The 57,671-nt window shown below is 52.9% G+C and carries 49 protein-coding genes (2 of these 49 cut by a window edge); 22 read left to right on the top strand and 27 right to left on the bottom strand.

Annotation, left to right across the window (positions count from 1 at the left end):
* Both B036_RS0111255 and B036_RS29000 read right to left on the bottom strand, forming a co-directional pair.
* Nucleotides 1-480: the start of a Gfo/Idh/MocA family protein gene (locus tag B036_RS0111255; RefSeq protein WP_020568822.1), read on the bottom strand. The gene continues 678 nt to the left of window position 1, outside the view; only the first 480 of its 1,158 coding nucleotides appear in the window; the start codon lies at nt 478-480; its stop codon lies beyond the left edge, outside the window.
* 258 nt (nt 481-738) lie between these two features.
* On the bottom strand, nt 739-2,511 hold the full coding sequence (locus B036_RS29000) for a purple acid phosphatase family protein (RefSeq protein ID WP_169435055.1): 1,773 nt from the start codon (nt 2,509-2,511) through the stop codon (nt 739-741).
* Between the two features lie 137 nt (nt 2,512-2,648).
* Here B036_RS29000 and glyA point away from each other — a divergent pair, with 137 nt between their 5' ends.
* The 4 genes from glyA (at nt 2,649) to B036_RS0111230 (ending at nt 10,365) form a co-directional block, all read left to right on the top strand.
* Entirely contained in the window at nt 2,649-3,932 is a 1,284-nt protein-coding gene (gene glyA, locus B036_RS0111245) for a serine hydroxymethyltransferase (protein WP_020568819.1), read from the top strand.
* Nucleotides 3,933-3,960: 28 nt separating this feature from the next.
* On the top strand, nt 3,961-5,370 hold the full coding sequence (locus B036_RS0111240; protein ID WP_071596772.1) for a coproporphyrinogen-III oxidase family protein: 1,410 nt from the start codon (nt 3,961-3,963) through the stop codon (nt 5,368-5,370).
* 339 nt (nt 5,371-5,709) lie between these two features.
* Entirely contained in the window at nt 5,710-8,730 is a 3,021-nt protein-coding gene (locus B036_RS0111235) for an amidohydrolase family protein (protein ID WP_044102452.1), read from the top strand.
* Nucleotides 8,731-9,003: 273 nt separating this feature from the next.
* The gene (locus B036_RS0111230; protein WP_020568816.1) at nt 9,004-10,365 is read left to right on the top strand and encodes an amidohydrolase family protein; all 1,362 of its coding nucleotides are present in this window, start codon (nt 9,004-9,006) and stop codon (nt 10,363-10,365) included.
* A gap of 129 nt (nt 10,366-10,494) precedes the next feature.
* Here B036_RS0111230 and B036_RS0111225 read toward each other — a convergent pair whose 3' ends face one another.
* Both B036_RS0111225 and B036_RS31970 read right to left on the bottom strand, forming a co-directional pair.
* Complete coding sequence (locus B036_RS0111225) at nt 10,495-11,124, bottom strand: DUF2306 domain-containing protein (protein ID WP_020568815.1); 630 nt, start codon at nt 11,122-11,124, stop codon at nt 10,495-10,497.
* A 56-nt stretch (nt 11,125-11,180) separates the two neighbouring features.
* The gene (locus B036_RS31970; RefSeq protein WP_020568814.1) at nt 11,181-12,335 is read right to left on the bottom strand and encodes an AraC family transcriptional regulator; all 1,155 of its coding nucleotides are present in this window, start codon (nt 12,333-12,335) and stop codon (nt 11,181-11,183) included.
* Between the two features lie 269 nt (nt 12,336-12,604).
* Here B036_RS31970 and B036_RS0111215 point away from each other — a divergent pair, with 269 nt between their 5' ends.
* Nucleotides 12,605-15,175, top strand: coding sequence for a DUF5686 and carboxypeptidase regulatory-like domain-containing protein (locus tag B036_RS0111215; RefSeq protein ID WP_020568813.1), 2,571 nt, complete (start codon nt 12,605-12,607; stop codon nt 15,173-15,175).
* Between the two features lie 216 nt (nt 15,176-15,391).
* On the opposite strand, the gene B036_RS0111210 is transcribed toward B036_RS0111215, so the two are convergent.
* The gene (locus tag B036_RS0111210; RefSeq protein ID WP_020568812.1) at nt 15,392-15,727 is read right to left on the bottom strand and encodes a hypothetical protein; all 336 of its coding nucleotides are present in this window, start codon (nt 15,725-15,727) and stop codon (nt 15,392-15,394) included.
* A 450-nt stretch (nt 15,728-16,177) separates the two neighbouring features.
* Here B036_RS0111210 and B036_RS0111205 point away from each other — a divergent pair, with 450 nt between their 5' ends.
* Both B036_RS0111205 and B036_RS0111200 read left to right on the top strand, forming a co-directional pair.
* Nucleotides 16,178-17,674: a hypothetical protein gene (locus B036_RS0111205; RefSeq protein WP_020568811.1), complete on the top strand. Its 1,497-nt coding sequence runs from the start codon at nt 16,178-16,180 to the stop codon at nt 17,672-17,674.
* Nucleotides 17,671-19,158, top strand: coding sequence for a hypothetical protein (locus B036_RS0111200; protein ID WP_020568810.1), 1,488 nt, complete (start codon nt 17,671-17,673; stop codon nt 19,156-19,158). The genes B036_RS0111205 and B036_RS0111200 overlap by 4 nt, the downstream gene beginning before the upstream one ends.
* Here B036_RS0111200 and B036_RS33530 read toward each other — a convergent pair.
* A complete protein-coding gene (locus tag B036_RS33530) occupies nt 19,155-19,304 on the bottom strand; it encodes a hypothetical protein (RefSeq protein ID WP_020568809.1) in 150 nt (49 codons plus the stop codon). The genes B036_RS0111200 and B036_RS33530 overlap by 4 nt on opposite strands.
* Nucleotides 19,305-19,760: 456 nt before the next feature.
* Between B036_RS33530 and B036_RS0111190 the strand changes: the two genes are divergently transcribed.
* The 4 genes from B036_RS0111190 to lpdA all read left to right on the top strand — a co-directional run bounded on the left by B036_RS0111190 (nt 19,761) and on the right by lpdA (nt 22,989).
* Nucleotides 19,761-20,309 (top strand): hypothetical protein, encoded by a 549-nt coding sequence (locus B036_RS0111190; protein ID WP_026231888.1) that lies wholly within the window; start codon nt 19,761-19,763, stop codon nt 20,307-20,309.
* Between the two features lie 100 nt (nt 20,310-20,409).
* Nucleotides 20,410-20,877 (top strand): hypothetical protein, encoded by a 468-nt coding sequence (locus tag B036_RS0111185; RefSeq protein ID WP_020568807.1) that lies wholly within the window; start codon nt 20,410-20,412, stop codon nt 20,875-20,877.
* Between the two features lie 133 nt (nt 20,878-21,010).
* Entirely contained in the window at nt 21,011-21,274 is a 264-nt protein-coding gene (locus B036_RS0111180) for a hypothetical protein (RefSeq protein WP_020568806.1), read from the top strand.
* A 305-nt stretch (nt 21,275-21,579) separates the two neighbouring features.
* Nucleotides 21,580-22,989, top strand: coding sequence for a dihydrolipoyl dehydrogenase (gene lpdA, locus B036_RS0111175; RefSeq protein ID WP_020568805.1), 1,410 nt, complete (start codon nt 21,580-21,582; stop codon nt 22,987-22,989).
* 136 nt (nt 22,990-23,125) lie between these two features.
* Here lpdA and B036_RS31965 read toward each other — a convergent pair whose 3' ends face one another.
* The 3 genes from B036_RS31965 to B036_RS0111160 form a co-directional block, all read right to left on the bottom strand.
* Nucleotides 23,126-24,151 (bottom strand): endonuclease/exonuclease/phosphatase family protein, encoded by a 1,026-nt coding sequence (locus B036_RS31965; protein ID WP_020568804.1) that lies wholly within the window; start codon nt 24,149-24,151, stop codon nt 23,126-23,128.
* A 9-nt stretch (nt 24,152-24,160) separates the two neighbouring features.
* The gene (locus B036_RS0111165) at nt 24,161-25,171 is read right to left on the bottom strand and encodes a rhomboid family protein (protein WP_020568803.1); all 1,011 of its coding nucleotides are present in this window, start codon (nt 25,169-25,171) and stop codon (nt 24,161-24,163) included.
* An 84-nt stretch (nt 25,172-25,255) separates the two neighbouring features.
* Nucleotides 25,256-25,792, bottom strand: coding sequence for a pyridoxamine 5'-phosphate oxidase family protein (locus tag B036_RS0111160; protein ID WP_020568802.1), 537 nt, complete (start codon nt 25,790-25,792; stop codon nt 25,256-25,258).
* Between the two features lie 378 nt (nt 25,793-26,170).
* Between B036_RS0111160 and B036_RS31960 the strand changes: the two genes are divergently transcribed.
* Nucleotides 26,171-27,139 carry a DUF937 domain-containing protein gene (locus tag B036_RS31960; RefSeq protein ID WP_020568801.1) on the top strand — a complete coding sequence of 323 codons (969 nt, stop codon included), beginning with the start codon at nt 26,171-26,173 and terminating at the stop codon, nt 27,137-27,139.
* Between the two features lie 168 nt (nt 27,140-27,307).
* Here B036_RS31960 and B036_RS28975 read toward each other — a convergent pair whose 3' ends face one another.
* The 4 genes from B036_RS28975 to recF all read right to left on the bottom strand — a co-directional run bounded on the left by B036_RS28975 (nt 27,308) and on the right by recF (nt 30,401).
* Nucleotides 27,308-27,601, bottom strand: coding sequence for a Sec-independent protein translocase subunit TatA/TatB (locus B036_RS28975; RefSeq protein WP_044102451.1), 294 nt, complete (start codon nt 27,599-27,601; stop codon nt 27,308-27,310).
* A 184-nt stretch (nt 27,602-27,785) separates the two neighbouring features.
* Entirely contained in the window at nt 27,786-28,733 is a 948-nt protein-coding gene (locus B036_RS0111135) for an isopenicillin N synthase family dioxygenase (RefSeq protein ID WP_020568798.1), read from the bottom strand.
* A gap of 180 nt (nt 28,734-28,913) precedes the next feature.
* Complete coding sequence (locus tag B036_RS28970) at nt 28,914-29,213, bottom strand: DUF721 domain-containing protein (RefSeq protein ID WP_020568797.1); 300 nt, start codon at nt 29,211-29,213, stop codon at nt 28,914-28,916.
* A 78-nt stretch (nt 29,214-29,291) separates the two neighbouring features.
* On the bottom strand, nt 29,292-30,401 hold the full coding sequence (recF, locus tag B036_RS28965; RefSeq protein ID WP_020568796.1) for a DNA replication/repair protein RecF: 1,110 nt from the start codon (nt 30,399-30,401) through the stop codon (nt 29,292-29,294).
* Between the two features lie 240 nt (nt 30,402-30,641).
* On the opposite strand from recF, the gene rpoN reads away from it, so the two are divergent.
* Nucleotides 30,642-32,150: an RNA polymerase factor sigma-54 gene (gene rpoN, locus B036_RS0111120; protein ID WP_020568795.1), complete on the top strand. Its 1,509-nt coding sequence runs from the start codon at nt 30,642-30,644 to the stop codon at nt 32,148-32,150.
* 96 nt (nt 32,151-32,246) lie between these two features.
* On the opposite strand, the gene B036_RS0111115 is transcribed toward rpoN, so the two are convergent.
* On the bottom strand, nt 32,247-33,320 hold the full coding sequence (locus B036_RS0111115) for a glycosyltransferase (RefSeq protein WP_020568794.1): 1,074 nt from the start codon (nt 33,318-33,320) through the stop codon (nt 32,247-32,249).
* 138 nt (nt 33,321-33,458) lie between these two features.
* Nucleotides 33,459-34,670 carry a class I SAM-dependent methyltransferase gene (locus B036_RS0111110; RefSeq protein ID WP_020568793.1) on the bottom strand — a complete coding sequence of 404 codons (1,212 nt, stop codon included), beginning with the start codon at nt 34,668-34,670 and terminating at the stop codon, nt 33,459-33,461.
* 196 nt (nt 34,671-34,866) lie between these two features.
* On the opposite strand from B036_RS0111110, the gene B036_RS0111100 reads away from it, so the two are divergent.
* Nucleotides 34,867-35,640 (top strand): ADP-ribosylglycohydrolase family protein, encoded by a 774-nt coding sequence (locus B036_RS0111100; protein WP_020568791.1) that lies wholly within the window; start codon nt 34,867-34,869, stop codon nt 35,638-35,640.
* 34 nt (nt 35,641-35,674) lie between these two features.
* Here B036_RS0111100 and B036_RS0111095 read toward each other — a convergent pair whose 3' ends face one another.
* Nucleotides 35,675-36,352, bottom strand: a complete 678-nt coding sequence (locus B036_RS0111095) for a GldM family protein (RefSeq protein WP_169435054.1) — start codon at nt 36,350-36,352, stop codon at nt 35,675-35,677.
* Nucleotides 36,353-36,460: 108 nt separating this feature from the next.
* On the opposite strand from B036_RS0111095, the gene B036_RS0111090 reads away from it, so the two are divergent.
* Together B036_RS0111090 and B036_RS0111085 are read left to right on the top strand one after the other, a co-directional pair.
* Nucleotides 36,461-37,048 carry a DUF6940 family protein gene (locus B036_RS0111090; RefSeq protein WP_020568789.1) on the top strand — a complete coding sequence of 196 codons (588 nt, stop codon included), beginning with the start codon at nt 36,461-36,463 and terminating at the stop codon, nt 37,046-37,048.
* Nucleotides 37,049-37,325: 277 nt separating this feature from the next.
* On the top strand, nt 37,326-37,883 hold the full coding sequence (locus B036_RS0111085; RefSeq protein WP_044102465.1) for a dihydrofolate reductase family protein: 558 nt from the start codon (nt 37,326-37,328) through the stop codon (nt 37,881-37,883).
* A gap of 169 nt (nt 37,884-38,052) precedes the next feature.
* Here the strand turns inward: B036_RS0111085 and hutG are convergent, their stop codons facing one another.
* The 4 genes from hutG to hutH all read right to left on the bottom strand — a co-directional run bounded on the left by hutG (nt 38,053) and on the right by hutH (nt 44,133).
* Entirely contained in the window at nt 38,053-39,021 is a 969-nt protein-coding gene (gene hutG, locus B036_RS0111080; protein ID WP_020568787.1) for a formimidoylglutamase, read from the bottom strand.
* A complete protein-coding gene (hutI, locus tag B036_RS0111075) occupies nt 38,994-40,226 on the bottom strand; it encodes an imidazolonepropionase (protein ID WP_020568786.1) in 1,233 nt (410 codons plus the stop codon). Before hutI ends, hutG begins: the two co-directional genes overlap by 28 nt.
* 243 nt (nt 40,227-40,469) lie before the next feature.
* Nucleotides 40,470-42,479 carry a urocanate hydratase gene (locus B036_RS0111070; protein WP_020568785.1) on the bottom strand — a complete coding sequence of 670 codons (2,010 nt, stop codon included), beginning with the start codon at nt 42,477-42,479 and terminating at the stop codon, nt 40,470-40,472.
* 103 nt (nt 42,480-42,582) lie between these two features.
* Nucleotides 42,583-44,133 carry a histidine ammonia-lyase gene (gene hutH / locus B036_RS0111065; RefSeq protein WP_020568784.1) on the bottom strand — a complete coding sequence of 517 codons (1,551 nt, stop codon included), beginning with the start codon at nt 44,131-44,133 and terminating at the stop codon, nt 42,583-42,585.
* 151 nt (nt 44,134-44,284) lie between these two features.
* Between hutH and B036_RS0111060 the strand changes: the two genes are divergently transcribed.
* Entirely contained in the window at nt 44,285-45,163 is an 879-nt protein-coding gene (locus tag B036_RS0111060; RefSeq protein WP_020568783.1) for a LysR family transcriptional regulator, read from the top strand.
* Nucleotides 45,164-45,518: 355 nt separating this feature from the next.
* On the opposite strand, the gene B036_RS0111050 is transcribed toward B036_RS0111060, so the two are convergent.
* The 3 genes from B036_RS0111050 to pgl form a co-directional block, all read right to left on the bottom strand.
* Nucleotides 45,519-46,655 carry a DUF2911 domain-containing protein gene (locus tag B036_RS0111050; RefSeq protein ID WP_020568781.1) on the bottom strand — a complete coding sequence of 379 codons (1,137 nt, stop codon included), beginning with the start codon at nt 46,653-46,655 and terminating at the stop codon, nt 45,519-45,521.
* 162 nt (nt 46,656-46,817) lie between these two features.
* The gene (locus B036_RS0111045) at nt 46,818-47,828 is read right to left on the bottom strand and encodes a c-type cytochrome (RefSeq protein ID WP_020568780.1); all 1,011 of its coding nucleotides are present in this window, start codon (nt 47,826-47,828) and stop codon (nt 46,818-46,820) included.
* Between the two features lie 158 nt (nt 47,829-47,986).
* Nucleotides 47,987-48,724, bottom strand: a complete 738-nt coding sequence (gene pgl / locus B036_RS0111040; protein ID WP_020568779.1) for a 6-phosphogluconolactonase — start codon at nt 48,722-48,724, stop codon at nt 47,987-47,989.
* Nucleotides 48,725-49,116: 392 nt separating this feature from the next.
* Here pgl and B036_RS0111035 point away from each other — a divergent pair, with 392 nt between their 5' ends.
* Together B036_RS0111035 and hisF are read left to right on the top strand one after the other, a co-directional pair.
* Nucleotides 49,117-49,686 (top strand): energy transducer TonB, encoded by a 570-nt coding sequence (locus tag B036_RS0111035; protein WP_020568778.1) that lies wholly within the window; start codon nt 49,117-49,119, stop codon nt 49,684-49,686.
* Nucleotides 49,687-49,774: 88 nt separating this feature from the next.
* Entirely contained in the window at nt 49,775-50,533 is a 759-nt protein-coding gene (gene hisF, locus B036_RS0111030; RefSeq protein ID WP_020568777.1) for an imidazole glycerol phosphate synthase subunit HisF, read from the top strand.
* Nucleotides 50,534-50,857: 324 nt separating this feature from the next.
* On the opposite strand, the gene B036_RS0111025 is transcribed toward hisF, so the two are convergent.
* Together B036_RS0111025 and B036_RS0111020 are read right to left on the bottom strand one after the other, a co-directional pair.
* Nucleotides 50,858-52,372 carry an IS4 family transposase gene (locus B036_RS0111025; protein WP_083926185.1) on the bottom strand — a complete coding sequence of 505 codons (1,515 nt, stop codon included), beginning with the start codon at nt 52,370-52,372 and terminating at the stop codon, nt 50,858-50,860.
* 178 nt (nt 52,373-52,550) lie between these two features.
* Nucleotides 52,551-52,775: a hypothetical protein gene (locus B036_RS0111020; RefSeq protein ID WP_020568774.1), complete on the bottom strand. Its 225-nt coding sequence runs from the start codon at nt 52,773-52,775 to the stop codon at nt 52,551-52,553.
* A 31-nt stretch (nt 52,776-52,806) separates the two neighbouring features.
* Between B036_RS0111020 and hisIE the strand changes: the two genes are divergently transcribed.
* The 3 genes from hisIE to B036_RS0111005 all read left to right on the top strand — a co-directional run bounded on the left by hisIE (nt 52,807) and on the right by B036_RS0111005 (nt 55,981).
* A complete protein-coding gene (gene hisIE, locus B036_RS0111015) occupies nt 52,807-53,421 on the top strand; it encodes a bifunctional phosphoribosyl-AMP cyclohydrolase/phosphoribosyl-ATP diphosphatase HisIE (RefSeq protein WP_020568773.1) in 615 nt (204 codons plus the stop codon).
* Nucleotides 53,422-53,580: 159 nt separating this feature from the next.
* Nucleotides 53,581-54,027 (top strand): GatB/YqeY domain-containing protein, encoded by a 447-nt coding sequence (locus B036_RS0111010; RefSeq protein ID WP_020568772.1) that lies wholly within the window; start codon nt 53,581-53,583, stop codon nt 54,025-54,027.
* A gap of 157 nt (nt 54,028-54,184) precedes the next feature.
* The gene (locus tag B036_RS0111005; protein ID WP_020568771.1) at nt 54,185-55,981 is read left to right on the top strand and encodes an ABC transporter ATP-binding protein; all 1,797 of its coding nucleotides are present in this window, start codon (nt 54,185-54,187) and stop codon (nt 55,979-55,981) included.
* A gap of 74 nt (nt 55,982-56,055) precedes the next feature.
* Here the strand turns inward: B036_RS0111005 and B036_RS0111000 are convergent, their stop codons facing one another.
* A complete protein-coding gene (locus B036_RS0111000; RefSeq protein ID WP_020568770.1) occupies nt 56,056-56,883 on the bottom strand; it encodes a hypothetical protein in 828 nt (275 codons plus the stop codon).
* A 195-nt stretch (nt 56,884-57,078) separates the two neighbouring features.
* Nucleotides 57,079-57,671, bottom strand: partial view of an aminopeptidase gene (locus B036_RS0110995; RefSeq protein WP_020568769.1) — the 3' portion only. 517 nt of this gene lie beyond the right edge of the window; the window shows 593 of its 1,110 coding nt (coding positions 518-1,110); the start codon falls outside the window, past its right edge; it ends in the stop codon at nt 57,079-57,081.

Genomic DNA, 57,671 nt, shown 5'->3' with positions numbered 1-57,671 from the left:
GATCTTGTGTTTACGGGACAGGGCCGCCATTTTTCGAGCGTGCTTAACGCTGACGGCCAGTGGCTTCTCGACCATGACGTGTACGCCACGTGGAGCAAAAAATTCGGTAACCGCTAAGTGTGCGTAAATCGTTCCGAAGGCACAAACGGCTTCTGGCTGACGGGCAGCAACGAGGGCTTCCATCGTAGGATACACCAGGTCAATGGACAGTCCGTGCTGTTCCGTATACCGCCGGGCCAAATCCTCATTGGCTTCAACGATGCCAACGATTTCGATATCCCCACGATCCTGGCGGCCCAATATCCAATGAACGTGGGTATGCGTTAGCCCAATTACGGCTACTTTCAACGGTGCTTCCTGAGCAACCATAAAAAAGGAGAAAAATAGTAAGGAGAAGAATAAAGGCAGACGAGTGTTCACAAGGTTAAAGTTATCAATAAAAGTGCTTCCGCCCCGTTTGATGCGCCCAAAAGTGTGCATAACGAAATGTACAACCAGTCAGTAATAGTCACCTAGTGGACGAGTTCGGACGCCCGCAGGTCAACCAACCCCTCCGCTTCGCTTCAGGGTTTGGCCGAAGCTACGGGGTCCTGAGCAAGTCCAGCCCCCCGTGGCGTCCCGTGCCCTGAAGTTACGTAGCAGTGAAAGGGCTAAGGGCCCCGCAGGCGTCCGGGCCCAAAAAATTCAATTTGTGCAATTTGCTGTGCGCACCTCCCAAAAAAGAGGCCAATCACAAAACTACCGCAGCTCATACTTAGCCACCACCTTACCGCCAGCCTTAACGACCAGTTCCATCTTAGTCCCCCGCGGCAATTCGGGCAGATCGACTTTGTCGGAATAAGGCCCGGGGCCACGCACGGGCAATTGTCCGCGCCAAAGCAGGCGGTTACCGGCGCCGACGATGAGGATCTCCGGCCGGCCGCCGGCCGGCATGCTGTAGCTCACCCGCACCGCACCATTGCCGTCGCGCACCAATACGGCAGGCGCTGACGCAGCCTGGATGGAAGGCGTGCTCTGCGCCGCCAGCGGTGGGTTGCGGGCCATCGAATTGGCCACCTCCGTGCGGCGCAAAATCCGCAGCACATCGCCGGTGTTGGCCGCATCCCAGTAGTACATACCGGGAGGAGATTTGAAGCGGGTCTCCAGGTTGTTCTCCTGTACGACGTAGCTGGAACGGTCGATCATAACGGTACGGACCTGTACCTGGTTAATGTCTACCCAAATCCATTTAAACTGGTTGAACCGGCCGCTGGCGCGCGTCCAGGGCTTGTTGTCGTTGTTGGCGCGCAGCGGCGCGCCCCAGCAGCCTTCGCCGACGTATACGGTACCACGCAGGTCATCCCGGATAAAACCCTGGGAAGATCCGGGCTCCTGACTGGGCCGGATCGGCCAGGTTTGTTTTACCGTATGGACGTCGGACTCCACCACCAGATTCATGCCGTAGCGATAAAATTTAGTCCCCCAGTGGTAGATCAATTCGTCGCGCTCTGGCTTGGAAACCGTGTGGGGTCGCATGGAATGGTGGTACTGGGCGAATTTCCACATCGTTTTGCAGGAGGCAAGGTCCTGCTCCAGCCAGTCGGCCTGATCACCGCCAGCGGGAAAGAGACTGTTGAGGGTGTAGGTCCGCAGCAGGCCACCGGCAAAATCAAGCGAGTAATAAACCTTCGGGTTCGGAACGTCAAAAATCTCGTAAATGGACTCATTGGATCTTTCGTGGTTTCCCCGCGCCGCGACGATGGGGGTGAGCCGGCCATCTGAACTGATGGTGGCCTGCCAGTCGTCAAGCCACTGCTGCCATTCCTCGGGCGTATCTCCGTTGGTCATGTCTCCGCCGAACATCACGAAGTGCGGCTTGAGTTTGCTGACCAACCGGTTTGCCGCCATGGCAGTCTCCCGGTTATTCCGGCTATCGCCTCCGGCGATGATGCTCAGCGGTCGGTCGGGGGAATCGTGCGGGGTTTCGAAGCTCATTCGTCGGCTGGTACCGTCGGAGTCCACCACCAGAAAATAGTAGACGGTCGCTGGCGTCAGCCCTTTCAACCGGACAAAGACGTTGCGCATCCCCGCGTGGTTGACGAAGCGTGCCGGATTGGCCGAAAGCGGATAGGCGTTCGCATCCCGGCCATGGTCCTCAGTGCCGTAAACGACCCGGGCGCTGCTGCCGTGGTACTGCTCGAAGCCGATGGTCATGGTGGTTGCCGGGTCGGCCCGCCAGGTCAGGCGGTAGCGTTGGGTATTGGCGGAGGAGGCGAGGGGGGAAAGGAGAAAAGTAAAAAGGAGGAGGAAGGAGACAACGGAGGTGCTCGCTACGCTCGTACGCCTCTCCCCCGGCCCCTCTCCCCCGGAGCGGACTCGAAAAGGACAGCGTAGAAGCCGCGCAGCGAAAGGGACCGAAGGAGAGGGGAACGTGCGCCTGCTTTTCAACAACTTACCGTGCACCTGCGGCCGCGCCCAAGAGAAAGTGGTCAGTAAAAATCTAGTTCCGGAGGATGATGTAAGCTGGGGCATGAAAGGAAAATATAACTGGAAATCGTATGTGCCTAACAATTTTAGTCGGCGGGAGATTGCTAACGGCGACATTATAAGGCGTAATTTTGGGCTTTAAATAACGCAGACCCAAAACGGGCTACAAAGAAACAACCAATATGGGACGTGATTCCGCAGTTTTCTCCCTAATCGAACGTGAACTCGAACGCCAACGCAACGGCATCGAGCTGATTGCTTCGGAAAACTTCACTTCTCAGGCAGTTATTGACGCAATGGGCAGCTGTTTGACGAACAAATACGCCGAAGGTTACCCCGGCAAGCGCTACTACGGTGGTTGTGAAGTAGTAGATGAAGTCGAGCAATTGGCCATCGACCGACTTTGTAAACTCTTCGGTGCCGAATACGCCAATGTACAACCTCATTCCGGTGCCCAGGCCAACGCCGCCGTTTTTCTCGCCTGCCTTAATCCTGGCGACAAAACCCTCGGCTTCAGCCTCGCCCACGGCGGGCACCTCAGCCACGGCCACCCGGCCAACTTCAGCGGTAAGTATTTCGACGCCCACTTCTACGGCGTGGAAGAAGCGACCGGCCGTGTCGACATGGACAAAGTAGCCGAGAAAGCCCACGAAGTTAAGCCCAAGCTGATCATCTGTGGCGCTTCTGCGTACAGCCGCGACTGGGACTACGCCCGCTTCCGCGAGATCGCCGACGAAGTCGGTGCCGTCCTTTTGGCCGACATCGCCCACCCCGCCGGCCTCATCGCCGCCGGTCTGCTCAACGACCCAATGCCGCATTGCCACATCGTAACGTCGACCACCCACAAGACCCTCCGTGGTCCCCGCGGTGGCCTCATCATGATGGGGAAAGACTTCGACAACCCCTTCGGCAAAGCCTTCAAGAGTGGCAAACTTTATCCGATGAGCCGCCTTCTCGACGGTGCCGTATTCCCCGGCATGCAGGGTGGCCCGCTGGAGCACGTGATCGCCGCTAAGGCCGTCGCTTTCGGCGAATCTCTCCAGCCCGAATGGAAAACCTACGGCCAGCAAGTGATTAAAAACGCCCAGGCCATGGCCAAAGCGTTGGTCGCAAAAGGCTACCACATCATCAGCGGCGGTACGGAGAACCACTCCATGCTGATCGACCTGAGCAACAAAGACGTGAACGGCACGCAGGCGGAAGATGCCCTGAACGCCGCCCACATCACCCTTAACAAAAACATGGTACCTTTCGATAAGAAGACGGCCATGAATCCTTCCGGCATCCGAATCGGTACCGCCGCCATTACGACGCGCGGTTTCGTCGAAGCCGACTGCGTCAAGACCGTCGAGTGGATCGACCGGATCATTAAAGACGTGGAGAACCCGGAGGTGATTGCTGCGGTGCGGGAAGAAGTGCATGCGCACATGCAGTCGTTTCCATTGTACGAAGCGACCCTGGTGTAGGTGAAGGTGTGAATGATTGAAGGAGTGAATGTCACCTAGGCTGATTATTCACTCCTTCAATTATTCTCCCATTCACGACGAACGAAGTGAGCATTCACCTGCGGTAGCACTATCCACTACCCACTACCTCCTACCCACTATCCTTTACATCCACATCCCTTTCTGCAAGCAAGCCTGCTCTTACTGCAATTTCCACTTCAGCACCAGCATGAAGACGCGGGACGCGGTGATCGACGGGATTTGCAAGGAGTTGCGGACGCGGCGCGGAGAGCTGGCGGACGGCCCGGTGCCCTCCGTTTACTTTGGTGGCGGTACGCCTTCGTTGCTGACGGAGGTGGAGTTGGGGCGGATATTTGCAACGCTGCAGGAATACAACTATCTACTTCCTGCAACACCTGCATCGCCTCAGAAGACGGCCTACAAGACCATAAGGCCACAAGACCACAAGAATAATCAGGGCGGGGCCGCAGGTGCAGGGAACGGTTTGTTCCCCGGCCTTCAGGCCGGAAGCCGGCCTGAAGGCCGGGGAACAGCAGAAATCACCCTGGAAGCCAACCCCGACGACCTCGACGAAGCCACCATAGCCAACCTGGCCGCCTCCCCCGTCAACCGCCTGAGCATCGGCATCCAGTCCTTCTTCGAGGAGGACCTCCGGTTCATGAACCGGGCGCACAGTGCGGGCGAAGCCCGCGCGGCCGTCGAGAAGGTCAACCGCGCCGGCTTCCACGACGTCAGCATCGACCTCATCTACGGCGGGCAGACGACCACGAACGAAATGTGGGCCGAGAACCTCCGTATCGCCACCGACCTTGGTGTCAACCACATCTCCGCCTACGCGCTGACGGTGGAACCAAAGACCGCCCTTGGCGTCAACGTTGCCAAAGGCAAAATTGCCGACACCGACGACGCCAAATTCCAGCGTCATTTTGATATGCTGGTGAACCACCTCACCGCCGCCGGCTACCGCCACTACGAGATCTCCAACTTCTGCCTGCCGGGCCACGAGAGCCGGCACAACTCCGGCTACTGGAGCGGCCAACCGTACCTCGGCATCGGCCCCGGTGCCCACGGCTTCGACGGCAACCGCACCCGCCGCTGGAACGTGAGCAACAATGCCGCCTACGCCAGGGCCTGGGCGGAGATCACCTCCCCCGCCGACTTCGCTGCTGCCGATGGCTTCCTCTACGATGCCGAAATCCTCACCGATAATGATCGGTACAACGAGTACATCATGACCGGGTTACGGCGGGATATTGGCGTCTCCGTCGAAGATCTAACGCGCTTATTTGGGGCAGAGAAGGCCCGGCACTTTGTGGAGAGCCAGCTGGGGAATGTGGCGGCTGGTTTACTTCAGGACGTTAGTGATGGTACCTACCGGCTTAGCCGGGCGGGGTTGATGCGGGCGGATGGGGTTGCTGGGGATGGGTTTGTTGTTTGAGGGGATTTATTCACCTAGGATCAATTATCAAGTCCTCCAAACCTGGGTTGTCCTTACGAGCGAATATGACGGTTCCTTTCATTGCTTACCTTTTCTCTCAGGTGAAGATAATGGCCTATATCACCGCTTTGTGGTAACCCTGGCCTCCAGGATCGACGGATTTTGTTCCCCGGCACTTGTGCCGGTCCCCTCTTCTTAACCGGCACAAGTACCGGGGAACAAAACACGAAGCACCTTTTTTTTACACGCTCATCCTTTCCAGCAACGCCCTCCTCCAGAAAATTTACCTACTTTCCCACCCCCAACCAGGGATCATACCTTAGAAAACCAGATCAAAACATGAGATTACTAAAACAATGGCCACTATTGGCCATCCTGTTCGTGCTGCTTACCACGGCGCTGACGGCCCAAAAAACCTATCCTTATAACGGTGTTTACGACCAGCGGGAAGGCCACTACGCCTTTACCGGAGCCACTGTCCACGTCAGTCCGGAGCAGATGGTAAAGAACGCTACCCTGGTAATTCGCGACGGCAAAGTCGTTGGGGTAAGCGCAGGCGGAGCCGTGCCAGCTGGCGCAGTGGAAGTAAAGCTCGATGGCAAGCACGTGTACCCCAGCTTCATTGAAGCTTACGGCAGTTACGGGATGCCCGAAGTAAAATCCGGCGGCGGTGGCTGGGGCGACCCTCCCCAAACCGACAGCAAGACCCCCGGTGCTTTCAGCTGGAACCAGGCCATGAAATCTGAAGTAGACGCCGCGGAGCAATTCACCATTGATAAAAAGGCGGCTAAGGCGCTGCGCGACATCGGTTTCGGCACCGTCTCGACCCACCAGCCCGACGGCATCAGCCGCGGCTCCGCCGCCGTAGTCAGCCTGGGTGAGACCAGCGCCAACGACGTTATCCTCAAGCGCAACGTCGCCCACCACCTCAGCTTCAGCAAAGGATCTTCACGGCAAAACTACCCAAGCTCCCGGATGGGCACCATGGCGCTGCTGCGCCAGGCTTACCACGACGGGCAATGGTACAAGAAGCAAAAGGGCGAAGAAACTAACCTCAGCATCGAAGCCTGGAACGCTTTGCAGGACATGCCCCAAATTTTTGATCCCGGTGGCAACTGGCAGGATGCCCTGCGGGCCGATATGATCGGCGATGAATTTGGCAAACAGTACATCCTCGTGGGCGGTGGAGACGAATACGAACGCCTCGATGCCCTGAAGGCCAGTGGCGCCACCTTCCTCCTTCCCCTTAAATTTCCGGAAGCCTACGACTTGGGCGATCCCTTCGCCGCTGACCTGATCAACCTCGGCCAACTGCGCCATTGGGAGCGCGCGCCCGGCAACATGGCCGCCGTGGCCAAAGCCGGTATTCCCTTCGTACTTACTACGAACGGCCACAAGAAAATGTCGGATTTCACCGACGCGCTGCGCAAAGCCGTTGAAGTTGGTGCCGACGCCAAAGCGGCCTTTGCTGCCCTGACGACCGGCCCCGCAAAACTGCTGGGCATCGACGGCATGGTCGGTACCCTGGACAAGGGCAAACTGGCCAACTTCATCGTCACCGACAAAGACTTCTTCACCGAAAAGGCCACCATCTACCAAAACTGGGTACAGGGAGAGCCCTTTGCCCTGAAGGACCTGGACGTGGTGACGCTGGCCGAGGGTTACAGCATCACTGTAGACGGCAAGGCATTCGACGCAAAGGTCTCCGGCGAAGCCGGAAGCCAGAAGATGAAGGTGATGCCTGCGGGTGACTCCACCGGGGTGGACGTCACGATGTCGACAGACAACGACATGATTACGCTGCGTTTCCTCCTTAAAGGAGCCGATGGTTTCTACCGCCTCGTCGGGACCCCCGCAAAGGATGGTGGTTACATCGGTACGGGCCGGGATCCTATGGGTAAAGTCGTCAGCTTTACCGCATCGCCTAAGGCGATGGACGACAAGGAGGCCGCTGATAAAAAAGACGACAAAAAGGGAGAGGAGGAAGACGACAGCTACGTTAGTCGCCTGACCTACCCCAACATCGCCTACGGAGCTGATGCCGGTGCGCTAAAGGCTGGCACCTACCTGATCCGGAACGCTACGGTATGGACCAACGAGGACGCAGGCATTCTTCAAGCCACCGACGTCCTGATCTCCAACGGTAGAATTACCGGCGTGGGCAAAAACCTTTCCGCCGCCGGCGCTACGGTGATCGACGGTAAAGGCATGCACGTCACGGCCGGCATCATCGATGAGCACAGCCACATCGCCCTGAGCAGCGTGAACGAAGGCAGCCAGGTATCGAGCGCCGAAGTTCGGATGAACGACGTGATCGACGCCAACGACATCAACATCTACCGCCAATTGGCCGGCGGCGTAACCACCAGCCAACTGCTGCACGGCTCGGCCAATCCGATTGGCGGGCAGTCGGCACTGATCAAACTCCGCTGGGGTAAGACGCCGGAGGAGATGAAGTTTAAAGGCGCAGATGGCTTCATCAAGTTTGCCTTGGGTGAAAACGTGAAGCAGTCGAACTGGGGAGACCTGTACCGTGACCGCTACCCACAAACCCGGATGGGCGTGGAGCAAGTGTTCGAAAGCTACTTCAGCCAGGCGAAGGAATACGGAGAAGCGATGAAGGCGGGCAAGCTGGTCCGTAAAGACCTTGACCTGGAAGCCCTGCTGGAAATTCTGAACAGCGAGCGGTTCATTACCTGCCACAGCTACCAGCAGGGAGAGATCAACATGCTGATGAAAGTGGCCGACCGGCACAACTTCAAAGTCAACACCTTTACCCACATTCTGGAGGGCTACAAAGTAGCCGATCAAATGGCGAAGCACGGCGCTGCCGGCTCTACTTTTTCCGATTGGTGGGCCTACAAGTATGAAGTCAACGAAGCCATCCCCTACAACGGCGCGCTGATGCACGAGCAGGGCGTACTGACCGGTTTCAACTCCGACGATGCCGAGATGGCCCGTCGCCTCAACCAGGAAGCTGGCAAGGCCGTCCTCTTCGGAGGCGTGAGCGAAGAAGAAGCGTTGAAATTCGTGACGTTGAACCCCGCCAAGATGCTCCACATCGACGATCGGGTTGGTAGCATCAAGACCGGAAAGGACGCCGACGTGGTGGTTTGGAACAACCACCCGCTGAGCATTTACGCCCGGGCGGAGCACACCTTTGTTGACGGAGTGGAATACTTCAACCGCGCCAAAGACGCGGAGCTGCGCAAAGGCATCCAGGAAGAGCGAAACGCGCTGGTTCAGAAAAGCCTCGATGCAAAGAAAGCCGGAGCAAAAACGCAGGCACCGAAGGGCAAGAAGCGGCGGATGCTGCACTGTAATTCGCTGGACCACCGGATGGAGAACCACGAGCACTAGGCAGGCTGAAGGAGATCCCGGAAGGATCGAATCGCTTTTGCCCCGGGTGAGGCGGAACGCCGAAACCCGGGGATAATGGGATGGCTTCAGAGATTGGCGGCGCGGAGCGCCGCAACAATTTTGTCGCCAACTTCAGCCCCGGGTAAAAGCCGCTTTGCGGACTTTCAACCGGGGCAAAAGAGATTCGACCACTCCGTGGTCACCTTCTTCCCACCAAATAATCTTAAAAAAAGCGCGCCGATTAAGTCGGCACTAACAAAAAACAATCGCGTTATGACTTACGCAAACCACAAACAACGGAGCCTGCTAAGCCTGCTCCTTTCCTACTTCCCGGGCACCCGCGTCCGCGCCAGAAAATGGGGCATCGAAGAACTAGTAATCCTGCTTCTTTTCAGCGTTGGCGGTATACTACAAGCCCAGAATCCGGTACCGGCAGCCGACCAGGGCAGGCCCATTATGTTCCGGTCGGCCACCATTCACGTAGGAGACGGAACGGTGATGGAGGAGGCCGATATTTTGCTCGATGAGGGTAAAATTGTCAGTGTAGGCAAAGACCTTCCCGCCCCCGCTAACGCCGAAATCGTAGACGCCAGAAGTAAGCACATCTACCCGGGCCTGATTGCCCTGAACTCCCAGCTCGGCCTGACCGAAATCGGTGCTGTCCGCTCCACCAACGACCAACGGGAAACCGGTGGCGTAAACCCGAATGCCCGGGCTTTGATTGCCTTCAATACCGACAGCCAGGTGATCCCGACCGTACGCAGCCGGGGCGTATTACTGGCGCAGATCACGCCAATGGGCGGGATGGTGAGTGGCCGTAGCAGCATGGTACAGCTGGACGGCTGGAACTTCGAAGATGCGGTGGTTGGCGAAGACGACGGCGTTCACGTCAACTGGCCCCGGCGTAACTCGTGGAGCTGGGAGACGCAGACCATCGGAGAAAATAAAAACTACCCCAAGCAGGTCACTGGCCTGATGGATTTCATGAAGGAAGCCGCTGCCTACTGCGGCACTGCCCGAAGTGGCGACCGCCTCCTGAAGCTTGAAGCGATGTGCGAGGCAATTGCCGGCACCAAGAACGTTTACGTTCACGTAAACGGTCCCCGCGAGATCATGCATTCCGTAAAAATGGTGAAGGAAATGGGTGGCAAGCCAGTTATCGTTGGTGGACATGAATCGCACTTAGTGGCGGAGTTCCTGAAGCGGGAGAATGTGCCGGTGATCCTGATGAGCACCCAGTCTTTGCCCGATGCCCAGGACGAGGGCGTGGACGGACCTTACCGCAAACCGGCGCTGCTGGCAGAGGCTGGCGTGGAATTCGCCATCAGCCACGGCGGCTACTGGCAACAACGCAACCTGCCCTTTGTGGCGGGGCAGGCGGTCGGTTTTGGCCTCGACTACGAGCAGGCGATCAAAGCCATCACGCTGACGCCAGCCAGGATTACCGGCATCGATAAAATGTACGGGAGCCTCGTGGAAGGAAAATCTGCTACCCTCATCGTCGTTGCCGGCGATGTGCTGGACATGCGAACGAGTCAGGTGGAGTATGCCTTGATTGATGGCCGGCAAGTGGATTTGAATAATAAGCAGGCGGTGTTGTATCGTAAGTTTAAGGAGAAATATTCGCGTGAGTAGTCAAATGGTTCATAGTCGGTAGCTCATAGTGGCTGCTGCACGCCTGCTCACCTCATTCGTATTCTCTGTACGAGTGAAGCGGATGCATCTTGCGGCAGCTACTACGAACTATGCACTACCGACTATGAACTATTCAAGGGGCGCGGCCGCAGGTGCCAGGGATGGTCGTTGAAAAGCAAGGTAAACCTCCGCGACGACCAGGTTACCCACCCATGCAGCCCAGCTGTCGAAACGATACAGCGGAAGAAAATCTATGCCAAAAAGCGGGCCTCCCAAAAGCCAGAGACGGAAGGAAACCGCCGCCAGGGTAAAGGCGTAACTGCGCAGCATCCAGCGTTGGTGGGCGTCTACGTTGCCGGCTCTGATGGTTTGGAATCCTCTCCAGGAGGTGAAGAGCCAGCCGATGGCCATGCCGGCAAACCCCAGCTTTGCGATCCAACCGCCGTAGGCCAGGAAAGCAATAAACAACCCGGTACTGCCAGACCAGGCTACCGCCATCAGATAAGTCTTTCCGATCCGGCGATGTAGCATTTTTCGTTTACGGAGCAGCGTACGGGAAAACTGGAAGCCGCCGAGAGAAAGCGCAACGGCGCCTCCTGCCAAATGGGAATAAAACAGCAGTTGGTACCACCGCTGGCGGATGAGTTCTTCTTTTAACAGCAGCAGGCTTTTAACCTCAAAGTCGAAGTAGCTGAGGGAGTAGCCACTCACGCCGATGGCAAGGAAAACGATGAATCCTTTGAGTAAACGGTGGAGCATTGTTTTTTTTCACAAAAGTGGCGCGGCAGTGGCCTCCTGTCGTCCGTCCGGGCAGGTTAGGACGCCTTTTTTAGGTTTTTTCGGCGAAAGGCGGAGGGCGTTTCTCCGGTTGTTTCCTTGAAGACCTTATTGAAGGAGGCCTTGGAGCCGAAGCCCGCATCGAAGGCGAGGGCAAGAATGGTAAAGTGGGCCAGCGAAGAATCCTTCATTTTCCGCTTTACTGCTTCGATGCGGTAAGCATTGACGAAGGTAAAAAAGTTGGTGCCGGCTTCCTGGTTAATTACTTGAGACAGCTGATTGGGGGTACAACCTAGCTGGGTAGCCAGACCGGGGAGGTTGAGATCAGCCTCCAGGTACGGATGGTGGGTGGTCATGTGCTCAGTAAGGTCAGCGTACAGGACAGCTGCGTCTTTGGACGAAAGGCCGGAATTGGCGTAGGCCGGTTCTGACTTTCCGGTGTTGGATTTAGCGACGAGCTCTTCCTGAGCCGGCAACAATATCCGTTGGCGCAAGCCGAAGTATCCTAAGATAAAGACGTGCAGGGTGGTTACGACGCCAACAAGCAAGAAGACGTTGTTTGAGGTGATTAACGCTGTATCTGGTCCGAACTGGATCGTGGCAAAAATGACGCAAAAAAACAGAACGGCGACAATGGCCAGGTACCGAAGCCAATCGAGGTTAACCAGGGAAGGGTTGGCGTGCAGCTGGGGCAGCCGGCGTTGGTAGCGCAGAAGCCGTATTAGTCCGGCGACGGCATAACCTGCTCCGGAAATGGCCAATGGGATACCTGCGAAGTAACGGTAGTAAAGTGGGTCGGGGCCTCCATGCCGGATAAAGCCCCGTAGGAAGCTCAGCTCAATGTTCGGGTCTACGTAATAATACAGTAACCCCGCCCCGCCGATTAAGAAGGGGAGGGCATGTACCAGCAGGGTGAATCGTTTGATGGCGGCACCGGCCGTGAGCTGATGAATATAGGCAAACATGACGGGTGCGTGTAGCAGGGGAAGGTAATAGCCGATGACCTGCAGAGGTACCGGGGCCGCAGGCACCGCAGCGTTGGCGTCGTAGAAGAAGAAAAGGTTGAGGCTAATGAGCAACAGCCAGGCGACCAGGTACCGGTCGGCACGGTTGGAGGGACGTTTGTTGACCACCAATACGAGCAAAAACAGGGCCTGAAAGGCACCGGCGATCAGGATGGGGCGCACTAGCATACAGCCAAGATACAACGAGAGTAGACGCAAAGTCGCTTTGCTCCCTTGCTTGGCAGATCGGCCTTTGGCCTGGCAGTGAGTAGGGCTACCCACGAGCCAATGCACACTTCGGACCAATAGCCATACGAGCGAGCTGAGCCATGCGGCAGTAACTATGGACTAACCAGCTGCTTTGTCGGTCACCAAAGGCCATTAGTATAAAGTTCCGTTAAAGCCCAATGGAAGATATAGGCTGATGATTACATTCGTAGCTCATAACCAACGACCCCATGCGTTACCTTACCCTGCTCCTTTGTCTTTTCTTTTGCACCAGCGTCCGCGCCCAAACCCTGACGGGCCGAATCACCGATGCTGAAACCGGTGACCCGCTACCCTTTGCCTCCATCTACGTCCCCGCCTCCAAAAGTGGAGCCGCCAGTAACGCAGACGGATTCTTCCGGGTCGACCTCGGCGGTGGCAACAAAGCCGTTTTCTCCTACCTTGGCTACCAGACGCAGGTAAAAACCGTGCGAGGTGGCGATCTCGACGTTCAACTGGTTAGTGAAGCTCTCGACCTGGAAACGGTAGAGATCATCAGCGGTGGGGAAGACAAGAGCTACGCCGTCATCCGGCGGGCCATCGCCAAGGCCGACTTTCACCGCAACCAACTAGACGCCTACACTGCCCAGGTGTACATCAAGGGGACGGGCAAAGTGAATAAAATTCCCGGACTGATCCGGATGATGGCCCCGAAGGAAGACAAGAAGGAAATCGACGAGGTGATCAAGCGACCATTTACCTCCGAATCAACCAGCAAAGTGGCGTACACCCGCCCCAACACCTACAAGCAGGAGCTGCTTTCGAAACTGGAAGTCGGCGATTCTGACTTCGATGCTAACCAGTATCTTTTCACTTCCTTTTACGATCCGCTGGTTGCCGGAGAGGTCGTGAGTCCGCTCAACCCGAAGGCTTTCGGTTACTACAAATTCGAGCACGAGGGCGTCTTCGTAGACCAGGACGAGCTGATCAACAAAATCAAGGTGATTCCGCGGAGCCGGGGCGAGGACGTCTTCGAAGGCTACGTCTACATCGTGCAGGGAGACTGGTCGTTGCACAGCCTGGAATTGACGACCTTCAAACTCGGATTCCAGATCGACATAGCACAAAATTTTGCCGAAATAGAAGAGCATGTCTGGATGCCCGTCACCACTACCCTGGACGCCGCTGGTCAAATCTTCGGCGTCGGATTTGAGTACCACTACCTGAGTACGGTAAGCGACTATCTACTGACGCTGAACCCAGATCTTGGCGGCTACGTAGAGGTCATCGACGAGAAGAGCCAACCCGAAATCGCCCGTAAAACGACAAAGGCCCGGGAGGTCTCAGAATTGGAGCAGCGCCTTGCCGAAGGAGAAGAGATAAAAGCCAAAGATCTGCGCAAATTGATGCGCAGCTACGAAAAAGAAGAGCGCAAAAAAAGCGATGAACCTGAAGTCGTCAGTAACTACAGTTACATCCAAGACAGTACGGTGGTGGTGATCAGAGACACGGCAGCCTGGGCTGAGATCCGTCCGGTACCACTAACCGCTCAGGAAGTATTGGCGTATGCGTTGGCGGACAGTGTTCAAAAAAAGGCCGAAGCGGAAGCACTGAAGGTCAGCGTCAATGATGATAGTGGAGAAAGCGGCATAAAAATCAAGACCGGAAACGATCGAAAGCGCAAGAACCCGCACCAACGCTTCAACTTTTTCCCCGACCCCTTCTTCAATCCAGTGGAAGGCTACGCCCTCGGTGGGCGAATTGGCTGGAAGGACACCAAAAAGAAAATCGGCCTCGGGGTGACCCCACGGTACGGCCTTGCCTGGAACCGGCTTAGCTGGCAGACGGACCTGCGGCTGGGCCGCAGTGGTGAAAACCAAAAACCACGCTTCCAACTCAGCGGTGGCCGCTTTCTGCGGCAGTTTAATGACCAGCCAGCGATTGAGCCGTGGATCAGCACCTTCGCTAACCTGTTTAACGGGAACAACTACATCCACCTCTACGAGCGGGCCTACGGACAGTTTGAGTACAACAGGAAGTATAATGAGGCAATCACCGTTAGTGCCACGTTGGCCTACGAGGATCGCCGGGCGGTGCGCAATAATTCTGAGCAAACCTGGTTTGGCAAAGACGAGGCTTACGCTCCGAATGCGCCGTTTAACGCCGAGTTTGGCGTGATCAACACCGTCAGTCCGGCAGCCACAGCCCAGGTCAGTATGGCCTGGCGCCCCGGGCTGGAGTACCGCATTGAGAATGGTAAAAAGCGGCTGATCGAAAATACCGCCCCAACCATCACGGCCAAGCTGCGCGGCGGCCTGCCCGGCATCGGCAACAGCACGGCTGACTTTACCCAGCTGGAAGCCGGCTACCAACGCCGGTTTGATGTGGGCCGTAAGGGCCAGGTCGACTTCCTCGTACGAGGTGGTGCCTTCCTGAACAACGAAGCGGTTGACTTCCCCGACTTCAAGCACTTCTCCACTTCAGAGCTCATCCTCACCTCCCTCGACCCCATTGGCAGCTACCGCCTGCTCCCCTATTATCTGGAAAGTACCAATCAGGAATACGTCGAAGCCTATGCCCACTATCAATTCCGTAAGTTTCTGCTCACTCAGATATGGGAACTTCACCTGATGGGCCTCAAAGAGGACCTTTTTGTGAACTATCTCCATACCCCCACCTCAGAAAATTATACCGAACTTGGTTATTCCATTGATAATATTTTCCGCGTTCTACGTGTGGAGTTCGTGACAAGCTTCCGGGATTTCAAGTATGATGACTTTGGGGTGCGGATTAGTGTGGCCAGTACTTTTGGGCGGCAGTAGGGAGAGGAACCATTAAGACATTAAGAAAAAAGGGAAGAACAGGGATATCTGGCTTGGCCGCTGTAATAGTCAGAGCGTCAAATAGTCCGGGAGTCAAACAGTGCGAGCAGGACTGTTTGACTTCTTGACGATCTGACTGCTTGACTAATAAGGGCGCGGCCGCAGGTGCAGGCACACCTTATAAGAAGCAGGGCAAGTGCAGGCAACCGTCTCCGATCAGGCGACCAACGGTAAGTCTGCCATTTTGGTGGCTGCCACACTAATCCGAAGCGAGAGGGTTAGAAATTGCTCGCCGTTCAGAACCGGGTAGGTTCCGCGCCTGATTTTTACTGTTTCCCCGGTATAGCCTAAATTCTTGGCAATGCTTGTCGGGATAACGAAATCGTCGTCCATGCGGAAAAGCTGGTTGTTAAAAAACCGTTGCTGCAGGTTTCCTTTGATCAGGGAAGTCGGAAAATGAAGGAGTAAACGACCGGTAGGAATATCTACCCGTAAGTATCCCCTAAGGCAATTATTGCAGCCATTGTGCGTGGTTCCGGAGATTACCCTCATTCGACAAATTCCAAAATTTCGGCAATCTAAAAATTTGGGCGATCCTAAAGTAACTTGTGTTAAGATCCCGGTCTGACAACTGTCCACATATTGAGCGTTGATTAATTTTTCGTGCATATCGGTTTTATTTTATCTGTTTTATACTGATATCACAAAGGTCTCCACAACAGATTCGGTTACCAAAGACGAAGAACATTTCATTGTTCCGCCAATACGAACCTCCCAAAATCATTATTTGCGCCCAAACACCTGTATTACAACAACTTAAGACAATTTACGTTTTGCCGTCCAGCTAAGACTTTCTACCTTACCCAATATCCTCTTTCGGCAAATCGGCAAATTCTCAACGTTAGGTTATTTTCCGGTAGTCTAATTGGCTATTATAGCTTTCTTTTCTATTCTCTTTTCCAGAGTATACGACGTGTTCTTTTTCTGTCCGGAAATTATATAATGTACCAATTAGCCGTCCTCATTCAGCAGTTGGGGCAGGGTTACCTGCCACTTGACCTTTCGCTAAAAGAAGGCCGTACGGCCCTTGGGCTGTACACCTACGTCAAGCGTAACCTTGGCACTACAACGAAAGAAAAAGCAGCCACCCATCTTGGTCTTGCGAGCGACTCCGTAATGTTTCTACAGTCATTAGCCTATCTGGAGTTTTCTTTACTGAACGGCCTATCCGCCATAAGTAACGCCCCAAAAGGGAATGATGATCCTGAGCAAGCCAGCAGGTATGTCTGGAAGCTTATTGCGGTGGCTAAACGGCAAAGTCTCGTGGCGGATTCATCGGTACTTATCCCTTACTTAAAAGAAGCCTTTAAGCAGGCGGAACGTCATCATTTCACCGATGCTTCGCGCGTATCCGTGGAGTTGTTGGCGCTGCTACGGGCAAACCGTTATTATGAAAAATCCGAGTATCGTCATTACCGCGAGAAGGCAACTTATTATCGGGAGCTTTGCCGTCGGTTGAGAAAATTAAAGAGTGCCGTCAACCACCTGGATCTCCTGGAGCGAAGCTGGCCTCCCTTACAAGAAAGAGAGGTGGCCGTTTCTTTTCTTCGGGGGGATATGCAACGCTATCGCGAAGCCACCAACAACCTGCGGTTCAATCTCACTTACCTGACCTTTGAAGTAAAGTGTTGCTTTTTACTGGCTGACTACTCGGGCGTAATTGCCAAAGCTCACGAGGCGATAGATTTTTGCCTCTCCCAGGAGGAACGGTTTCATTATTTACAATCTCCTTACGTTGCCTCTCTCAGTTATGCGCTGTTACAAACTGACAACTATGCGGAAGGCTTGGTGTATGCTAAGAAATTGCTGTCCTCGCAGGACGCTGGCAGCTTTCAGTACCTGAAGACCGTAGAGCTGATTGTACTTTTATCGTTCAGGTCAGCCGATTTCCAACAAGCTTCGGATTACTTCTCCCTGCTACAGCGCGACCTTCGGACACAACAATGGGAATCCTACGTCCTTTTCTCCGCCTACCTTCTACTACTAAACAAAGCAGGTAAAATCGAGGATGTCAGTGGCCGATTCGGCGGTTCAAAGACCAAATTAAAAGACTCCCTGACCGCCTTTACCACCTCCTATCCGGATTCACACAACAGTATCCATTTATTGCTGGCACAAGCTTTTTTGGAGCTTCACCGTCGGCGGTATGCGAACTACCGCAGAGTACTTGAAGCCCTTCTGTCGATTCAGCCAAACAGCTGCAGCAAGCGTGCGGGGCTATTAATCAGTGCATTAGCCATACTTCCCGAGCAGGCTTTTCACCGGGTGGCCGTAACCAGACATACCTTAAAGTATTTCGAGAAGATGGGCAAGCATAAGGCTGACCGCCCGCTGGAGGAAATAATTCCTTTTGAGTTGCTTTGGGAACTTTTTCTGGACCTGCTTGGCATGAAGCGAGTCAGCGCTAGAAAGCCACGCACTAAAAGTACCCAGTCATGAAGAAATTCAAAGAACTGGTTAGTTTACTGGGCAAAAGGCATCTGCCAATTGACGACACCAAACTGGGCCGGCAAGCAAATGCGCTGTACCTGTACATACGCAGGGTCGCGACCCCGACGGATCAAGGAGCTGCCAAGAAACTTAAACTCTCCAAAAGCAGTCCCGCTTACCGTAAGGTGAAGCATAAGCTTAAATATGCATTACTGGACGGGATTACTGCAGTGTCCCCTGACACCCCCTCGCCAGAAAGTCGCCCGGAAGCATCCCTGCTTTGCTGGAGCAGTATCGCATTAGCCAGAAGTAATCCTTACGCCTACGACCTTCTTCCCCGCAAGCTGATCGACGCCAACATCCAACTCAGTCAAGAGTACGATTTATTGGAAGCCTCTTCCCTGCTGACCGATGTCCTTGCAGATCGGCCCTCCGTTGGGCCAGATATTGTGCATTATCTGGAACAGAGTGATTATTTGGGGGAGTTGGGGGTGGCTATGGCGGAACTTTATGATGCTTCTTTTTATATAGCCCATCTAAGGAATTCCCAAGAATCATTTGAGAAAATTAGAGCGATTGCATTTAGGGCGTTTGAAAAAATGCTGCCCAGAAGAGATCATTTTAAGTTCATTCTTTGGCACTATCACTTATTTGTTCTTGAGATAAACTTTTACCTTGCTGAGAATAACTTTGTTGAAGTTTTAAGAGTAAGTAATGATGCTATCGACTTCCTCGTAAAACGCGAAGAGCTAGTATTAAAAGATAAATACCTTGTAGTTTTCAAAATTAATCGAATCAGTAGCTTTTTACAATTATGCGAGTTCCGAAAAGGTGAAATAGCTGCGCTTGAACTGTTGAATTCTATTCCTGAAGATTCTCGTAACTATTATAAGGTCCAAGAACTGTTGATGTTCCTATGTTTAAGAACAGGTAATTTTCAAAAGGGCTATGATTACTTTAAAGAGTATAAATTTGGAGAGATTAGTGAAAACATTGACAACTACTTCTCAGAAACTATCCTAATCTTTGAAGCATACATATTCCTTGGGGTAACATTAAAACAAATTAGACTGAAAGACGGAGACGTGCATTTCATAAAGTTCAGAGTTGGAAAATTCTTAAACAATTTTGAATTTGTAACAAAGGAAAAAGGGTTTAGAAATATTCAAGTTGTCATTCTCAGACTGTTATTCAACCTACTCAAAAGAGAAAAAGGAGATTTTGACTTTAAAAATGAATTCGCGGACAAGTACATAAGAAGGCACCTAACACTTAAATCATTCAACCGAAGTAGACTTTTTATTAGTGGGATACTGTACTTAGGCAATCAAGGAATAAATATTCAATCTGCTTCCATTGCTTACAAAAGGTACATAAGGAATCTTGACAAATTTCCTTTTCAAGAAGTTCATCAAGATTCTTACAATGAAGTTGTCCAGTATGAGCGATTATGGAGTTTAATTTTGGATTATTACAATATCCATATTCCTTAGAACATCAAATCCTCTACAATAGTCACCCCCGCAGAATCAAGCACCCCTGCTAAAACATCCACCTGATCGTCAGTCCCCCCAAAGCAGCCTTTGAGTTCTTCGACGGTAAGTTCCGTTAATGGGGTAGTATTGGTAACATCTTTCATGATAATTGAATTTTGTGATTAGAAGATGTTCCAAAAGTGGTCGGTTGAAGGGAGGGAGAAAAAGACAGAATAATGTCCGGCGTTCGAGCGCTTCTTTCTGGGCCCAACCTTATTTATTCGCAATAAATTGACAATCAAATACTTACGGTCAATAATTTATGCATTTATCTCCTGCCTGGCTTTTACTAGACGGTATTCATGAAAAAAGGATAAAGCTTACAAAAGCAGCCTATTCACCATTTGAAGCAGATAAAATCATTATAAAAAAACATGGTAATACGCTTGTAATCAAAAGGTTAAACAAATACTGCGTTTTAATTAGCTCCCATAATTCGGTACAACTACCCGGATTTCGTCTTTGCCGTTCCTGCTAAGTTCCCCCCACCTTTGGATTGCAAGCCATCGATATCAATTCAATGGCGATAATTCATTTTTTAACCAATTAATTTTTCTACCATGAGATTTACAATACTATCCATGTTTTTATTCCTGGCTCTTTTCAGCTGTGAGAAGGAGGTAGACAGTTTTCATCCTATTGAAGAAGCGGAGGTTGTTACCACCCCCGTAGTCGTCAGTAGTCATCCTGATTTTCAAAAATTAATGGCATTCATCAGTTCACAGGTAGATCCCAAGACCGGGCGCCTTACAATAACTGAAGAAGCCTTGTTTCAACAGTTCGATTTAAGCAAAGTGGCCCATGACCATGCAGACATGCTAAATCAAATAAATGCGTTAAACCATTCAGCCGACGCATTGAGCCAATATCTTATCGACAATATATTGATCGTTGACACTACTCCTTCTTATGGGAAGCAACCTTGCTATCAGGAATACAAACAATCTACCATTAATGCAGCGGCTACGCTAGGAATATGCGCGTCATCCGCTGCTTCTTATGAAGAAGGAGCCGTATGTATAATTCGCTTTGGTCTTAACTTGATCAACGCTGATACAGATTTCAATCAATGCCTTCAAAATACCTACCCTAACGCTGATTACCCGTAGGTCATACAATCGGGCCATCCTTCAGATAGCTACCACATACATTTTCATTATTAACCTGCTTCTGCCTGGCTAAGCCAGGAACAAGCTAAAACCTCCAACCATGAAGTATTCCTTCCTGGGAGCATTGCTCCTGTGCCTCCTCGTTTCCTTTTCCTCCTGTGAGGAAAAAGACAATGCCGCCCCTTGTCGTTTCTGCATCGAACAAATTGCAGAAAGCGACGAACTTCTTGCCTACAAAACGGCTACCGATGACCTGTTCGAAATGGTCCTTTTCGAAGACATTGACATGGCTGCTATTCAGCAAATCGTCACTAAATATCCGGAAGCCCTCCTTGACGAGGAAAGCGCCATCAAATCGTTGGCAGGCGTAAAAGGGGGGACCAAAATTGCCAAGCAAATAACCGCGCTCCACCAAGCTAAGTTAAATCTCCAGGCCCAGTTTGATTACCTCAGTATGGCCCCAGAGAAGAAACAAGAAGTGGACCGGCTATTCGCTAAAAAGCATCCAACTCGCTTTGACGCAAATACCGGAGATCGTATTCTTGAACATCGCCGGGCGCTCAACTAGGTTCCTCATGTCTATCACTTCCCCGAAGAAGTATTATTCCTCGACCCTTTAAGGCAAGATGAAGAAGCTCTTCGGGGGAATGGTACGACTACCTCAAACTATACCTTATTTATTTACCATTTAATTTAAAATTATGAAATCTACTACTTTACAGCGGGGCCTTTGCGTCTTTGCCCTTTGCCTACTCTTTGCTTCAGTACAGGCTAAAGATTGTCTTACCCCGTTCAACGTGACGGTTAATCAGGCCCTTGACGAGGCGCATGAATCTGTCCGGGAGTGCAGCAATAATGAGCCTTACGCGATTGCTCATTATTGCGAACTAGAAGTCGCTGTCCTTCTTAATCACAACATCAACAATGCGCTGGATTCTTATGACAACTGCCTGCGCAAACCATAAAGCTAGTATTTAGCCTTAGCCTAAATTTCTGATGATAGCCCATTAATGCACAAACGAGTGCTCCGGTTAGCATCAGGAATTTTTATTTTGTCATATCGTTCTCCGGCCATTCGTTTTGCCTACACCAAGAGTACTATTAAAAAAAGCACGCCGCCCTTAACGATTGCTTGCTCCGGCAACTATCTTTGCACCCGCGTTCGCGCCTGCTTCAAAACCACTGGCGGCTCAAATACACCTTCAGGGATGGGATTGCCTAAAACGATCTTCTGTTTGAGGCGTTTACCAACTGATCAAAACGACTAGCTATGCAATACGATCTCATCATCATCGGTAGTGGCCCAGGCGGCTACGTGGCAGCCATCCGCGCCGCTCAACTTGGCCTTAAGACTGCTATCGTCGAACGCTACAACGATCGCCTGGGTGGAACTTGCCTCAACGTGGGCTGTATTCCCTCTAAAGCCCTGCTCGACAGTTCAGAGCACTACCACGCCGCGCATGAAAAGTTTGCGGAGCATGGGATCAAGATCAGTAACCTCGGCATTGACATGCCGCAGATGATCAAGCGGAAGGATGATGTGGTGGACCAGACGGTGAAAGGCGTTCAGTTCCTGATGAAGAAGAACAAGATCGATGTCTTCTACGGCCACGGTTCCTTTGCAAGTCCCCACGACCTGGACATTGCGATGAGTGATGGAAGTGATGATCAGACGATCTCCGGAAAAAATTTCATTATTGCCACGGGCTCTAAGCCAATCACCCCGGCTATGATGAACTACGATAAAAACCGGGTGATTACCAGCACAGAGGCGCTGAACATCACCAAGGTTCCAAAAAACATGGTCATCGTCGGTGGTGGTGTCATCGGCCTGGAGCTGGGCAGCGTTTTCGCCCGTTTGGGTACGGAAGTTGAAGTTGTTGAATTCCAGGACCGGATCATCCCCACCATGGACAAAGACTGTTCCAAAGAACTGATGCGGGCCCTAAAGAAAAACGGCATTAAGTTCCACCTTAACCATAAGGTGACGAATGTGGAAGGGTTGAAGACCAAAGCCAAGGTAACTGTCGAGAAACGTGATGGCGGCGAGCCATTTACCATCGACGCCGACTACTGCCTGATCGCTATCGGCCGCCGGCCGTATACCGACAAGCTCGGCCTGGACAAGGCCGGTGTCCCCCTCGATGACCGGGGCCGCGTCGTGATCGACAAGCATCTGCGTACCGCGCAGCCACACATCTACGCCATTGGTGACGTAGTGACCGGTGCCATGCTGGCACACAAGGCCGAAGAGGAAGGTATGTTCGTCGCCGAGACCATCGCTGGCGAAAAACCCCACATTGATTACAACCTGATTCCAGGAGTAGTTTACACCTGGCCAGAAGTTGCTGCCGTCGGTAAAACCGAAGAAGAATTGAAAGAAGTCGGCGTGCCGTATAAGTCCGGTAAATTCCCGTTCAAGGCCCTGGGCCGAGCCCGCGCCAGCATGGACCTGGAAGGTATGGTGAAAGTACTGGCACACAAAGACACCGATGAGATCCTCGGCGTACACATGGTTGGTCCGCGTACTGCCGATATGATCGCCGAAGCCGTTGCGCTGATGGAGTTCCGTGCTTCAGCCGAGGATGCTGCCCGCATGAGCCACGCTCACCCAACTTACACCGAAGCGTTTAAAGAGGCGGCGTTAGCGGCTACGGGGAACCGGGCTTTGCACGTGTAGTTAAAAATGATTAATAGAATAGGTTGAATAATTTAATGGCTACCGCACTCGGAAGCTCGCTCCGCTCGTGTATTGAATACTAGAATTGGGGAATGGCTACCGCAAGTGACAGCCACTCAATTATTCCCTCCTTCCCTTATTCACTAATTACGACACGGAGCCCCCGGTGGTCAGAATACCCCGTCTCAAACCGTTTTACTTCCCTGATCGTAAAAGTCGTATCAACCATTAAAAAGTCGATCCGTAAGCCGGGTAGCGGGCCGGTAAAGGTGGTGCCCAGGCCGAAGCCTGCGGTTGTCCAAGCATCACGGAGGCGAGGGCTTAGCACGCGCTGGTAGGTATAAGAAGTCGGCACGTCGTTGAAATCCCCGCCAACAATGACGGGATGAGGACTTTCTTCCACAAATCGAAGAATTTCTTCCGCCTGCCGGGCCCGGGTCCTGGCACTTTGACCATAACGACGAAACATGGACTCGGCTCTGTCCAGTCCGTCCTGAACATTTTTATCCTTCCCCAATTTCCCCGCTAAGCCGGATATCTGGTTAGACTGCAAATGGGCATTAATAAAGCGAATGGTACCAAGCGATGTATTTACATCCGCCACGGTATAGCCATTATAGTTTTTTACAGAGGTGGCAATGGTCTTTAGGTTTTCGGCATAAGTGGCGATCGCCCTGCCATCTGGCTGTAGGTGAGCGAAATAAGGGCCGGCAGCCAAAATAGTGGGGGCATATGAGTTTTTGCCAGTATCGGCTCCCGATTCCTGTAGCATCAGCACATCAGCTCCCAGCTGACTAATTACCCGCTTTACGTCATTCTTATCCACTGCGACCCAGGCATCGTTTTTAAAAGCCCGGGCATTGTTGGTGGCAATCGTAAGCGTTTCTTCAGCGGGCGTTTCAACGGAGCTGCCGAAAGCGAAGAGCCTGCCTAGAACTGAAAAAGCCAACAGCAGAATAATGGAAGGGAAGGCCATAGCCCCCCAGCGGCGGCGGTAGATCATCAGTGCGGTAAATAAAGCCGTAAGTAAAAGAAGGATCGGCAGCATCAGGGCAATGAGGGTTGGAGGCCACAGCATGTCTGGCGGAACAAACCTGGCAAATAGGCCTACTCCGGCAAGCAGCGCCAGTAGATTACCCAGAACGTGGAAGATGCGGCGCATCAAAGGAATTTACTTTTTGTTAGAGGCCCGGAAGAGGAAGTCTTTTTCTTCCTTGGTGAGGCTATTGTAACCCCGTTCTTTGATCTTGTCGAGAATGGCGTCGAGCTCCTCCTGGTGGGACAGTCGCTGCTCCGTCGGGCTTTTACTGTCGCTTTCCTGGCTGCCTTTACTGGCAGTACCACCGGCTTTGCGCATAAAGGAAGGCCGGCTTTTGGGGGTGGTTTCTTTGACGGATTTACCACTTCGGTAAGCAGCACGGGGCCCAGCCTTTTTGTGGTCCTTACTGGGCTTCATCAGGTTGTGCCAAGTGTCCTGTATCCAGGTAATGGCGTTGCCGACGGGAACCGTGAGGTCGGTACCCCGCTTGAGGTAAAAGGCAAACAAAAAGCCCATTATGATGCCGCCGATATGGTCGAAGGTGCCGCCGATGTTGGGCATCTGCCCCAAACCAATGACCTGCACCATGATCGCAAAAAACACAATGTACTTCAGGCGAATGGAGCCCAGCAGGAAAAGCCGGATGGTGTAGTCGGGGGCAAAAACACCCGCAGCAACAAGGATCGCGAAAATAGAACCACTCGCACCGACGATGTAGCTAATGCCATCGCCTAGTTCCGTTAAGTTATAGGCAAGAAAGTAAGCCAGGAACCCTGCAAGACCTCCAAGGATATAAAGAGGGAGTACCCTACGGTCACCAAGCAGATCGCCAAAAATGCGACCAAACCAAAACAGGTAGAGCATATTCCACAGCAGGTGAAAGAAACCTTCGTGGACAAACATGTGGGTGATCAGTGTCCAGGGCCTGGTGAGCGTGTGGAACCAATCGTGAGAACCAGCGATAAAATGGAAGAACTGGTAGTAGGCAGGAGGCGTCGGATTGGCAACTCCGTAAATAAGCTTCAGAACGACGTGTACTATATTGACGGCTAGAAAAACAGCCACATTGACAATGATGATCCTGTTGATCATATTGCCAAAGCTGAATTCGCGGCGGACGTCGTCCCAGATGGATTGTAGCATAACTCTAAATAAGTTGCGCTATTAGAATTGATTCAGTAGGTGAATAGTTGTGTTGAGGAGGAGGGAAATTTGTCCCCTACGGGCCTACATCCCAGTCGGCAAGCCATCAATGCTGGTGGTGTTCTTGTTTTCCCAGTACTCCAGGAAGTCCTGCTGATCCTTTTTCCGGGCCCAATCTTTAAGTAATTCCCGATCTTCATTAAAATCCATCAGCGGGACGGCCATGCCACAACTGGTCTGCACGACCTCTACCTGCATGTCATAAATTTGGCGAGCGCCGGGAAGTGCTGGGAGCTGGCCGGCAAGTGCTGCCCACTCCGGGTCAGCGGGATAAATGGCCCGGGCGGTTCCGTAGGCCCGCAGAATCAGTGGCGCACCATTGAAAGCGCACCACATTAGGGTCATACGGTTATTTTCCAGTACGTGAGCCGCCGTTTCATTGCCGCTTCCCGTCACGTTGAGCCAGACTATACGGTTAGGGCCGATAATTTTTAACGAGTCCATTCCTTTAGGAGAGCAATTCACCCGACCAGCGGCCGGGGCAGTAGCTACGAAGAAAAGATGTTGATCGGCGACGAAGGCAGAAAGGCGATCGTTGAAATGGGGAAATTGTTTGGCCATAGACTGCTAAGGTATATCCAATAGGTCCGGTAGTAATAGTCCACTTTTTTATTTTTTATGGCCCATATCAGGGTATCTAGTTGTCGGGTTATCGGGTGTCACCTGATAACGGGGCGACCTGATAACCGAAAACCGGACAACCGGACAACCGGACAACTTGAGTTAAATTTCCGCCTTTAACATTCACACTACAATCTTTCTAAAATTTCACCCGTTTGTCCAGTAGTCTCACGAATGACAATCAGCAGCAAGGCCTGCTGAAAACACCTTCTGGATGAGAGTCCGAAACCGATATAGAGTAGTTTGAATCTTTTTGCGGCCAACCGATATTATTCGGTTAGCCGCTTTTCATTTCACAGATAAGCCCGATATTACGGCATGGATTTATCTCAACTACTTCAGCAACAGCTGCAACAACAACTCAGCGGCGGTCTCATGGACGTGCTTACCCAGCAGACCGGAGCCGACCCCAACACAACAACGAAGGCATCCAGTGCCATTCTAAGTTCACTGATGGGCGCATTGGCACGCAATGCCTCCACGCCCGAAGGAGCCTCCTCTTTGGCTAACGCTCTGGAGCGTGATCACGACGGCAGTATCCTCGACATCATCGGCGGCCTGATGCAAGGCGGCAAGCAGGCACCAGGCCCGGACGTACCCACGGGCGGTGGTCTGATGGACCTCATTACCGGCATGGCTCAAAACAGCCAAGGTGGCGGTGGCGGCGGCGGCGCACTTGGTGGTTTGCTTGGCGGGCTGCTCGGCGGCGGCAGCCAGCCAAAGCAACAAAGCGGCGGCGCACTCGGCGACCTGCTCGGCGGCATGTTGGGCCAGGCCCAGGGCGGCAGTGGTGGCCTCGGCGACCTGATCGGCGGCATGATGAGCCAGACTCAGGGCAGCGACGGCGGTGGCCTCGGTGACCTCCTCGGTGGCCTCCTCGGCGGAAAACAGGCTGGAACCCAGGAAAAAATCCCCCCACAATTCCGTAAAACACTGGACGGCGGTGGCATTCTCGATCACGTGCTCGGTGCACAGAAAGAAGATGTTGCTAAGCAAGTCAGTGAAAACACCGGCCTGAGCTTGAGCAAAGTTCTTCCTCTCATGGCTACCCTCGCCCCCATCCTGATGGGTATTCTCGGTAAAACCAAACGGGAGACCGGCATGGACGCCGGCGGACTCGGTGGCGCCCTGATGGACATGGTAATCAAAGGCCAAAGCAACCCCCGCCAGAATGCGCCAGACCTCGGCCTGGCAGGTGCTCTCCTGGACCGGAATGGCGACGGAAGCGTTATGGACGACGTGCTCGGCATGGGCGCAAAAATGCTCGGCGGTTACCTGAGAAAATAGGTTTCCAGATCACTACTCACTCAAAGCAAAAGCCCCACGATACCGGTTGTATCGTGGGGCTTTGCTCTTTTAACCTCCCCCCTGCGCCTGTGGCGCTGAGGGGTCTTTGCACCTGCGACCGCGCCCTGAAAAAAAGGCCAAGGAAGCAGGTACTTAGTATTTGAACGCCTAGGCGCTCTTCTCGTCTCGGGTAATAAAAGACTCCTCGCGCTTACGCTGCGCTTCCCGCTCACGTAGTTCACGCAGTTCGCGGGCGTCTCTTTCTTTTTGTTCTTCTTCCTTCATGCCCGCCTGAAGTTCTTTTTCGAGCGTGCCTTTGGCAGTATTGAATTCACGAATACCCTTGCCGATGCCTTTCATCAGTTCTGGGATTTTTTTGCCACCAAACAGCAACAAAATGGCAAAAAAGATGACGATCATCTCCGGGCCAAGGAAATTAAAAAGGAAAGTGGAATTGTACATTTCTTTTATGGTTGTCGATCCATTGCCGACGATATTCGGGAGGATCGGGATGATAGTAAATCCGGGAGGTAAAGGTAAGGGGGAAAAGGGGAAAGGAGGAAAGAGAAAAAAGGGATTAAGGCAAAAAGGGAGGATTGAGGCTTCCGGAACGGCGTCCCTTTTGTCCTTTACTCCTTTAATGTCCTTACTTCTTCAGACCGATCTGCCGTAACCGCTCATCCAGGTATTCACCCGCCGTAGTGGGAGGATAATGCTGGGGGTTATCCGCAGTGACACAGCTGTCGAGCACGTTGAGGCTCATTTCAGGCCGGGGGTGCAGGAAAAAAGGAATACTGAGGCGGGGCTTATGCCATTCTTCGCGCGGTGGATTCACCACCCGGTGAGTAGTAGACTTGAGGTAGTTATTAGTCAGTCGCTGCAACATATCGCCTACGTTGATCACGATTTCATCGTTCTCAGGCACGATTTCCTGCCATTCTCCATCAGCGTTCTGCAACTGAAGGCCACCGGCACTGGCGCCAACCAGCAGGGTGATCAGGTTAATATCTTCGTGCTGCTCAGCCCGGATCGCACTTGCTGGTTCGTTGCGGATCGGCGGGTAGTGAATGGCCCGTAGAATACTTATACCCTCTTTGGTGTACTCCCCGAAATAGCCCTCGGGTAAGTCCAAATGCAGTGCAATGGCACGCAGCAGGCTATTGCCTTTTTGTTCAAAAGCACGGTAAAGCTGCATACCCAGTTTCATGAATTCGGGCACTTCCGCTACCTGTGGGTTGCGTTCCTCGGCGCTCATACCGTCCGTTTCTTGTCCGATCTGGAAAAATTCTTTTAGGTCGGCCACTTTACTTTGCTTGGCCTTCTCTTTGCCAAAGGCCGTGTAGCCTCGCTGGCCCGCTGCGCCGGGAATCTCCTGCTTGCGCTTCACGTCCTCAGGCAACGCGAAGAACTTTTTGGCCGCTACGTAAAAGTCATCGATCAATTGCTTCGGGATACCGTGACCCGTAACGCCAACGAACCCAATGCCGTGGAAGGCATCGCCTAATTGCTTAATGAAAGCCTGCCGGGTGGCTTCGTCTCCTTGCTCAAAGTCGGAGAGGTTAACGAGCGGAATTGTTCTTACGGTGGATGACATGTTCGAAATATTTTGGCTGGTAAGATAGGGGATTAGGAGCTAAGGAGCCAGGAACCAGAAGTTAGGAACTAGTCTCCAAAAACCAAAAATCAGGCGCCAACAACTAGAGGCTAAGAACTAAACGCCACGGTCAAAGCAGTGGTTGTATTTACCTGGGTCTGAAGATTGTCAGGATCTCCGTTATTTGATGACAACCTCCTCTAGGTAAGCTTCGCCAAACTCGTCGTTCAGTCGCTTTTTAATCCCTTCACGGTGCATGAACAGCTGGTTGCGCAACGCTGCATTATTAACGTAGACGTACAGCTTTCGATTGCGGACCATCAGGTCACGCGTATTATCTTCCACGTGTTTGCCGAAAAATTTGCCCCACACGAGTTTGGTCCGTGCCTTGAAATACCCTGCCTCGTTGCGCTTCGTGCGCAGGAGTTTCATAAACGCTTCCTTCAATGGTGTAGGATCGTTATTTGGTGGCTTTTTCATAGGATATTTTTTGGCGGGGCCGCGGGTGCAAGGTACGGGTTTCAGGAGAGCAGAGGGGGGCGCTGCGCCAGAATTTGATTATTCACTAACCGCACCCTCCGCCACCAAAAACCGTTTCCAATCCGCACCGTCTGTAGCTTCGATCAGCGTAGTGACCCGTTCCGGGTCAGTATCGGTGATGAATACCTGGCCGAAGGCAGAGGTGAGAACCAGTTTCAGCAGTTGGCGGACACGGTCCTGGTCCAGCTTATCGAAGATGTCGTCCAGGAGGAGAATGGGGGTTCGCTGGGTATTCTGTTCCAGCAGGCGGTACTGGGCCAGCTTCAATGAAAGGATAAACGATTTAAGTTGTCCCTGGCTCGCGACCCGGCGTAGCGGATGGCCCTCCTGGGTAAACACCAGGTCATCGCGGTGAACGCCGGCGCTCGTTCGTTGCAGAACGCGATCTTTCTCCCGGCGCTCGGCCATCAGTTCGGGCCACGGCATTTCACTCAGGTGGCTTTTGTAGGCGATGTTGACCAGCTCCCGGTTGCCGCTGATGGCGGCGTAGGCCTCGGTGAGCAGTTCAGAAAAGGGCTCAATGAAGGCAGCACGGCGCTGGTGGAGATAACCGGCGGGTTCGGCCAACTGGTGATCGTAAATATCGAGCAGGCCAGTCGAATCCTTCCGGCCATCCAACTCCTTGAGCATTGCGTTCCGGTTGGCCAGTAATTTATTGTAGGTAAGCAGGTGATTGAGGTAGGCGGGGTCGGTTTGGCTCAGGCTGTTGTCGAGCAAACGACGGCGGATCTCGCTGCCCTCCAGCACCAACCGGCTGTCGTCTGGGACAATAATGACGACGGGGTACCGGCCGACGTGGTCGGCCAGACGATCGTAGGCCGCGCCATTTCGCTCAATGATCTTCCGCTTCCGCTTCTGCAGCTTAACAACGATGCGCTCCGCTTTAGCCCCGGCTCCCGCCGGCTGGAAAGCACCTTCTATCCGGCTAACATCGTCCCCATGCCGAATGGCGTACTGATCGGGTGAACTGTCGTAGCTCTTACCCATGCAGAGGTAGTAGACGGCCTCCAGAAGATTTGTCTTTCCCGCCCCGTTAGCACCAACGAAGCAATTCAGCCGTGGGCTCAATACCAGCTGCTGGGCAGCGTAGTTCTTGAACTGGGTGAGTTGGAGGGTGGCAAGATGCATTGGGGCGAAGGTAGTGAAATAGAGAATGAGAGAGTGGGGGAATGAGAGAATGGCTACCGCAAGAGTATGCTCGCTTCGCTCGTGTGTCCAGCTGCTCAATTATAATAAGCACTCCACGAGTGCGGTAGCCATTCTCTCATTCAATAATTCTATTATATCAGATAATTCTCCCACTCACGCATTCCCTTTCGCAACCTTCGCCCCCACCCATTTGTATTTCTCAGGTACGTAAACCCATTCATGCTCGGTCAGAACACCAACCTGTCGCAAAACCAGTCCGTCCATCCACGGCAGATTCAGCTCATGCAGCTGTTACAGCTCCCCGTTATGGAGCTGGAACAACGCATTAAAGAGGAATTGGAGAGTAACCCCACCCTCGAAGAAGTTCGTTCGGTAGAAGGGGAACCCACCGAAAGTGAGCCACAGGAAGACCGTGACCTAGCCGGGCCAGATGACCGCAACTCAGAATACGACGACGATTATTTCCAGCAATACCTGGAAGACGACCCCGGCAGCTACCAGCAAAATGCCGGTGCCGACACCGACGACTACGCCGCCCCGGGCAGCTACACCGCCGATGAAACGACCTTCTTCGAGCACCTGATGGACCAACTGATGAGCCTCGAACTCGAGAGTCATCAGGAGATCCTCATTGCCAAACAGATCATTGGTAACCTCAACGACGACGGTTACCTGCAGCGAACCCTCAGCGCCATCGCCGATGACCTGCTGATCAACTATCACCTCGACATTCGCAAAAGCGAGATTGAAAAGGTGCTGCGCATTGTGCAAACCCTGGAACCGCCCGGCCTGGCCGCGCGGGACCTTCGGGAGTGCCTGCTGTTGCAACTGGACAGCAAGATCGAGAACGGGGAGGACCTGGACATCATGGTCTACGCCGACCTCATTCTGGCTCAGACGATCATCAAAGAACATTTTGAACTCTTCACCAAGAAGCATTACACTAAGCTCTTGGAAAGACTGGAAGTCGATGAAGATGAACTGAAAGACGCCCTCGGCGAAATTCTCCGACTCAACCCTAAGCCCGCCAGTGGCCTCAGCGGCGCAGCCGGTGGCCGCGCGGCCCAGACAGTAGTGCCGGACTTCATCCTCTCCACAATCGACGGCAAGTTCCGCCTGCAGCTTACCGCGCGCAACGCTCCTGACCTCAAGATCAACGACCACTACCAGGAAATGCTGGCCGACTACCGCAAGAAGCAAAAAGCGGCCGGTAAATTGAGCAAGGCCCAGAAGCAGGCGGCCGGTTTCATCCGTCAGAATATTGATTCGGCGACCTGGTTCATCGAAGCTATTCAACAGCGCCAGCAGACCCTTTTCAGCGTGATGCATGCCATCCTCCGCTATCAGGACGGTTACTTCCGCAGCGGCGACGTTGCCAACCTCCGGCCGATGATCCTGAAGGACATCGCCGAAGTGACGGAACTCGACATCAGTACCATCAGCCGGGTGGCGAACAGCAAATTCATCCAAACCGACTTTGGCACCTTCGGCCTGCGGGAGTTCTTCAGCGAAGGGATGACTAACCAGGAAGGCGAGGAGGTCAGTACCACCCAAATCAAAAAGGTCTTGGGTGAGATCATTGCCCAGGAAGACAAGCGCAAACCGCTTGCCGACGGCAAGCTGCAAAAAGCGCTCGCCGAGGCCGGCTATGACATTGCCCGGCGGACGGTAGCTAAGTACCGGGAGCAGTTGGGGCTGCCGGTGGCGCGGTTACGCAAGGAACTTTAGTGAATTGGAGAATGCGAGGCCGCCGCAGGCAGCAGCGTAGCTAATAACTACGCTGCTGCCTGCGGCGGTCTCTCCTTCTATAATTCTCCCATTCACTCACACGCTACGTAACACCTCAGCTACGCGCCGGGCAACATCCTCCCAGGCAAAATCCTTCCGCCGTCGCTTACCGTTCTCGACCAGGCCAGACGCCAAAAAAGGAGTGGTTACCAGGGCAAGCATGCCCTCCGCAATGCTCTTTATGTCCGTCCCCTGCACCAGCGTCCCCGCCCCCTGCATTACTTCGTTATTTGTACCCAATACCGGAACTTCAGCCGTCCACGCATCCAGCACCGGCAAGGGAAAAGCGGTGGACAACGATGGATGCAAAATGGCCCGCGCCGAGCTGACCACCTTCCGGCGTTCCACCTGGGACAAGGTTGGTAAAAACACAATGTCTTTGTGGTGCTTCGCTTCCTTCCAGGCCTTTTTTACCGACTTTGAGTGCTTGCCAAACTCCGGATATTCTACCAATAACCGAACCGGTTCCTTACACCGCTGCCGGAACAGATCGTAGGCCGCAAAGAGACGCTCGAGGTTATCGCTTGGGTGCCCCGCAGCAGGTGCCAGAAAATAGGAATGCTCGTTGCCGTAAACCTCCTTGGTAATTCTACGGGTGACGGTGTCGGCGGGGGTGATTTGTTGATCGGCGTTTGGCAAACCATAACCCACTACGTGAATTTTAGCTGGGTTAATGCCATAACGATCCATAAGCGCTTGTCGAAGAACTTGATGAGGAACGATAATTTTTACTGCATTTTTCAATGCTTCCTGTTGATAATCCTTTGTCTTAAACAGCGACGACCACCAGCTTTTACGTGGTGCTTCTTCCTCATGGTCGGAAAGGACTGCAACGGTCTCAGGGACCTTTTCAAAATAGCTATCCGGATAAATACAAAAAGCTTGATCTACTTCAATTTTTTCATATCGCTCTATACCTACTACGTTTTCTCCTGGAGCGTAAATCGGCTCAATACCAGCATCGTGGTAAAAGAAAGTCACCTCTGGCATTGTCCTGGGAAGAAGGTCCAACAAACCAAAACCAAATATTTGATCGTAGGAATTTCCATTGATCAATATGGCGGTATTTACCGCAATCCTGGTGCCTTTATCTTCCTTCGTTGCCGCCATTTTCTGGTTTTGTGATTGACTAAGTTAATACCTATAGTCATCAGACGACCGAAACTCGAAACCGACTTTGGTCCGCTGCCCCCTGAATCCTGAAAACTATAACCTGAGTTCTAAATACTGAACCCTGAAAACTATTCCCTATCCCTTTCCCTTAATCAACTCCTGCAGCCGGTGCTTCTTCACCCCAAACCGTTCCTTCAGCACCTTGATCTCTTCCTTTACCTGTGGCCGTTTGCGGCCCCGGATGGCGGTGATCATTACGTTCTTGGCGGTGTGTTCCAGTGGGATGAATTCGAAGAGCTTCGTTTTATAACCTTCCTTTTCAAGTAATAGGGCGCGAATGCCGTCGGTCAGCATGGCAGCCTGTCGTTCGAGGAGGATACCGTTTCCAAGGAGGGGCTTCAGTTCTTCGGGGACGACCATGTCTTTACGCACCTGTTTTTGGCAGCAAGGCGCCACAACCATGATCTCAGATTTGGCGATGAGGCCTTTGTAGAGCGCATCATCGGTAGCGGTATCGCAGGCGTGGAGCGCGATAAGTACGTCGATGCTGGGTGGACGAAAATTGTCGATGTACCCTTGTTCGAAGAACAGGTTCTTGAAGCCGCTGCGGCGGGCGATGTCGCGGCACTTGTCTACCAAAGGACCGCGTAGTTCCACACCGGTCACTTTTACGTCGAGGTCAAGGTTATTGACGAGGTGGTCGTATAGTGCGAAGGTGAGATATCCGCTTCCGGAGCCCATATCGACAATATGCGCGCCGGGTTTCAACTGGTGTTCGCGGAGCAGGGAGCCGATGATCTCGACGAACTTATTGATCTGTTTGTACTTCCGTTTTCCATCGCGCACCACTTCGCCTTTGGCATTCGTGATCCCAAGGTCGCGCAGGTAAGGGCGGTCAGCGGGTATGTCCCGGTGTTTCTCCCGGTTATGGTCCGTACTGACGACGGGAACCGAAGGAGTAGCTTCCGCAGTCGGGATATCCGGGCGCGGACGCGGGTCCTCAATTTGCTTAACCAAACGCGCGTTTCCTTTTCTGCTCATGATGACGCTGTACCTCGCGTTCGTAGTGAAAAGGTCGGCGTTGCTGAAGTCTTCGCCAAGCGCGTTTTCGAGCAGGGCAAGTCCTTCGATGATCGGATGGTTCTTAACTTCTTCCCGGTCAGCGTAACGGTGGGTGATCTGCAGCATGGGCCGCTCTTTGATCTCCACCAGGCGGGCGTAGCGGTTGCGAGGCAGGTCTTCGGCGCCGTGACGGGCCTTGCTCAGCGTGAGCTTGAGCAGTTCGCCCGCTGCGCCCGCTGCGCGGGCGGCGGACCAGAACTCTTTAAGGTGGGCAATTGCAGCCATGGTTCTTGGTCTGATAAAGGTTAGCGTAGAAAAATCGCTTGATATAAAGCAGCAAGTGCTTGAGACCGACAAAGATAGGAGTAAGTAAGACGTAGACAAGCGGTGGGTTGAGGAAAGAAGCCTTATCTTTACTTTGTTCTTAAGCTAACCATGAAGTGTACGTGTACCCGAAGCCACTTCAATAAAACGTAATCCCATGAAAGGAGCCCTCTTAGGCGACATAGTAGGTTCCCGCTTTGAACGCAGCGGCCCAAAAACCACCGACTTCGACCTGTTCACCGTAGACTGTAGTTTTACGGACGATACGGTCCTCACCGTAGCCGTAGCCAACGCCATCCTCAATCAGTTGGATTTCGGCGAGACCATCAAAGACTACGCCCTGCGCTACCCCGCCGCCGGCTACGGCGGTACCTTCCGCAAATGGATGCGGGATGAGCTGACCGAACCGTACGTCAGCTGGGGGAACGGATCGGCGATGCGGGTCAGCCCGGTGGGCTGGCTGTTCAACGACCTGGAGACGGTATTGGCTGAAGCGAAGCGGTCGGCCATGCCTACCCACGGCCACCCCGAGGGTGTGAAGGGAGCACAGGCCATCGCCTCTGCCATCTTTCTGGCCCGTCAGGGCGGCGGCAAAGAAGACATCCGCAAGTACATAACCGAGACCTTCGGCTACAACCTTCGCCGCACAATAGAAGGTATTCGGCCGGATTATAAATTCGACGTCAGCTGTGCCGGCTCCGTCCCCGAAGCCATCATCGCCTTTCTCGACTCCAAAGACTTACTCGACAGCATCCGCCTCGCCGTCTCGCTCGGCGGAGATACGGATACCCAGGCGGCCATGGCGGGCAGCATCAGCGAAGCATTTTACGGCCCGGTGCCTTCGGCCGTAGAGGAAGTGATGAATGCCTTTTTGCCCAACGAGTTTATTGATGTGGTGGGGGCGTTTGAGCGGGCGTTACAGGTGGGGTAAGTATCGGTTACCCAGCGTTTACGCTGGAGAACAACTACTTCAATTCAAAACTCAACGTCTCCGCAAACTGGTCAACCTGAGCTCCCGGACAGCGGTACCGGATCTTGGTGAAGATGTAGCGGTCTCCGGGTTGGGCTTTCTTAATTAATGTAGCGGTTACTAGTCCTAACCTGCCTCCTTCGTTATTGGCAATTTCGGCCTTCAAATCCGAAGTTATCCGAATTACCTCGTAGCTAATGACATTGCACTTAGCACTAATATCATAACCTTCCACTTGAGCGTACACTCCGGGCTGAGCCTTGAAAGCAATAGCAGGAATTCGCCCTTCGGTAATTGCACCCCATAGCCCTACTTTACCTACTGCATCAAGTTGTTTAGTATGGAAATTATACTGCTCCTGACGGTCTACTAACTGAATGACAATACTGACAATACCGGTCTCTTCCGGATGTATCGTGAACCTGTCCCCGTCTTGCTCAACCTTAAGTGGGATCGGGTCAGACTCCTGTATTTCACCATAGGTATGGAGCGTTGCACTTAACTGATTCAATGTTACGGGGTCAGTTTGTTGGGCTACTACCCGAAAATAGTTGGTCATGCCAACAAAAACCTGGTCATTGCGAAAAGACACCATCGACCGATTCGCCTTTTGTGCCGAGACTCCAGCAAAAGCCACAAATAGCACTCCTAACATCAGGAGACCGATTCTCAAGTTACACATGCTTAATAAACACCCTTAGGCATACTGTTTAGTATCAATTGGTCCGGATTACTTACGCCAAAACGATTCATTACTTCACCACGTTTCCCAAGCACCACCATGCTAACGTACACCGCCACCACCTCCTACCTCACCGTAAAATCCTCCCTCCTGCAACTACAGGAAAACGGACGCCCCCTCGCTTTCACTGACGTGATAAAGCACTGGCAGGATAGTGCACCCTTCCGAGAATTCTATACGGACACCCTACTAAAACACGGCGGTAACGGCTGCTTTTGGGAACACCCAAGGCTTAACAAATTGACTGCTAATCAAGCCTACGAATGTGTCATCACCCAAACCGACGCCTTTAGTCTTCGAACCGCCAATTTCAGGCCTTTCTCCCGGGCGGTGAGTCCCGGCGATAGAATAGCCACCTTCCCCAACCTCTCCGGTGAAGCGCTGCTGGTGGTCCCTAACCCTTCAGATGAAATCAATTTCAACGGTCGGGACCTGATCTCTTTCCTTCGAACTGCACCCGACGATTTCATACATGATCTTTGGGAAAACATTGGTCAGGAGACGGCAAAAGCGATTGCTACCGATGCGCCTTTTCAATACCTGAGTACACACGGTCTTGGGGTACTTTGGTTGCACGTCCGGTTGGAGCAAGGACCTAAATATTACCATCATCGAGCGTATCGATAATAAGTGAACAACCACTTTACGGGACATTTTCTAAACTTGAGGTCGGACGCTCGCAGGACCTCATCAATTTCACCTCCGGCTCCTTTACTGAGGACGCTACGAGGTCCTGCACCCGGTAATTAGGACCTCGTAGCGTCTCGATACCGAAGCGGAGCGGAGGATTTTCGAGTCCTGCGAGCGTCCGGTTCAGAAAATGTTCCGTAGTATGGCAGGCCATACTTTACTGCAACTTTTATTAAGGCTCGCCATGTTCTCCGCCCAGACCAAAACCACCCCCATGCGCAAGATAATTTACTACGTAGCCACCTCCATCGACGGCTACATTGCCGGGCCGGGAGAAGACATCAATGACTTTCAGCATACGGGCAACGGGGTGGATAAATACCTAGCCGATCTGAAGGATTTCGATACGGTGATCATGGGACGGAACACCTATGAATTCGGTTACAAATTCGGCATGAAGCCGGGCGATGCGCCTTACCCACATATGCAGCATTACATTTTCTCCAACCAGCTTAAACTGGAGCAGGCGGCGGAGCAAGTGAAGATTTACCCGATGGATGTTGAGCTGGTACGGGAATTAAAAAGTACCGAAGGCACCGACATTTACCTCTGTGGCGGCGGCATTTTTGCGGGTTGGCTGCTGAACCACGGTCTGATTGACCAGGTGAAGATCAAGTTGAATCCGCTAATTCTGGGAGGAGGTACCAAACTATTTGCCAACGCGAAAAAAGCACATCGGCTTTTACTACAACAGCAGGAAGCCTACGAAGGAGGCTTGCAGATGTTGACCTACGACGTGCTTTATGTGGGCGGGGACGCGGGTGCAGAGTGAGTTATTGAGCGCTGAGTTGGTGAGTTGCTACCGCGGTTACCACTTACTTCGCTACGCTCGTTCGCCTAGGTGAGCAAGCGCAGCGCGGCAAACGGCATTTGCGGTAGCCACTCAGTAACCCGCCAACTCATAAACTCACTCTGCACCTGCGGCCGCGCCAAAAAGAAATTTAATCAGGACGCTGGCTGAGCAAATGATCTACCAATCCCGCCCCCAATCGGGCCGTATGCCCATCAATGTCGTAAGTCGGATTCATTTCAGCGAGGTCAACGGAGACAACCTTTCCCGAGGCCATCAGGTAATCCAGCACGGCCATCACAAAGGCAGGGCTGAATCCCAGCGGCGAGGGCGCACTCACACCCGGCGCGTAAGCAGAGGAAAAGCCGTCAAGATCGATGCTCAGGTAAACCTGGTCGTTCCGATCAAGAAACCTGTCCAGGCTTTGGACGATAGTAGGTAATTGGTAAGTCCGGCAATGCTGCGCCAGCATGTATTCCACCCCGTATTCTGCGGCGATATCAAACAGCTCTTTAGTATTTGCCGGCTGCTGAATCCCCAGCACGAGGTAGTCGACCAGGTCTTCCTGGAGAATCTGGTTAAACGGGGTACCGGAGTTCGGCAATCCCGTCAACGGCCGTAAATCAAAATGCGCGTCGAAGTTGATGATGGCCAACTTTTGGTCAGCGGCCGCCGCCCGCACACCACAGAAATGCCCGTAGGCAAGGTCATGGCCACCGCCAAGAACGATGGGCATCCCCCCTGCTTCAATGATCCCGGTCACCATCAGGGCCAGCTGGGCCTGGGCTGCCTCCATGTCTTCGCCGACACAAACCACGTCGCCGTAGTCCGTCACCGTTTTGTCTTTATGGTGCCACGCCAGTCGGGCCAATCGCTCCCGCAATGCCTGCGGGCCTGCGGCCGCCCCCAGGCGTCCCTGGTTACGCCGAACGCCTTCTTCACAAGCATAACCTACGATCCCAACACTACCGGCAGCAGGACCTTCCTCCCAATTTTTCAGCACCACGTTTTGGTACCAATACTCCGCACCATGCGCTGCGGTGGTACTGCGGCCCTTCCAATCATCCTGGCCTGGCGGGCGATAAGCTGCCTTTACGTGACCGGCGATCCATTTTTCCATACCTGATTGGGTTTTAGTTGGCCCTGATGATAAAGTATTTCGCGGTAATCGTCGGTGGGAAAAGCGACGACATCGGCGCGCGCGCCGGCCACCAGCCGGCCCCGGTCATTGAGCCCCAACGCCGCTGCTGCCCGAAAGGTAAGCCCGGCAAAGATTTCTGTGGCGCTAAGTTTTTCAAAGGTGCCAAGTATTGCAGCCTGGGTCAGCAAGTCACCCATGGGCGCAGAGCCAGGGTTCCAATCTGAAGCGATGGCTACGGAAGCCCCCTGGTCAAGCAAGCGACGAGCGGGCGTAAATGCGCAGCCCAAACCAAGAGAAGCACCGGGCAACGCAACGGCAATGGTATCACTCAGCGCCAATGCTTCGATTTCGGCAGCGCCGGAAGCTTCGAGGTGATCAACACTTAGTGCACCTACATCGACGGCCAGTTGACTCCCACCGGTCGTGAATTGGTCGCCATGTACAGTGATTTGAAAACCACGGTTTTTCAATTCCTCCAAAAAGGGCTGGCTATTGGCCACCGTGAAAGTGCCTTCCTCCACAAAGATATCGAAGCGGCGCGCCAGTTTCTCCTCCTTTACAACGGGGGCAAGTTCTTCCAGGATCGTTTTCAACCAGGCTTCTTCGGAGTCCATTTCAGGCGGAATCACGTGGGCGGCGAGGCAGGTGGCCACTACATCGGCCACGTGGGCATCTCCCGTTTGACGGATGATGCGGAGCATCCGCAGCTCGTCTTTTACCGTCAGGCCGTAACCACTTTTCACCTCCACGGTAGTCACCCCGTTACGGAGGTGGCGGTCAAGACGTGCGGCGAGGGAAGTGCTAAGTTCGGCGTAGGACGCGGCGCGGGTGTGGCGCACAGTGTCTTTTATGCCGCCGCCGGCGGCGGCGATCTCCTGGTAAGTCTTGCCACCGTTGCGGGCGGCATAGTCGCGGGCACGGCTGCCGGCAAAACAAAGGTGCGTGTGGCAATCGATCAAACCCGGCAAGCCAACGGACGGCTCGCTGACCTCTTCCACGTTTAGCCCCGAACCGACGTATGCGCCGTATAGCTCATGAAAACGACCGACGGCCACTACTTTTCCGTCAGCAACAAGTATCCCACCATCGGCGATGATGTCCAGCTGTTCATCCCGTAATGCTCCCCGAACGGAGAGGCGGGCGAGGGGAAGTAATTGCGTGAAGGGGCCGATTAGGGTGAGCATGGAAAATATTTAGTGGGTAGTGGGTAGAATTTAGCGCAAATTTTTCGAATCGTAAATTATCCGATCCTTCGAAAACAGGACATTTGTTATCCTACAAGATGGTCTTCCTTTAAAAACGCCTGGAGTTTTCAAAAGCCCCTCCCCCTTCAGACAGGGGTTGAGGAAGGGTTTTCGCCGAGCCTGAGATTACTACCAGGTCCTGATAATTCGCTATCAAAGCGAATGTACCAAAGAATTTACGGACTAAAACCTCAAGCCCTCAATCACCCCATCATCCACTACTTCAGCCCGTGTAACCGTCAGCCCCGGGGTGCGGGCCATCTCCCGCTCAATGGCAAATTTGGCCTCGGGGTTCCGCGCCCAGCTGCGCCGGGCGATGCCGTTGTTGACGTCGAAGAAGAGCATATTCCGCAGTTTACGGTCGGCTTCTGCGGAACCGTCGAGCAGCATGCCGAAGCCTCCGTTAATGACTTCTCCCCAGCCGACACCGCCGCCGTTATGGATACTGACCCAGCCGGCACCGCGGAAGCTATCTCCAATCACGTTGTGGATGGCCATGTCGGCCGTAAACTGGCTGCCGTCGTAGATGTTGCTCGTTTCGCGGTAGGGCGAGTCGGTGCCAGATACATCGTGGTGGTCCCGGCCAAGAACTACCGGGCCGATTTTCCCCGCAGCAATAGCCTGGTTGAAGGCTTCGGCTATTTTCATCCGCCCTAATGCATCGGCATAGAGGATTCGGGCCTGAGAGCCTACGACCAGGCGGTTAGCTTTAGCGTCTTTGATCCAGGTAATGTTGTCCTGCATTTGCCGGGCAATTTCGGAAGGGGCGTCGGCCAGCATCGCTTCGAGTACGCCCTGGGCAATCCGGTCCGTCTCATCGAGGTCCTCCGGTTTACCGGAAGCACATACCCAACGGAAAGGACCGAAGCCGTAGTCGAAGCACATGGGGCCAAGGATGTCCTGCACGTAGGAAGGATAGCGGAAAGAGACGCCATCGTCGGCCATTACGTCGGCGCCAGCGCGGGAGCTTTCGAGGAGGAAGGCATTGCCGTAATCGAAGAAATAAGTGCCGCGTTCGGCGTGTGCATTGACTGCTCTGACGTGGAGCTGCAGAGACAGTTCAACGGCTGTCTTGAAAGTTTCCGGCTCGGCGGCCAGCAGTCTGTTCGCTTCCTCGAAGGTCATACCAACGGGGTAATAGCCTCCTGACCAGGGGTTGTGCAGCGACGTCTGATCAGAGCCGACGTGGATGAAGATGTCTTCCTGATAGAAGCGTTCCCATACGTCCACCACGTTACCGATGTAGGCGATGGAGATGGCTTCTCCAACTTCCATTGCATCCCGCGTCCGCGCCACCAAATCCAGCAAATTATCCACTAAAACATCCACCCAACCTTGATCATAGCGCTTGCGCGCTGCCGCCGGATTGACTTCTGCACATACCGTGATGCACCCGGCGATGTTACCGGCCTTGGGCTGAGCGCCCGACATGCCACCGAGGCCCGCTGTGAGGAAAATCTTCCCTTTTGGGTCGGCGCCAATTTTACGAAAGGCGTTCATCACCGTAATCGTCGTACCGTGGACGATTCCCTGCGGGCCGATGTACATATACGAGCCGGCGGTCATCTGTCCGTACTGCGTTACGCCCAGTGCGTTCCCGCGTTCCAGATCATCCGGGCTGCTGTAATTCGGGATCACCATACCGTTAGTCACCACCACCCGGGGAGCGTCTGGAGAAGAGGGAAATAAGCCCATGGGGTGCCCCGAATACAGGTGCAGCGTCTGTTCATCGGTCATGGTAGCCAGGTACTTCATCGTGAGGCGATACTGCGCCCAATTCTGAAATACCGCACCATTGCCGCCATAAGTGATCAGTTCATGCGGGTGCTGAGCCACCGCCGGATCCAGGTTGTTCTGGATCATCAACATAATGGCTGCCGCTGTTTTGGACCTGGCCGGATACGCCTCCATTGGGCGGGCGTACATATCGTAATCCGGGCGATAGCGATACATGTAAATCCGACCATGCTCTTTCAACTCTTGCAGGAATTCAGGCGCGAGCGCAGGATGCAAGGAAGGGTCAAAATAGCGCAGGGCGTTTCTCAACGCAAGTTTTTTTTCTGCCGGAGACAGGATGTCCTTGCGTCGGGGGGCGTGTGAAACGTTTAGGTCCAGCGCTTTTGTCTCTGGCAAACAAGTTGGAATCCCTTCGAGAATGGACTCGGTAAAAAGTGTGTTCATAGTAATGTTCATGTTCGTATCTGAGAGGTGAAAAACAAAATAAGTGGCCTAATCATGGCAAAAACGAAATACATAGACAGCTCATTGACAAGAGCCCAATCTACATGTTTAAACTTTAGTACTTTTCAAATAGCGCATCGTGCGAACTAAGCTGCTCGGGCCGGTGCTCTCCGACAATATTCAACAGCGCCCTACTTTTAATGATTTCCTCCGCAAGAAGCAGGTCTTTTCCATAGATACGGTCTTCCTTAGCTATATTGATATACTGGCGGATATGTTCATGTACAGCTTCCAGTGTAGGACTGGACTTCAGGGGTTTATGAAAGTCAAAGGCCTGAGCGGCGCAGAATAATTCTACGGCCAGAATGCGCGCCAGATTACCGCAAACCCGCAGCGCTTTCCTTCCGGAGATGGACCCCATACTCACGTGATCTTCCTGCCCCAGCGAGGTGGGTATACTATCGGCCGAAGCCGGAAAGCAAAGGCTTTTATTTTCGCTCACCAGGGCAGCGGCGGTGTATTGAACGATCATTAGCCCCGAATGAAGACCAGTGTCCGTTACCAGTAATCGAGGTACTGACCCAGGGATACCGTGAAGGGAGAAGTAACTACGGCGGTCAGAAATACTGCCCACTTCGTGGGCTGCCAGGCAGGCGTAGTCGAGCGGTAGGGCGAGCGGCTGGCCGTGAAAGCTGCCGGCGCTGATGATCAGTTCATCATTAATCACAACGGGGTTATCGGTAACCGAATTCAACTCCACCTCAACGATTTCTTTCAGGTGGAGCCAGGAGGCTCTGGACGCGCCGTGCACCTGCGGCGCACAGCGCAGCGAGTAGGGGTCCTGCACCCGTTCACAATTGGCGTGCGAAGTATTAATTTCAGACCCTTTCAGGAAATGAGCGATCCTGGCAGCTACGTGTACATTACCAGGGAATGGCCTGGTAGCGTGCAGGGCCGGATGAAAAGGCATGGCTGAGCCCAACAGGCCTTCGATCATGAGGGCAGCGATCAGGTCGGCATGGTCCAGGAGGCTTTTCAACTCGTCCACCAGCTTAACGGCATGTGCCAGGATAAACTGCGTTCCGTTGATGAGGGCCAGGCCTGCTTTGGGGTGGAGGACCAACGGTTCCAAACTAAAGGCCTTCAGTAAAGGAGCTGTCGGCTGCCGTTTTCCTTTGTACTCCACCTCTCCCTCACCAATCAGCGGCAAGAACAGGTGCGACAAGGGAGCCAGGTCTCCCGAAGCGCCAACGGAACCCTGCTCTGGCACGATCGGAATAATGTCTTGTTTAATGTGCCATAAGATCCGTTCGATCACCTCTGGAGAGATGCCGGAAAACCCTTTTGCGAGGGCATGAACCTTGAGGATCAGCATCAATTTTGCCAATTCTGTTTCAATGGGCGCGCCCATGCCGACACTGTGACTGAGCAGAAGGTTATGTTGCAGCTCTGCGGTTTGCGCACTGTCGATTCGGGTGTTGCAGAGTGGGCCGAAGCCAGTATTGATGCCATAAACAGCAGCGTCCCCCTTGCTCACCTTCAAGACGATGGCGTGAGCAGCTTCTACTCTTCCCCTTACTTCGGGTGAAAAGGTGGTTGCCAGTTGTCCTCGGGCAATGGATAGAGCTTTGCTTGACGTTAGATGGTCCTGACCGTATTTAAACATTAGGCGCTTTGTAATTAAGGATGACTTCATTGGGCGGAGCGCCGCCAGGCGGGACTGTTTACTTAGCGGCCCCGCCCGCCGGCGTTTCTTCCTGCAAAGAACCGACCCTATTGATTACTTAACAAGACAAATAGTACGTACATTGATAACCATGAGTAATCAATTAGAACTTCGTCACCTCCGCTACTTTCAGGCATTAGCGGAGGACCTTCATTTCAGTAAAGCAGCGGAGCGCCTCTATATTTCACAGCCGGGGCTCAGCCGACAGATCAAACAAATGGAAGAAGAGTTGGGCTATTTGCTCTTCCAGCGCAACAACCGCAAGGTCGCACTGACGCCAGCTGGCCAATACCTGCATACGGAGGTAAATAAGCTACTACAACAATTAGACGGGGCCTTACAACACGCCCGGATGCTGCACGAAGGCATGGAAGGCCGGCTGAATTTCGGCTATGTGGGTTCTGCGATGCAGAACATCATCCCCGAATTACTCCTGCGTTTCCGGGCCGACTACCCCAACATCAGGTATGGGCTCGAAGCACTCAACAACCAGCAACAGATCGATCAGCTGCTGACCAGGGACATTGATATTGGCTTTGTCCGTTTGGAACGCATTCCGCCGGAGCTCAACAATAGAGTAGTATTTGAGGACACCTTTTCGCTGGTGCTGCCGCTCGACCATTCGCTTTCAGAGCAGAACTTCACCTCCCTGGCACAGTTGAAAAATGAGTCGTTCATCCTCTTCGACCCCGCTTACAGCCGTCCGTATTACGAGAAGGTGATGGAGTTATTCGATGACGCGGGCTTCTCCCCGAAAGTCTCCCACCGGACGGTCCACGCTACAACGATCTACCGGCTAGCAGAAAATGGTTTTGGCCTCTCCATCGTTCCCACGTCTTTACGAATGGGCTACCAGCTGGGCGTCAAGTTTATTGAGTTGACAAACATTCCGCAACGCACTAAGCTTTCGGCAGTTTGGCGGGCGGACAATGAGAATCCTGCGCTGGAGAATTTTGTCCGGCTGCTTTAATCTTTGCCTGCTCCTTCAACAAAAAATGCACCTGCGGCCCCGCCTGAGAATAATCTTTTGGCGGGGCCGCAGGTGCAGGGCAAGGGTAATAAGGAGCCAGGCATTTACGAATGGTGGCCGCCAGAGATTCATTATAAAGCCTTTGCTGATGGGGCGAGGGCTTGGCAGCGGGGACCGAGTGAGCCTGCAGGCGGGGGACGAACCAGCGGGAAGGAGTGAACCAGTGGGAAGGGGTTGAACCAGCGGGCGGGGGCAAGCCCCGCCCTTGCTGGTAAGCACAGGACCCTACCGCGTTCGCTATGCGAACGCGGCTGATAATCTTAGCGCTGTCACGGTAGGGGGCTTATTGCGATCATTAAATCCCCTCTCCTTTCTTGAGCTTTTCGATCATACCGGCAATGGCATCTTTGTTCGGCTGGTTAGGCGCGTTGGCCAGTGCTTTTTCTGCGTGTTTGAGGGCCATTTTCAAGTCTCCCGTCGCGGAAAGAGCGCGTGCCAGGCCAACATTGACCGGCCAAACATCTCCATGCCGCTCCATATTGAGTTTGAAGACTTTCAGCGCCTCGTCATTCTTGCCTGCAGCGAGCAATTGCCGACCAATCTGGTGCACTTGAAAAACGCCGGCGGAGGCGTGGTTCGCCGCTTGCATCATCGTCTCCATTCCTTCACTTTCCTTACCAAGTTTCATCTGTAAGGAAGCCAGGGTCTGTAAGGTGGTGGCGTTTTCCTGTCCAACGAAATTATTTTGCGCAGTTTGCTCTGCCCAGGCCAGCGCTTCTTCCAGGTTGACATCATTTTGCAGGCAATACTGCGCTGCATTATTCCGCTCCGTCCAGGAAAAGCCGATACTGTTCTGCATCGCCGAGTGGAGGTAATCGACGTATAACTCTTTACCATCCGGCAGGCCAAAAGTGATGGGCACGCTCAGCTCGTCCCACTTAAGGGCTACGGTGCAGGACTCCTCCTGTCGGTCGGTAAACTCGAAGGTCAGCCATTCCGTATAGGGACTAGCCTCTGGTTCGGTCATTACCCGCAGTGCGTCTTCGGATTCCCGGTAAAAATAGCTCCCCCATGCGCCGCTGTTGTGAGAGAAGATCACCGTCCATGCTCCGGTTTCCTGCGGAATCAGGTGTAAGCCGTACTTGCCGGCCGGGAGAGGTTTGCCCTGTACGACCATGTCGTGCGAAAGCTCCACCACCGTGTTTTCGTTGGCGCCCGCCCGCCAGGGGGAGGGGTTGTCTGCTGTGCTTAAGCCAAACTGTAAGTTTTGCAAGCCGTAGGGTACCACACCTCCCCAGATTTTGCCTCTGCGCGACTGGCCCTGAGGAGAGGTCACATCGGGGCTCCTGTAAGTGATCGTCACGTGAGCATGCGCACCGACGTATTGGGTAACGACGGATTTTTGGTTGCCTCCGCTTGGCGGTAGTTGAAGCTGTGCAGATCCGGCAAAACTTAGACAACAACAGAGAAAAAACAGGAATATGTGTTTCATACCAGTGAATTCAGGGGTCAGTAAAGATCCCTAAATTAAGTGTTCCGACACGATTAAGGAAACGAGATTGCCTTATTTGTCCGCCGTTTAGCAAGAGCGGATTACTGATCGAACCATTCGGGAAATTACTACCCAAAGGTCGATATTTTATTGACCGCTTCTTTATTTAACCGTTCCTGCATTCAGGTAAGACCGCAACTCTTCCACCTGCAAATCCGACATCCGCTCCTTAGTGTAGTGGGGCATATAGGCCTTCTTACCGGGGATCGGACTGGTGCCGTACCGGACTACCTGATAAGTTGAATAACGGGTGTAGCGCGGGAAGTGCTTCGTTAAAAAATTGTAATGATCGACGCCCTCACCTAATTCGAAAAAACTGTAGCGTTGTTTTTCGTGGCAATGCAGGCAGGCCAATTTGTACACTGCGGCACCGTTTGCCGGATTGGGCTTTGCAGCAACGGGAAAGCCTGTATTCCGATCTTCAGGCGGTAAAACAAAGGTAGCGGGGCTGGCGAGCAGGTAACTTGCTTTCAGGTCAGCAACGACCCCTTCACGGCTGGCGTCCTTATTAGTGACCGCACGATTGATGCGCTCAATCGTCGGTGCCGCATCCGGCAAATCACTCAATTTAAGGCCGATCGTATGCAAGTAGGCCATTACAGACTCCATCTCCACCTCGCTCAAAGCTTCGCCCTGCGCGCACTCGGTAGCGCACAGCTGGATGGCGCCCCGCAGGTCACGACGGGCGTACTTGACGAGGTCGCCATATTTTTTTTCGTAATCACCGTTGTAATAAGATTCCCGATTCACGGCGCCCCACAGGGTCGTACCAGGTAGAAAGGGCAAGTCATTTGCTTCGGCATAGGCGAGGCGGGCTGTTGGGTCCATTTCTGTAAGCACCGGATCTTCCCGGACCACGTTGTGGCAGCTGGTACACTTAAAATGTGCCGACTGCTTTCCACCAGCAGCGAGCTCCCCCTGAAGGACAATTCGACGGCCCAATTCTTCGGAGGCTCCATCTACCGGGCGGACCATCACGTCGGCCCGGGCCGGTGCACCAAGCGAGCGAATTACGTCGTAGACCAGGGTATCTGCGTCCACTACGGGTAAAACATCCGGCCGGCCGGCCAGGGCCATTACGGCGATCAGAAAAATCGGGAATAAATATTTCATGTTCTAAGATTACGAATACCAGAGAATAAACGGATTGGGATTAGGCTTAGTTTTTAGCAGATTCCTAAGAATAGTATGCTGATTGCCCCGGGGTGAAGCTCCAAGAACGGCAGCGATCATCCACCTAGCTATGAACTATTGGAGCATCAACTATTAAACTAATACCCCACTTCCGATGCCGCCGCCTCATCCAGGAACCACCGCAATTTGCCGCTCGTGGGTTTGATGTGGGCAACGGGGAACTTCGTTGCACCGTGCTCTTCATTGATGATCTGCGCCACGCGCTGGGTCTTGCTGTTTCCGGTGATCAGGAAAACGACTTCGTCAGAAGCATTGAGTACTGGCCCGGTCATGGTCACCCTTTTTTGGCCGCTGTCGGGATGAACGGCTACCGCGCAGACCCGGGGATCGGTGAGCAGCTCCTCCATATTTGAGGGAAAGATGGAGGCCGTGTGCCCGTCGCCTCCCATGCCGAGCATGTTGAGGTCGAGGATCGGCCAGCCCTCCGGCGTAGTGGGCATCAACTGGGTCATCAGGTCTCCGTACGCTGCCGCAGCAGCCTCCGGATCAAGGCTCGTATTGACGGCATGCACCTGGCTGTGCACGACGGGAACGTGGTCGAACAACAGGCGCATCACCTCCCCGTAGTTGCTTTCCGGATCATCGTGCGGCACGCAGCGTTCGTCTCCCCAGAAGAAGTGGATGCGCTCCCAGTCGACCTTATTCCGGTACTCCTCCGCCAGTAATTTGAACAAAAGTTTCGGGGTACTGCCGCCGGAAAGAGCCCAGAAAAAGGGACCGGTTTTCTTTTCGTTCAGCATTTTAACGAGGTGGTCGGCAAAGGCGCGGGCTACGGCGGGGCCGTCGACAAAGACGTGAAGATCGGGCGTGGTCATGGGTCAGATTTTTGTTTGGCGGCCGAAAGGTCCCTGGGAATGCTTCTTTGGGCGGGGCCGCAGGTGCAAAGAAACGGATTTGAGGGGCAAAGGTAGGGGCTTCGGTTATCTCTTTTATCCGTGGTATTCATGTGTAGAAAACAAAATTCGCCTAGATGTTAACTCAGAAGCCGTCGTACGGAGTTTTTACCGACTGCGTCAGGTAAAAACAATCCGACAGACGGCGAGCAATTGCGTGGGCGGTCGTCCGACCAATTCTTTTAGCTGGTGTAGCCGGATAAAAGATGGTCTGACGACTAAGGCCTCTGCAATTTATTCTACACACGATATTCATTGCTCCTCGAAACGTTGGCCTTAAAGCATTACCTTAGTATTTATAAACCTAACGACAAATGAATTCGCCCTATTTACGTACTGGCCTTTTCTTGGCGGCCCTATTCATGGCCATCGCTATTGCGATGCTACCAGGCCTTCCTTGTGTTTCGGGGGAGCTTCCTCTGACCAACACCGGAGATCTGCACGTTTACGAGTCCTGGGAAATGGCCAATTACCGTGACCGCCCCGACATCGAGCTCCCTACCTTCCCTGGCTGTGATGACCCCGACTACGAACAGCGTAGCCGTTGTGGCCGGGTTCAACTTGGTCGATACCTGAATAAGAACCTGAACAAAAGAGTCATTGGCGCCAGAAAAGGCCGGATCAAGATTGCTTACGCCGTTGACCTGGACGGCAAACTATTCGAAGCAGAGTTGGCTTCCGGTTCAGACCCTGTGCTTGCTGCCGAAACGATGCGCATGATTGGATTGATGCAGGGGCAGGACTTGCGTTGGCGGCCGGCAAAAATCGATGGGCAACCGCGCAGGATGACCGTTTTACTGCAAGTGTCTTACGGACTGCGTTGTGAGAGTTGCCAGGGACTGGATGAGGAGTTGGCGATTACCTGGGTGCCGGAGTTACAGTAACTGTTTAAACCCTCCGCACGCTGGTACGTTTCCCATCTTTCATGATTCCCCTGTCTGCACTCCGGACAAGAACCAGTTGATTTTAGCTATGCTTGCCAAACGCATCATTCCCTGCCTCGACATTAAAGACGGTCGTACCGTAAAGGGCGTCAACTTCGTCAACCTCCGCGACGCAGGGGACCCTGTCGAACTAGGTGCGAAATACTCCCTTGCCGGTGCCGACGAGTTGGTGTTCCTGGACATTACCGCCACCCATGAGCGGCGTAAGACACTTGCTGACCTGGCGCGCGATATTGCCAGCCACCTCAATATCCCTTTCACCATCGGTGGCGGCATTAAACACATCGACGACGTCGATGTGCTCCTGAATGCCGGCGCAGACAAGGTCAGTATTAACTCGGCGGCCGTCCGCCGTCCGGAGTTGATCGATGAGTTGGCCTACGCCTTCGGCAATCAGTTTGTGGTGGTGGCCGTCGACGCTAAGAATGTCGATGGAGAGTGGTTTGTACACCTCAACGGCGGACGGATCAAAACCGAGCATAAGTTGTTCGATTGGGCAAAGGAAGCCCAGGAGCGTGGCGCAGGTGAAATCCTGTTTACCAGCATGGACCACGACGGGACCAAAGCCGGCTTCGCCAACGAAGCCCTGGCCGAAATGAGTGACCTGCTCAGCATTCCCATCATTGCCAGCGGCGGTGCCGGGAATAAGGAACACTTCGCCGAGGTGTTTACCGCCGGCAAAGCCGACGCTGGCCTCGCTGCCAGCATTTTCCACTTCGGAGAAGTTGGGATTAAGGAGCTGAAGGATTACCTGGGGGAGCAGGGTGTGCCGGTACGGCCGGTGTAGTGTTGAGGTGGAAGTTGGCGGACTATTAGTTAATTGGTGGAGGGATTGGCCATGATCGCTCAAATCGGATGACCGGGTTAACATGAGGAGAATAATTTCTGGTCAGATCCGACACCAGATTGTTTAGGATTCTGTAGCTAAGACGATGGGGAATAAATTGATATACCCGGTAGCCAGGCCATGGGATCGCGCAACGAATACGAGGCGGGCCGGTTGACCATTATAATCTGTAGTCCGACGATTATAAGGCCACGCAACGAATACGATGGGCTAAAGCCCATCGCTAAGCCGGGCGACCCTCCGGGCTATGGTGTACACACAAGTTTACGGCCCTCTGAAAATGGTGGCATAAAATCGAGCTCGATCAAGTTCCTGTAATCCTCTCTGCATGGTAATTGGTCCGGGTGGACGTTGGCTTTGATAACCATCCCACCCGCCTATTCTGGCAATGACCCATGCAGCCCAAGCTAACGATTCTGGATCATGAGAGTTAATTACTTTGGTCCCCTGCGAGGACATCTCGACGTTCATTTTAACGAGGATCTTCCGATCCTCCTCGTTAAACATTTCCTCAATGGGGACAAAGGATTCCCCTGACCGGACATTGGTTAGGCGAATGGCATCTACAGAAGCTTTTAGGGCCATAACTAATAATTTCTTGATCTTTTCCGGCTTGTCGAGTTGGGATTTTTCGATATCGACTCCGCTCTTTTTCAACACTCGAAAGAGCTGTTCTACGTGCCACCTGCTTCGATAAGCGTCTACGACCTGCAATGCCGTAATCTTATCTTCAACCTCCCATGTCGTAAGTAACTTCCAGTGGATCGGCTTTTCGCCCGCCGGTACTGTACTTTCATTTTCTCTTACTTCAACAAGATAAAGCGGTTGATCTATTAAAGGGGTATGTTTCTTGAGCTGTCTTGGTTTGTCAAGTTTCACCTTTATTGCTCGAAGCTCCAGCTGTGCGGCACGAGCTGTGCGAACAACCATTTCACCACTTGATTTACTGTAATGATTAAGAGCGCGTATCGGAGTGAGTCGCTCGTCCCATATAGGTTGTTCACTAAGGTGATAACTCATTTTTCCGTACCGCTCTTGCTCTAAGTCTTTGGCTTGACGGTCGATCTTAGAACGAACAATGAACTCGGCCCCTGTTTGAGCCAACAGGTGCTGTAATACTTCGTATTGGTCGCCTCCCTGGTCCATAACGAAAGTGCAACGCATCGCCGCTTCCAGTTGCATGGCCGTGTTACGTGCCGAGTACAACCAACTCGCAGATTCCTTGTGTTCTATATCGAGGGCTTCTCGCAATTTACGCTGGACATCTCGCTCATCCTTATTCGAAGAAGCTATAGCTCGGCTGTATATAAGTAGATCCCCCATGCCAAGACAATCACCGCTATTACGATCAAGCAGCAAAGAAGGCATGACATTAAATCCAGCCGTCCGATTATTATTAATAACTCCACACTCATCGGCCCAGGCCAAGCGTACCTCATTGCGGGAACTAAGCCCCAAACTGATACTGCAGGCATTCAGAAGACAAAGAACATCACGGCCCGTTACCCGCTCAGTATCTAATTGGGTGGAATGGCGGATGAGTTCTGCCAAAGTCACCCGATCATTAGATAAAAAGCGATAAATAGCGGCTCGTTCAGTACGGGAAGTACCTAAATGATAAGCTTTTCCGGTACGACGCGATTGCATTGAAGCAACCATTCGTTTATAGCGGCGTGACAAACGTAAGTCCCCAAAAGAATTTCGATAGCGTTGGTTATTCTTTAACCCGGGTTGAAAACTATGACGACCAATGGGAAAAAAAGTTCGGGCAGATTCCATATTACAAAGCTACGTGTAAACTTGTGTGTACACCGTAGCCCGGAGGGTCGTCCGACTTAGCGAGGGGATTCATCCCCTCGTATTCGTTGTCTAGCCCCTGCTCCCAAAAACCAATCATCGCACCTGCGGCCCCGCCCTCAAGAATATGGCCACTTGATACCCAAGCCTGCAAGCAATGTCAAAACGAAGCAGAGTAAGTAAATAGATAAACCCTAGAGCTTTGACCGGCATAACCTCCGGAAATAATGGTCCCGGTGAATAAAACGCCCCCAAATACAGCAGCGTTGAGGGCGACGACAATAGAAATGAATTTACCCCATTTGCCAGCTTTCTTGAGATTCTCCAGATCTTCGGTAGACAGTTGTAAGTCATCTTCCGTATTAACCGGGTTTTCCATAAGCATTTAGGTAAATTTGCAGCCAATTTACCGCAATATGACCGTTTCACCGGACAATCTAGACCAACTAGCCTTCGACAAATCCCCCGACGGCCTCCTGCCCGCCATCATTCAGGATGCTGCCACACGCGTAGTCCTGATGCAGGGCTATATGAACCGGGAAGCGCTTGACAAAACCCTGGAAACAGGTAAAGTCACTTTCTTCAGCCGGTCCAAGCAACGCCTTTGGACTAAAGGAGAGAGCAGCAAAAACTACCTCCACCTCGTTAGCGTATCCGCCGACTGTGACAATGATAGTCTCCTCATCCAGGCGCGGCCAGACGGCCCCACTTGCCACACCGGCGCCGATACCTGCTGGAACAAGGCTAACCGGGGAGAGTTTCTTGATCACCTGGAGCGTACCATCCAGCACCGACGAGACAACCCCAGCGAAAAAAGCTATACGAGCCAACTGCTTGCCCGGGGCATCAATAAGGTCGCTCAGAAAGTTGGAGAAGAAGCCGTTGAACTCGTGATCGAAGCAAAAGACAACGACCGGGACCTCTTCCTGGGAGAGGCTGCCGACCTTATGTACCACTATATCGTGCTACTGGCCGCTAAGGGCTATTCGCTGGAAGATGTCCGGGAGGTGCTGCGCTCACGACATAAGTGATTGATCGATTGGGTGAAGGGGAGAATGGCTGTCGCACAAAGACGCTCGCTCTGCTCGTGCGGCAGCCATTCTCTCCTTCACTAATTCTCCCATTCACTCCCTTCGCAACCTTCAACGGTAGTAAAAGCGTTACCACTAAGTAATAAAACTCCCCCTACCATGACGCTAGAAGAGCGCATCACCGCCGACATGAAAACGGCCATGAAGGCAAAAGACAAAGTAAGCTTGCGTGGCATCCGTGCCATCAAGAGTGCAATCATGCTACAGAAAACCGACGGTACAGGTACTACCCTGGACGAGGCTGGCGAAATCTCTATGCTGCAGAAGCTGGTCAAAAGCCGGCAAGACAGTTTAGACATCTACACAAAGCAAAATCGCGAGGACCTCGCCGTTACCGAACGGGAGGAAATTGAAGTCATCAGCAAATACCTTCCTGAACAGCTGTCTGACGAAGACCTGGCTGCCATGATCGAAGGCATCATCTCCAAAACCGGTGCCAGTTCCATGAAGGACATGGGCCGCGTAATGGGCATGGCTAATAAGGAAGCTGCCGGCCGCGCCGATGGTAAAACGATTGCATCAATGGTGAAGGCTAAGCTTGGTTAATTGGTACTATTGGTGCTATTAGGAGCTACCGCATTTTGGAACTCTCGCCCAATGACTATTCCAGAATAGATTAATAAACGCAAATTCCGGAAGCCCGATTCGCAAGCGTGGGTCGGGCTTCCTATTTCCCAGAAGCCCAACTGACCAATAGACCAAAATGTCTTACCTCTCCACCATCAGTAATCTAGTCCGGGAAAACCCGTACAAATACCTGCTCAGTTTCGCCTGGCGATATGCCAAAGGCATGCGCGGGAAGTATGTGCTCATATACCTCATGTTTACTGGTGTGAACATTTTGGTGTCGATCCCCCCAATCATCTATGGCCTGTACATCAATTTCCTGCAAAAAGGGGAAGGGGATCCAATGCAGGGAACGTTGATTTATGTGTCAATTTACCTGGCCATCACCCTTGCATTCTGGACCCTTCAGTGGCCGGCCCGGTTGCTGGAACGGCGAATGGCCTTCGACCTGAGTCAACGGCTATTGATGGAAAGCTATGACAAAATAATCCACCTGCCCCTGGCCTGGCATCGGGAGCACCACAGTGGCGACACCATCAACCGGGCCCGAAAGGCCTACGAGGCGCTGAAAACGTTCTTTGACTACGGCTTTGCCTACTTCCAGACAGTTGCCCGCATCCTGATTGCCATCGGAGCCATCATGTGGTTTTCTCCATTATTCGGCGCCATTGCAGCGGTGTTTGGGGTCATTATTTTGCTGGCCGTGCTGGCCTTTGACGAGCCCATCATCAGGGCCAACATGGAAACTAATGATCGGGAAAACGAGCTTCAGGCCAGCCTGTCTGATAACCTCAGTAACATCATTACCGTTACCACTTTGCGGCTGGGTCGCCGGACGGCCGAAAGAATTCGCCAACGGATAGAAAACATTTGGCCCCCATTTCTCCGTAATACCAAGATGAATGAAGCCAAGTGGTTTTCCGTTACGGTACTGTCAGGTCTGATGTATGCCGTATTGGTAACGGGCTATATTTACCTCAATTACATCCCGGGCGAAGTATTTTTAGTGGGTGGGCTGGTAACACTGATTGGTTACATCACCCAATTTACGAACATGCTTAGTGGTATGACTATGCAGTACAATCAGATCATAAAATTCAGGTCTGATTTGGCGGCGATTGAGCCCATTTACACCGCCTATGCTGAGCATGCACCTCCTGTCGCGAACAGCCCCATCCGAAGAGTGTGGGAGAAGCTGCGGGTAGAGGGGCTAAACTTCCGTTATGCTGAGGATGGTGCCGGGATATTCGACGTTAACCTACAACTGGATCGGGGCAAACGTATTGCCCTTATCGGGCCCAGCGGGAGCGGTAAAACAACGACGCTTTACACCCTTCGCGGGCTGTACCCGCCGGAAGAGATGCGCCTGCTGTTTAATCACACTTCCCCTGCACCTGCGGCCGCGCCTGAATCTCCCGCTCAACTGTTTGAGCAAACTACCTTAATTCCGCAAAGCCCGGAAATTTTCGAGGAGACCATCCGTAACAACCTTACCGTTGGGCTGGAACGCCAACCAGAAGAACTCGATCAAGCCATCTATATTTCTGTACTGGAAGACGTGATCAATCAGGCTGAAGACGGCATAGATACCTTCCTGGCCGAAGGCGGCGCTAACCTCAGTGGTGGGCAGCGTCAGCGCTTCAGCATCGCCCGAGGCCTGCTGGCAGCTGACACTTCAACTCTTTTGTTGCTCGATGAACCAACCAGCAGCCTCGACCCACAGACAGAGATCATGGTTTATGAACGTCTTTTCAAGGCCTTTCCCGACAAAACCATCGTCTCCACGCTGCACCGGCTCCATCTCTTACGCTTCTTCGATTACATTTACTATATGGAAGATGGCCGGGTAAAAGCGGAGGGCGCCTTGGAAGAACTGCTGGAACAGAGTGATGGGTTTCGGAAAATGTACGAAGAACAGTTACTCGTCAAATAATCATTGGTTCAGTAGTCGACAGGCACTATTGTGCACTATCGACTACTGTGAACCATTGATTTTTTGACGAAAAATTACTCTTCTTCCTTAGCAGCCTTTTTCTTAGCCTTAGGTTTCTTTTTTTCCTCTGATGGCGCTGGTTCGGGTTCTGGATTTGCTTCCTTGAGCGCCTTTTCCTCATCCTTCCGCTTCTGAATCTTATTCAGCAAAATGGCTGCCTTGATCATGAAGTCATCATGCACTTCGGTGTACTCGTTAAAGACCATCAGCAGGCGTGCCGCATCAAAGGCCGCGGTACCTGGGACAATCTGCCGGGCAGCAATCGGGTGCAACCAGTACTCGAGATTATTAGAGCGCAGGTACGAGCGATCGGTATGAAAGTCGATCACCTTCGCCAGTTTGTTGAGGCTGAAGAGGTAGTCGGTTTCCCGGTTCAGGTCCTTCTGGATGTCGATGATGTTGACGTAACTGAAGTCGACGCCGGAACGCTCACAAAGAAAAATATCCCGACGACCATCAAAGACGATAAGGTCATCAAAACGGTATTTGCGCAGGTTTTTCAGCAAAAAGTTCCGAACGGCCATTTTAGTGGACCGCAGATTACGGAATGCATACTGCAGTTCTTCTTCTTCAAGGCGGAAGTCTTCTTCGTAGCGGAACCGACGGTTGCTGCGCATGTTGAGCACTTCCCGCACCCGGCGGGTTGTGTGGCCAAGTTCGTCCGTCTCGGCGTAAACATCTACGATGTCTACGTTAGCCTGATTGATCCAGCTTTCGAGGAAGATTTTGTTAGAGCCCCGCTCAAAGACGAGCAGTGCGATTTCACTGATGGCGTAAAAATTTGGGTAGCCTCCGTAGATGTTCCCATATTTCAATTCTAGAAAGGCGATGTTCTCGTTCACGGTTTGAGGTTAATTTCAATTATAAATGTTCCCGGTATTCTTAAATAGGGCTGACGCTAAGACTGTGGCACAAGGTAGGTAATCTGTCGTTAAGTGCTTGTTAGGAAATTCTGTCATCGGCCGAAACAGACCGTTTTTGTTCTGAATTCCCTGACGATTACTAATAAAGACGACTTGTTCCTGTAAAGGTTGACCTCATGGCCATAATTCAATATTAAAACGTCCATCCCTGTAGATTTCACGCCCGTCGGCGTAAATAATTCCCCCTTGCTTCATATCGGCGATCATGTCCCAATGCACGGTGCTTTCGTTCTTACCACCAGCCTGGGCGTAGCTCTGTCCGATAGCCATGTGCACGGTACCGCCGATCTTCTCATCAAAAAGGATGTTTTTACTGAACCGGTCGATAGTGTAATTAGTTCCTACAGCTGCTTCGCCAAAACGGCGGGTACCCGGGATATCGAAGGTTTCATCCAGTACTTCCTGACCGCTTTCGGCGTGCCATTCGATGATCTCTCCATTTTTCACCTTCAAGGTTACGCCCTGTACTGTTTGCCCATTACGGATAGCGGGATAATCAAAGAAAATGTACCCGTTTGCAGAGTCTTCCTCCGGGCTGGTGTACACTTCACCACTTGGCATGTTCGTCTGCCCGTCACTATTGATCCAGGTGCGTCCGTTGGTGGTAAAGGTGATGTCCGTTTTCGTGTTCACGTAGCGGAAAGTAGTACAACTGTTGAGGTGGTCCACTACGGCCTGCTGCCGACTTCGAACCTCCAGCCATGCAG

It is taken from the genome of Neolewinella persica DSM 23188 (assembly GCF_000373105.1).
GTDB lineage: Bacteria > Bacteroidota > Bacteroidia > Chitinophagales > Saprospiraceae > Neolewinella > Neolewinella persica.
Note: the sequence above shows the minus strand (reverse complement) of the source record. Positions and strands in the feature narration are given on the sequence as shown.

What these genes read in the sequence shown, in the direction of transcription:
- B036_RS28970 (WP_020568797.1), bottom strand. Translation starts at nt 29,213, where the DNA reads ATGAAAAAGCCACCAAATAACGATCCTACACCATTGAAGGAAGCGTTT.
- B036_RS0111210 (WP_020568812.1), bottom strand. Translation starts at nt 15,727, where the DNA reads ATGAGGGTAATCTCCGGAACCACGCACAATGGCTGCAATAATTGCCTT.
- B036_RS0111135 (WP_020568798.1), bottom strand. Translation starts at nt 28,733, where the DNA reads ATGTCATCCACCGTAAGAACAATTCCGCTCGTTAACCTCTCCGACTTT.
- B036_RS0111100 (WP_020568791.1), top strand. Translation starts at nt 34,867, where the DNA reads ATGAAAGGAGCCCTCTTAGGCGACATAGTAGGTTCCCGCTTTGAACGC.
- B036_RS0111235 (WP_044102452.1), top strand. Translation starts at nt 5,710, where the DNA reads ATGAGATTACTAAAACAATGGCCACTATTGGCCATCCTGTTCGTGCTG.
- recF (WP_020568796.1), bottom strand. Translation starts at nt 30,401, where the DNA reads ATGCATCTTGCCACCCTCCAACTCACCCAGTTCAAGAACTACGCTGCC.
- B036_RS0111060 (WP_020568783.1), top strand. Translation starts at nt 44,285, where the DNA reads ATGAGTAATCAATTAGAACTTCGTCACCTCCGCTACTTTCAGGCATTA.
- rpoN (WP_020568795.1), top strand. Translation starts at nt 30,642, where the DNA reads ATGCTCGGTCAGAACACCAACCTGTCGCAAAACCAGTCCGTCCATCCA.
- B036_RS0111010 (WP_020568772.1), top strand. Translation starts at nt 53,581, where the DNA reads ATGACGCTAGAAGAGCGCATCACCGCCGACATGAAAACGGCCATGAAG.
- B036_RS0111115 (WP_020568794.1), bottom strand. Translation starts at nt 33,320, where the DNA reads ATGGCGGCAACGAAGGAAGATAAAGGCACCAGGATTGCGGTAAATACC.
- B036_RS0111070 (WP_020568785.1), bottom strand. Translation starts at nt 42,479, where the DNA reads ATGAACATTACTATGAACACACTTTTTACCGAGTCCATTCTCGAAGGG.
- B036_RS0111165 (WP_020568803.1), bottom strand. Translation starts at nt 25,171, where the DNA reads ATGCTACAATCCATCTGGGACGACGTCCGCCGCGAATTCAGCTTTGGC.
- pgl (WP_020568779.1), bottom strand. Translation starts at nt 48,724, where the DNA reads ATGACCACGCCCGATCTTCACGTCTTTGTCGACGGCCCCGCCGTAGCC.
- B036_RS0111225 (WP_020568815.1), bottom strand. Translation starts at nt 11,124, where the DNA reads ATGCTCCACCGTTTACTCAAAGGATTCATCGTTTTCCTTGCCATCGGC.
- B036_RS0111215 (WP_020568813.1), top strand. Translation starts at nt 12,605, where the DNA reads ATGCGTTACCTTACCCTGCTCCTTTGTCTTTTCTTTTGCACCAGCGTC.
- B036_RS28975 (WP_044102451.1), bottom strand. Translation starts at nt 27,601, where the DNA reads ATGTACAATTCCACTTTCCTTTTTAATTTCCTTGGCCCGGAGATGATC.
- B036_RS0111110 (WP_020568793.1), bottom strand. Translation starts at nt 34,670, where the DNA reads ATGGCTGCAATTGCCCACCTTAAAGAGTTCTGGTCCGCCGCCCGCGCA.
- B036_RS0111005 (WP_020568771.1), top strand. Translation starts at nt 54,185, where the DNA reads ATGTCTTACCTCTCCACCATCAGTAATCTAGTCCGGGAAAACCCGTAC.
- B036_RS31970 (WP_020568814.1), bottom strand. Translation starts at nt 12,335, where the DNA reads ATGCTAGTGCGCCCCATCCTGATCGCCGGTGCCTTTCAGGCCCTGTTT.
- hisIE (WP_020568773.1), top strand. Translation starts at nt 52,807, where the DNA reads ATGACCGTTTCACCGGACAATCTAGACCAACTAGCCTTCGACAAATCC.
- B036_RS33530 (WP_020568809.1), bottom strand. Translation starts at nt 19,304, where the DNA reads ATGAAAGATGTTACCAATACTACCCCATTAACGGAACTTACCGTCGAA.
- B036_RS0111240 (WP_071596772.1), top strand. Translation starts at nt 3,961, where the DNA reads ATGTCACCTAGGCTGATTATTCACTCCTTCAATTATTCTCCCATTCAC.
- B036_RS0111185 (WP_020568807.1), top strand. Translation starts at nt 20,410, where the DNA reads ATGAAGTATTCCTTCCTGGGAGCATTGCTCCTGTGCCTCCTCGTTTCC.
- B036_RS0111020 (WP_020568774.1), bottom strand. Translation starts at nt 52,775, where the DNA reads ATGCTTATGGAAAACCCGGTTAATACGGAAGATGACTTACAACTGTCT.
- B036_RS0111050 (WP_020568781.1), bottom strand. Translation starts at nt 46,655, where the DNA reads ATGAAACACATATTCCTGTTTTTTCTCTGTTGTTGTCTAAGTTTTGCC.
- B036_RS31960 (WP_020568801.1), top strand. Translation starts at nt 26,171, where the DNA reads ATGGATTTATCTCAACTACTTCAGCAACAGCTGCAACAACAACTCAGC.
- B036_RS0111160 (WP_020568802.1), bottom strand. Translation starts at nt 25,792, where the DNA reads ATGGCCAAACAATTTCCCCATTTCAACGATCGCCTTTCTGCCTTCGTC.
- B036_RS29000 (WP_169435055.1), bottom strand. Translation starts at nt 2,511, where the DNA reads ATGCCCCAGCTTACATCATCCTCCGGAACTAGATTTTTACTGACCACT.
- hutI (WP_020568786.1), bottom strand. Translation starts at nt 40,226, where the DNA reads ATGCTCACCCTAATCGGCCCCTTCACGCAATTACTTCCCCTCGCCCGC.
- B036_RS0111090 (WP_020568789.1), top strand. Translation starts at nt 36,461, where the DNA reads ATGCTAACGTACACCGCCACCACCTCCTACCTCACCGTAAAATCCTCC.
- hutH (WP_020568784.1), bottom strand. Translation starts at nt 44,133, where the DNA reads ATGTTTAAATACGGTCAGGACCATCTAACGTCAAGCAAAGCTCTATCC.
- B036_RS0111230 (WP_020568816.1), top strand. Translation starts at nt 9,004, where the DNA reads ATGACTTACGCAAACCACAAACAACGGAGCCTGCTAAGCCTGCTCCTT.
- lpdA (WP_020568805.1), top strand. Translation starts at nt 21,580, where the DNA reads ATGCAATACGATCTCATCATCATCGGTAGTGGCCCAGGCGGCTACGTG.
- hisF (WP_020568777.1), top strand. Translation starts at nt 49,775, where the DNA reads ATGCTTGCCAAACGCATCATTCCCTGCCTCGACATTAAAGACGGTCGT.
- B036_RS0111085 (WP_044102465.1), top strand. Translation starts at nt 37,326, where the DNA reads ATGCGCAAGATAATTTACTACGTAGCCACCTCCATCGACGGCTACATT.
- glyA (WP_020568819.1), top strand. Translation starts at nt 2,649, where the DNA reads ATGGGACGTGATTCCGCAGTTTTCTCCCTAATCGAACGTGAACTCGAA.
- B036_RS0111045 (WP_020568780.1), bottom strand. Translation starts at nt 47,828, where the DNA reads ATGAAATATTTATTCCCGATTTTTCTGATCGCCGTAATGGCCCTGGCC.
- B036_RS0111025 (WP_083926185.1), bottom strand. Translation starts at nt 52,372, where the DNA reads ATGGAATCTGCCCGAACTTTTTTTCCCATTGGTCGTCATAGTTTTCAA.
- hutG (WP_020568787.1), bottom strand. Translation starts at nt 39,021, where the DNA reads ATGGAAAAATGGATCGCCGGTCACGTAAAGGCAGCTTATCGCCCGCCA.
- B036_RS31965 (WP_020568804.1), bottom strand. Translation starts at nt 24,151, where the DNA reads ATGCGCCGCATCTTCCACGTTCTGGGTAATCTACTGGCGCTGCTTGCC.
- B036_RS0111180 (WP_020568806.1), top strand. Translation starts at nt 21,011, where the DNA reads ATGAAATCTACTACTTTACAGCGGGGCCTTTGCGTCTTTGCCCTTTGC.
- B036_RS0111200 (WP_020568810.1), top strand. Translation starts at nt 17,671, where the DNA reads ATGAAGAAATTCAAAGAACTGGTTAGTTTACTGGGCAAAAGGCATCTG.
- B036_RS0111205 (WP_020568811.1), top strand. Translation starts at nt 16,178, where the DNA reads ATGTACCAATTAGCCGTCCTCATTCAGCAGTTGGGGCAGGGTTACCTG.
- B036_RS0111190 (WP_026231888.1), top strand. Translation starts at nt 19,761, where the DNA reads ATGAGATTTACAATACTATCCATGTTTTTATTCCTGGCTCTTTTCAGC.
- B036_RS0111035 (WP_020568778.1), top strand. Translation starts at nt 49,117, where the DNA reads ATGAATTCGCCCTATTTACGTACTGGCCTTTTCTTGGCGGCCCTATTC.